The organism is Pseudomonas corni (assembly GCF_057128765.1).
On the sequence record NZ_JBSKHW010000003.1, the window covers coordinates 236,552 to 293,524 of the forward strand.

Below are 56,973 nucleotides of genomic sequence, written 5' to 3' on the forward strand. Positions count from 1 at the left end.
GTAGGAGCGAACTTGTTCGCGAGACGTTCGACCTGACACACCGCATCGGTCGCCTCGCCAACAAGTTGGCTCCTACATAATGCGGCGGTGCGTCGTCGAGTGAGTCTCTGTAGGAGCGAACTTGTTCGCGAGACGTTCGACCTGACACACCGCATCGGTCGCCTCGCCAACAAGTTGGCTCCTACAGAATCGCGCGGTGCGTCGTCGAGTGAGTCTCTGTAGGAGCGAACTTGTTCGCGAGGCGTTCTACCTGACACACCGCATCGGTCGCCTCGCCAACAAGTTGGCTCCTACACAATCGCGCGGTGCGTCGTCGAGTGAGTCTCTGTAGGAGCGAGCTTGTTCGCGAGGCGTTCTACCTGACACACCGCATCGGTCGCCTCGCCAACAAGTTGGCTCCTACAGAATCGCGCGGTGCGTCATCGAGTGAGTCTCTGTAGGAGCGAACTTGTTCGCGAGGCGTTCTACCTGACACGACGCATAATCCGCCTCGCCAACAAGTAGCCTCCTACAGAATCCACCGGCTCAAGCGTGTTGCACGCCTGCGCGTTTGAGCAGTTGCTTGCAGCGCTCGGACAGGTGAATCACCCGCAGGTGTTTGCCGGCTTTTTCGTAGCGCTCACGCAGGGTTTTCAGCGCGGCGATGGCGGAGTAATCGACGAAGCTCAGGTGACGGCAGTCGAGGGTAACGACAGCGGGGTCCTCGGCGGTGGTGAACTGGTTGAGGAACTGCGTAACGGATGCAAAAAACAACGTGCCATGCAGGCTATAGACCTTGCTGCTATCCGCCTCAACGTGGGTGTCGGCATACAGCTCCCGAGCCTGCTGCCAGGCGAAGTTGATCGCCGCAATCAAAATGCCAAACAGCACCGCGGTCGCCAGATCTGTCAGCACGGTGACGATGGTCACGGCGATGATCGCCAGCATGTCGTTCAGCGGCACTTTATGCAGCACCCGCAACGAGGCCCAGGCGAACGTCTGCTGAGCGACCACGAACATCACCCCCACCAGCGCCGCCAGCGGAATGCGTTCGATCAGCGGCGATAGAAACAGCACGAACATCAAGATCATCACCCCGGCCACCACACCCGACAGCCGTCCGCGACCGCCGGAGCTGAGGTTGATCACGGTCTGGCCGATCATCGCGCAACCACCCATCCCGCCGCAGACACCCGATGCCATGTTGGCAAAGCCCAGAGCCACGCATTCGCGGTCCGGGTAGCCGCGGGTTTCAGTGATCTCGTCGGTAAGGTTCAGGGTCAGCAGGGTTTCCAGCAAACCGACCAGCGCCATCAGGATGGCGTAAGGCGCGATGATGCGCAGGGTTTGCAGATCCCACGGCACGTCCGGCAGGGCCAGCGATGGCAGACCGCCCGCAATGTGCGCCATGTCCCCCAAGGTGCGAGTGGGAAGATCAAGAAAGTAGACCAGCAGCCCGATGCCGAGAATCGCAATCAGCGCAGGCGGGATGGCGCGGGTCAGGCGCGGCAGCACGTAAACGATGGCCATGGTCAGCGCCACCAGCCCGACCATCAGGTACAGCGGCGTGCCGGTCAGCCAGGATTCGCCCACTTTGAAATGCTCAAGCTGCGCCATGGCAATCACGATGGCCAAACCGTTGACGAAACCGAGCATCACCGGATACGGCACCATCCGCACCAGTTTGCCCAGCCGTAGCACGCCGAAGACCACCATCAGCAGACCTCCCAGCAACACCGTCGCCAGCAAATACTGCACACCTTGTTGCACCACCAGCGCGACGATCACCACCGCCATCGACCCGGCCGCCCCGGAAACCATCCCGGGCCGACCGCCGAACAACGCGGTCAGTGTGCAAATAATGAAAGCGCCGTACAGGCCCATCAAAGGGTTCAGGTGTGCTACCAGCGCAAAAGCGATGCACTCCGGGACCAAGGCGAAGGACGTGGTCAATCCGGCCAGAACATCGGCGCGTATACGGGCTGGTTTCATGATTTACCTGACATGCGCGACGGGCTGAGCGTCGCAAAAAAGGGAGGATGGTACGCAATCCCGGTATTGCTCGCCAGTCAGCAAATCCCACTGTCAGGTCAATCGGGTATGTGTAACCATATATGGCTACGCCCTGATGCCGCCCCTATAAAGGATAAGAACACGGATGCTTGCCGCCTTCAGACATTACCCGTTCTCAGTCAATCTGCTGCTGTCATCGTCGCTATTTCTGACGCTGGGTCGGGCGATTACCCTGCCGTATCTGGTGATTTACCTGTCCTCCAATTTTGCCCTGGGCATCAGCGAAATCGGTCTGGTGGTGGGCAGTGCATTGTTCGTCGGTTCGCTGCTCAGCCTGTATGGCGGCTATCTCACCGACAAACTCTCAAGCTACCGGTTGATCCTGAGTTTCACCGGGTTCTTCACGGTCGGGTTCATCGGCATGTGCATCACCCGGCACCTGTGGCTGTTTTTCGTGTTTCTGGTGTCGTTCAATTTCGCCTATTCGGTCATCGATATCGTGGTCAAGGCCGCCTTCGGCAAACTGCTGCCGGAAGCCGAACGCGGCAAGGTATTTTCGGTGCGCTACACGCTGATCAACATCGGTTATGCAGTAGGCCCGTTCATTGGCGCGGGGCTTGCGCACATGGACATGAAGCTGCCGTTCCTGATGTCGGCGATCCTGGGCCTGGGTTATTTCCTGACCTATATGGTCTGGGGCGACAAGACCCTGAGTTCCGCCGATCCGGCCAATGCGCCGGTGTCATTCATCGCGGTAGGGCGGATTCTGCTCAAGGATTACCGGCTGGTCTGCTTCACCGTCGGCGGTGCGTTGAGCGCAGTGGTGTTCGGCCAGTTCACGGCCTACATCTCGCAATACCTGGTGACAACCAGCACTCCGGAATTCACTTATCAGGTCATCAGCTCGGTAGTGGCGGTGAATGCGGCGGTGGTGATCTGTCTGCAGTACATGGTCGGCAAACGCATTACCAATGAGCACTTGAATCAATGGCTGACGGCAGGTTTCAGTCTGTTCCTGCTGGGGGTGGTCGGTTTCGCGCTCTCCACCAGCGTGCTGCATTGGGCGTTGGCCGTGGCGATCTTCACCCTCGGCGAGATCATCGTGTTCCCGGCCGAATACATGTTCATCGACCGCATCGCGCCGGATCATTTGCGCGGCATGTACTACGGCGCGCAGAACCTGTCCAACCTCGGCGGCGCGCTGGGTCCGATCCTGTGTGGTTTTGCGCTGGCCTCGCAGCCTGCGCATTTCATGTTCTACATGCTGGCGGCGTTTATCGTGGCTGGCGGATGCTTTTATCTGATGGGAGCGTCCTATTCCAAGCGCCACGACGCGGGCCGCGGTGATCGTCTCCCATGAGTGCTTTGCCTCCTCTCGATGCCTGGCAGCAAGCGGTCGACAACCTGGGTTTTCAACCGGATGAAGCCCAGCGTCACGCCGCCGAAAAACTGCAGGCGTGCTATCTGGCGCTGCACGCTGCGAAAGGATCCTCACCCGCAAAAGGCGTTTACCTGTGGGGCCCTGTGGGGCGCGGCAAGACCTGGCTGATGGACCGTTTTTTCGAGAGCCTGGACATCCCGGCACGACGTCAGCATTTCCACCACTTCATGCGCTGGGTGCATCAGCGACTGTTTCAATTGACCGGCACTGCTCATCCGTTGCAAACGCTGGCGCGCGAACTGGCGCGAGACGTTCGGGTGCTGTGCTTCGACGAGCTGTTCGTCAATGACATCGGCGACGCAGTGATCCTCGGTGGATTGTTGCGTGCGATGTTCGAAGAAGGCGTTGTGCTGGTCTGCACCTCCAACCAACTGCCGGAGCAGCTGTACGCCACTGGCCACAATCGCGAGCGCTTCGTGCCAGCCATTACTGCGATCAGCCACTTCATGGACGTGGTGTCGGTGGACGGCGGCGAAGACCATCGGCTGCATCCGGGGCAAGCGCATCAGCGTTATTGGGTCACACCGAAGCAGGGCGCCAGCGCACTGGTGGCGGTGTTCGAGCGCTTGAGCGGCGGGCTGTCGGTGTCGACGCAGCCGGTGCCATTGGGGCGTCGGCATCTGGCGGTGGTGCGTAGCAGCAAGACGGTGGTCTGGTGTCGTTACGCCGACCTGTGCGAACAACCGCTGGCGGCGATGGATTTCATCGAACTGTGTGATCGCTACGAGGCCGTGTTGCTCAGTGAAGTGCCGGCGTTGAGTGCGCCCCAGCGTGAAGGGCGGATTGCGCGCGGCACCGAAGACGGCGTCGAACAAGTGGTGGCGGGTGATCGTGAATTGCCGCAGTTGTCGCCTTATGACGATGGCGTGCGTCGTTTCATCGCCCTGGTGGACGAATGCTACGACCGCAAAGTGCCGCTGTATGTCGAGGCCGCGCTGCCGATGCCCGAGCTGTACACCGAGGGCTATCTGGCGTTTGCTTTTCGCCGCACGCTGAGCCGGCTGCAGGAAATGCAGTTGGAGCGGTTTGGCTGACATTCAATCTGATCTGTAGGAGCCAACTTGTTGCGAGATGGTTTTGCTGACACTCCGGCGTCAAACCTCGCCAACAAGTTGGCTCCTACAGGTCTCGCGTTTCAAATGCTGTTACGCCGCCGCTGCGCCAGCACATGCTTGGCGCCTTCAAACATCAGCACCATCACTGCTGTCCAGATCGGCAGGTAGGTCATCCATTCATCACGCTGGATCGATTCGCCCAGCATTAGGGCGACGCCCACCAGCAGCACCGGCTCGACGTAACTGAGCAGTCCGAACACGCTGAACGCCAGCAGGCGACTGGCGAGGATGTAGCTGACCAGCGCCGACGCGCTGATTGCGCCGAGGATCGGAATCAGCGCATACAGCCGTGGCGATTGTTCCAGCGCCGTGGGGTTGCCGTTCCAGACAATCAGCAACGCCACCGGCCATACCAACAGCATGTCCCACCACAGCCCGCCGAGGTTGTCGGTCTTGAGCTTGCGCCGCAGGACGAAATAAATCGGGTAACCCAGCGCCACCACCAGCGTCTCCCACGAGAAACTGCCCAGCCGCAGCAACTCGTTGCCTACGCCGATCAGTGCGCAACAGGCGGCAATCTTCTGCAGGTGCGACAGGTGCTCACCGAAGACCACGCGTCCGGTCAGGATCATCGTCAGCGGCAGCAGGAAATAGCCCAGCGACACCTCAAGACTGCGTCCATGCAGCGGCGCCCACATGAACAGCCACAACTGCGCGCTCATCAGCGCCGCCGAGATCACCATCGCCCCGAGCATGGCCGGTTTTTGTCGCACCCGTGCGGTGAGGGCGCGGACCAGTTTCCAGTCACCGCTGTACAGCAGGAACAAGGTGGCGCAGGGCAGGGTGAGCAGCATGCGCCAGCCGAAGATTTCTTCGCCGGTCAGAGGTTTGAGCAGAGAGGTAAAGTAATACATGACCGCGAACAGGCAGGAGGCCATGACCGACAACGTAACGCCTTTGTGCACAGATGCCTCTTTATGCTTGTTGTTTTGGGTGTTTCAGTCGTCAGACTCTGGCGGTTTGAGCGTCGGAAACGGCGCACAGTCTATCTGAACCCGCCGTTTTTCGCGGCGCGGTTGTGGTCGCCAATAAGCGGTGTTTGGCGCAAATGCGTGTTTGGCAGGAAACAACGCACGTTTGGCAGAGATCGAGACAGCCTGCCGATTGAGGGGCGTGCCGCTGCGGTAGAGACTTGTCCTCAACGCGCCAGACGGTGCGATTTATCCTGAGGACTATCGCCATGACTCAATCCATCGCTGGCATCAACATCCCCGACAGCGCCTTGGCCCGTGCCACTACCGAATACATTCGCGAGCAGCAGGATGATCTGTTGTTCAACCATTCCCGCCGGGTGTTTTTGTGGGGCGCATTGACCGGCGAGCGCAAGGGGTTGAAGTACGACGCCGAGCAGCTTTATGTCGGCGCGATGTTCCATGACCTGGGACTGGTTGAAGGGCATCGCAGCAAGACTGACCGTTTCGAGGTCGACAGCGCCAACGCCGCCCGCGCATTCATGCAGCCTTTTGGTTTGTCCGAAGGCGATATCGAGCAGGTGTGGTTGTCCATTGCCCTGCACACCACGCCGGGAGTGCCGGAGCATCTACGTCCCAACGTCGCGCTGGTGACGGCGGGTGTTGAGATGGACGTGCTCGGGATTCAGTACGACAAGTTTTCCGATGAGCAGCGCGAGGTGGTGACCCATGCCCATCCCCGTGGCGAGGCATTCAAGGAATGCATCCTCTGCGCCTTCGCCAATGGTTTCCGTGACAAGCCCGATACCACGTTTGGCACCGTTAACGCGGACGTGCTGGTGGATGAAGATCCAAAGTTCAAGCCGCTGAATTTCGTCGACATCATTCGCAATTCGCCGTGGAAGGCGTGATCGACTCATCCAGCAACGCGGTCCCCTACAGGATCGCAACAACCGATATATAGCGTCACGGGCTCTGAGGTGTTCCTGAAGCGCCTCAATCCGACACGAAACATTTGGATAAACCGCGACCTTTGTTAGGCTCCCTGTTTTGTCAGCATTTTTGGCTGACCTCTTGCCAGGGAGCTTCAATGACCTCCATCAGCACTGCGCCGCCGCTCACTCCTGGGCGGCTGGAACAGTTTTCCACCCGAATCGCTTTCTTCATCGCAGGTTTCAGCATCGCGGCCTGGGCGCCGCTGGTGCCGTACGCCAAGGCGCGCATCGGCCTGGATGAGGGCACGCTTGGCCTGTTGCTGTTGTGTTTGGGCGTCGGCTCAATCATCGCCATGCCATTGGCAGGGGCGCTGGCTGCGCGATTCGGTTGTCGGCGTGTGTTAATGGCCTCAACGGTGCTGGTCTGCCTGTGTCTGCCACTGTTGGCGACGGTGTCCAGTTTGCCGTTGATGGTCGCGACGTTGTTCGTCTTCGGCGCGAGCATGGGGGCGCTGGATTGCACGGTGAATATTCAGGCGATCATCGTCGAGCGGGCCAGCGGCAAAACCATGATGTCCGGATTTCACGGCTTGTTCAGCGTTGGTGGTTTTGTGGGGGCGGCTAGCGTCGCGGGCATGCTTAGTGTGGGCGCATCACCGCTGATCGCGATGCTTGTGGTCGCGGTGTTCTGCTTTATTGCGCTGCTCAAGGCTGCACCGCATCTGCTCACTTACGGCAGCGCGACCCGTGGTCCCGCCTTCGCCGTTCCTCGGGGGATCGTGCTTTTTATCGGGTTACTGTGCTTTACGGTGTTCTTGACTGAAGGCGCGATGCTGGACTGGAGCGCGGTGTTCCTGAGTGCTCAGCGCGGGGTTGAAACCTCGTACGCCGGACTCGGTTATGCCGTGTTTGCCACCACCATGACCATTGGCCGTCTGTTCGGCGACCCCATCGTGCGGCGTGTGGGCGGCTCGCGCATCATCCTGATTGGCGGTCTGTGCGCTTCGGCAGGTTTGGCCCTCGCCACGCTGGTGCCCACTTGGGAAGCGGCATTATTGGGTTATGCGCTGGTGGGGGCGGGCTGCTCGAATATTGTGCCGGTCTGCTACAGCGCGGTCGGGCGGCAGAAAACCATGCCGGAAAACGTCGCGGTTCCGGCGATCACCACATTGGGCTACGGCGGGATTCTGGTCGGGCCCGCGGGTATTGGTTTCGTTGCCCACGCCAGCAGCCTCGATCTGGCATTCATGATCATTGCCGTGATGCTGCTGGGCGTCGCCGTGAGTGGACGATTCCTCAAAGGCTGACCCTTTCTGTAGGAGCCAACTTGTTGGCGAGAGGATTGATGCGGTGTGTCAGGCACGTCGCCTCGCGAACAAGTTCGCTCCTACAGAGGGGCCTTGATCTATGAGCTGCCATTTCTGTAGGAGCCAACTTGTTGGCGAGAGGATTGATGCGGTGTGTCAGGCACGCCGCCTCGCGATCATGGGAAATGTGTGGGTGCAATGGCGCCGCACTCCTGCTTCTGCCCGGAGGGCGTAGGAGTCCGGCTTGCCGACGATGGGCCGCGCAGCGGCCCTAAAACCAGGCGCCCCGGGTTATCAGACATACCGAGTGCTCAGGGTTTACTGCCGCTGCGCGGCAGATCGTCGGCAAGCCAGACTCCTACGGCCTGCGGCCAGAATCAAAAGCCTCGCGAACAAGTTCGCTCCTACAGAGGGGCCTTGATCTATGAGCTGCCATTTCTGTAGGAGCCAACTTGTTGGCGAGAGGATTGATGCGGTGTGTCAGGCACGCCGCCTCGCGATCATGGGAAATGTGTGGGTGCAATGGCGCCGCACTCCTGCTTCTGCCCGGAGGGCGTAGGAGTCCGGCTTGCCGACGATGGGCCGCGCAGCGGCCCTAAAACCAGGCGCCCCGGGTTATCAGACATACCGAGTGCTCAGGGTTTACTGCCGCTGCGCGGCAGATCGTCGGCAAGCCAGACTCCTACGGCCTGCGGCCAGAATCAAAAGCCTCGCGAACAAGTTCGCTCCTACAGAGGGTATTGGATCGACGCGGTCGCCTCTGTAGGAGCCAACTTGTTGGCGAGGGGATTAATGCAGTGTGTCAGTCATCGTGGGAGGGAGCTTGCTCGCGATGCATGTGTTCAGAAGAGGATTCAGCGTCTGAAACACCGCTATCGCGAGCAAGCTCCCTCCCACCAGGTTCCATCCCAAATCCCGCGTTTGCCGGGTTGAGGGTTTACGCCGGTACCATTTCAAACCCGACGCCAAAACGGTTCCAGGCATTGATCGTGGCGATGGCCAGGGTCAGGTTGGCGACTTCGGCTTCGGAGAAGTGTTCGAGCAGTGTCTGGTATTGGTCCTGCGGCGCGTGGTGAATCGACAGCAGGGTCAGGCTCTCGACCCAGGCCAGCGCCGCTCTTTCACGCGGGGTGAACCAGTTGGTTTCGCGCCACACGGTCAAGGTCTGCAAACGTGCTTCGGTCTCGCCAGCCTTGCGGGCATCGTTGGCGTGCATGTTGACGCAGTAAGCGCAGCCGTTGATTTGCGATGCGCGCAGACGAACCAGCTCCAGCAGCGATGCTTCAAGACCGGATTTGCCCAGTGCCATTTCCAGGCCGACCATGGCTTTGTAGGCGTCTGGTGAGGCTTTGGCCCATTCGATGCGTTGGCTCATTTCAGTGCTCCGATGTAAATACGGTGGGTGTGGCATCAAGTTACCCCTGTCGCTGTCGATCTCTGATAGCCAATAACGGGGTATTCACGCAGACCAATTGAGCCATTCGAACGCGCCTTCCAAGACCAAAGCGGCCACACTTCATGAAGAGGCAGGCCACGCTTTGCGCCTTGTCCCCGGCGTTCAACGCTTTACCATGGGCCGAACAATCACAAGGAGGCACGTCATGTTCGCCGGATTTGAAAAAGCGCAGCGCACGGTCAATGGCGTCGACATCGCCTTTCGCATGGGTGGCTCGGGTCCGGGCCTGCTGTTGCTGCACGGTCACCCGCAAACCCACGTGATCTGGCACAAGGTCGCCGAAACCCTGGCGCAGCATTTCACCGTGGTCGCCGCTGACCTGCGCGGCTATGGAGACAGTTCAAAACCGCCAGCCACCGAAGATCACAGCAGTTACTCAAAACGCGAGATGGCTAGCGATAACGTCGAGCTGATGAACGAGTTGGGGTTTTCGACGTTTGCGGTGCTGGCCCACGACCGGGGCGCGCGAGTCGCCCACCGGCTTGCACTGGATCATCCGCAGGCTGTGACGCGCCTGGCGTTACTCGACATCGCACCGACGCTGGCGATGTACAGCCAGACTGACGAAGCCTTCGCCCGCGCGTATTGGCACTGGTTTTTTCTGATTCGCCCGGCGCCTTTGCCGGAGACGCTGCTGGAGGCCAATCCCGAACAATACCTGCGCAGCGTGATGGGCAGTCGCAGCGCCGGGCTGACCCCGTTCACCGACGAAGCGTTCGCCGAGTATGTTCGCTGCGCAAGCCTGCCCGGCGCGGCCCGTGGCGTGTGCGAGGACTATCGCGCCAGCGCCAGCATCGATCTGGAACACGACCGAGCTGACATCGCTGCGGGCAATAAATTGAACATGCCATTGATGGCGTTGTGGGGCGCCGAAGGCACCGTGGGCAAGTGCTTCGATCCGCTGAAAGAATGGAACGCCGTCGCCACCGATGTGCGCGGCGGAGCATTGCCAGGAGGGCATTATCTGGCCGAAGAGGTGCCGGAGGCGTTGCTGGAAGAAGTGTTACCGTTTTTTTTGTGATCAGGTTCTGGTGTCGACGCAATCCCTGTAGGAGCTGACGAGCACCGCGAGGCTGCGATCGCGGTGTGTCAGACACATTGCATCGCAGCCTCGCGGTGCTCGTCAGCTCCTACAAATAGCGTGAGCATGCCGGCTTTTAACAATGCGCGCGCGTACCTTGTCATACGCCAGGTTAAACACCATCGTGTACGGCAGGAACAACAGCAGCAACCCGATATCCAGCCAGAACGCTTCCAGCAGGCTGATCGACAGCCACCACGCCGCCAGTGGCACGACTGCGACGATCAAGCCGCTTTCAAACGAAAGCGCATGCAGCGCCCGCACTTTGAACGACATCGCAAAACCCAGACGCGCGCGAATGCGATCGAATCCTGCGTTGAACAACATATTCCAGAGCATGGCGACGGTGGAAATCATCACCGTCATCGCGCCCATTTTGCCCAGTGAATGACCCAGCAGCCAGGCGAGCGCGGGGGCGAACAGCATCACGCCGATCATTTCGAACAACAGCGCGTGCAGTGCGCGCTCTTTCAGGGTTTTAGCCGGCACTGCGGCCGTTTTGCTTGAAGTCATTTTCATCACACAGTCACTTTGTTACAGGGCAGGGGTGCATTGTCGGGGTGCGCTGGACTAAAGTGAAAATCGTATCCATCGGAAAAACCGATGGACTGACAGATCAGGCAGCCCATGAGTTATTCCCCCGAAGCCCTCGAAGCCTTTGCCCAAGTCGTCGCCCTGGGCTCTTTCAGCGCCGCTGCACGGCGTCTGGGCAAAAGCCAATCGACCATCAGCGAAGCCATTTCCCGTCTGGAAATTGATTTGGCCGTCGAGTTGTTTGATCGCTCTTCCAAACAGCCGACGCTCACCGAAGCCGGACGCGCGTTGCATGGGCGCATTGAGGATGTGCTCGCGGCATCAGATAAGTTGCGCCGCGCCGCAGGGCGTCTGGCCGAAGGCATGGAGCCGCGGCTGACGCTGGTGCTGTCCGACGCCAACCAGTTCGCCGAGTTCGAGGTGCGGATGGCTGAGCTGGATCAGCGCTTTCCTGAACTGGAGCTTGAGTGTGTCTTTGCCGAGCATGGGGATGCGATCAATCTGATCCAGTCCGGCAGAGCGTCGTTGGGGCTGCTCTCGGCCCAGGCCAGCTATCCGCCGGAAGTCGGTTACGCGACCATCGCCGAGCGCGCGGACTTCGGGCTGTTTGTTTCGCACAAGCATCCGCTGGCGGCAGAGACGTCAGTGGACTACCCCAAGCTTGCGCAGCACCGGGCGCTGCGGCTCAACACCATCGTCGACGAAAGCGTGCCGACCAGCGACCTGCCGGCAGGAGGGCTGCGCAGCTGGTCTGCGCCCAATTATCTGCTGCTGATGGACATGGCGGTGTTTGGTTTTGGCTGGTCGGCGTTGCCGCGCTGGCTGGTGTCGGGTTATGCCCAGGGGCGGCTCAAAGAACTGCAAGTCCCCGGCTGGCCACGCAGTTCGGCGGTGGATGTGATCTGGTCGCGGCAAAAAAGCCTGGGACCGGCGGGCGCCTGGTTGCTGGGGACGCTGTTGGAAGGGCGCGGGGATTATTGAGCTTCACGTCGCTCTGTAGGAGCCAACTTGTTGGCGAAGCGGTCTTTGGGCGTTGCAGGCAGAAAGCCTCGCGAACAGGTTCGCTCCTACAGGGTATCTCGGCGTCTGATCGGGACGACGCAATCGATTGCGACCACCGGTCATGGCTGAACCGGATGGGCGCGAAGGCCTCTAACGTGGGCCTTTGAGCGGGTCAGGCAGCGATGCCTGGCCCGTTTTGCTTTTGCCAGGCACAGCGCTTGTCAAAAAAGGGTTGAATAGTCACAACAAATGTTATTTAAATAACAAAAATAATAGCGTCATCGATCTGTGCATCGAGGCGTTCACAGGGTAAATCATCCATGAACAAGATCGCGGTCATCGGCAGCAATATGGTGGATTTGATCACCTACATCGACCGGATGCCTGAACAAGGCGAGACCCTCGAAGCCCCCAATTTCGCCATGGGCTGTGGCGGCAAGGGCGCCAATCAGGCGGTCGCCGCTGCCAAGCTCGGTGCCGACGTGTTGATGCTGAGCAAGGTCGGCGACGACATGTTTGCCGACAACACCCTCGCCAATTTCCAGCGGTTCGGCATCGACACCCAATTCGTTGCCCGCGTGCCGGGCGTCTCCAGCGGCGTCGCGCCGATCTTCGTGCAGAGCGATTCCCACAACAGCATCCTCATCGTCAAAGGCGCCAACGCGCACCTCAAACCGGCTGACATCGATGCCGCCCAAGGTGCATTGCGGGACTGCAAGCTCATCGTGTTGCAGCTGGAAATCGAACTGGAAACGGTTTACCACGCCATCGACTTCGCCAAGCGCAACGGCATTGCGGTGCTGCTCAATCCGGCGCCCGCCGTCGCGGGTCTAAACCGTGAGCACCTGTCGCAGCTGGACTTCTTCATCCCCAACGAAACCGAACTGGCGCTGATCACCGGCAAGCCAGTAGACGGCCCGGACACTGCATTGGTCGCTGCGCGCCAGTTGGTGGAAGAGGGCATTCGTCATGTCATCGTCACCCTGGGCGACAAGGGCGCGTTGTACGTGGGCGAAGAGGGCGAGTTTCGCGTCGAGGGCCATAAGGTCGCGGCGCGGGACACCACGGGCGCAGGTGATGCGTTCATCGGTTGCTTCGCCCATCACTGGAGCCAGGACGGCGACATGCGTAAGGCCATGACTCAAGCGGTTGCGTATTCCGCCTGCTCGGTCACGGGTTTGGGCACCCAAAGTTCATACCCGGACGCTGCCACGTTCGGGCAATTTCTCGGATCGCTGTAAACCGGCTTCGCGCCGGGCTGAACGTCGCTCATCCTGCATCCCACGGAGAACAATAATGACAACACCCGCGCTCCAACAAACCCCGGACGGTTTCTACCTCAACCGCACGCCGTGGTTCGCGTTCCTGCTGTTGTGCAGCATCTTTGCCCTGTGGGCAGCTGCGGCGAGCATGAACGACGTGCTGATCGCCCACTTCAAGAAGGCCTTTCTGCTCAGCGATTTCCAGACGGCATTCGTGCAATCGGCGTTCTACCTCGGCTACTTCTTCGTGGCGATTCCGGCTGCGATGGTGGTGCGACGTTTCAGCTACAAAACCACGATCCTGATCGGCCTGCTGCTGTACATGTTCGGCTGTCTGTTGTTCTTCCCGGCGGCCTCCACCGCCAAGTACGGCATGTTTCTTCTGGCACTGTTTGTGATTGCGGCCGGTCTGTCATTTCTGGAGACCGCGTGCAACACCTACTCGACGCTGATGGGTCCCCGTGAAACCGGCACCCGCCGTTTGAACATCTCCCAGACGTTCCACCCGTTCGGCGCCATGACCGGGGTTTACGTCGGCAGCTTCGTGATGTTCAAGGACACCGACGCGACCCGCGAGCAATTGACGCAGATGAGCGCTTCGGATGCCGCGATCCAGCAACTGCAAATGATCCAGTCCACGTTGTTGCCTTACAAATGGATGATCGCGGTGCTGATCCTGATGTTCATCCTGATCGCCATCACCAAATTCCCGGCGTGCAAGGGCAACGTCAAAGCCAACGTCAAGACCAGCAGCATCGGCCAGAGCCTGTCCCGCCTGTGGCGCAACCCGCGCTTCACCTTCGGCGTGCTGGCGCAGTTTCTGTACGTCGGCGCGCAAGTGGGCGTCTGGAGTTTCACCATTCGCCTGGCCATGCAAATGGGCGGCATGAACGAGCGCAGCGCTTCGTGGTTCCTGCTTACCACCTTCGCCGCGTACTTCGTCGGCAAGATGATCGCCAACCTGCTGATGCGCAAAATGCACCCGGCCAAAGTCCTCGCTATCTACGGCGTGCTAACCATTGTGCTGCTGGCCTACACGATTCTGGTGCCGAACATCAGCGCGGTATACGCGGCGGTGGGCGTGAGCATTTTCCTGGGGCCGTGCTGGCCGACCATTTACGGCCTGACCATCGACGGTTTGGGCGAAGACACCGGCGTGGGCGGTTCGCTGTTGGTGATGAGCATCGTCGGGGGCGGCGTGATCCCGATCTTCCAGGGCCTGCTGTCTGACGCCACCCATGGCAACATGCAGCTGGCGTACACCGTGCCGTTGCTGTGCTTTGTGGTGATCGTGATTTACGCCGTCAAATGCATGCGTGACCCACGCAGTGAACATGCACCGGTGGGCGCGGTGACTGCCTCATGAATACGTTCAAGCTTGACCTGTACCCGGAGCAGTTCAGCGGCGCGGAGAAAACCCTGCTGGAGTCTTCTGATTTCCGCGTGCTGGCCTGGACTTATCCTACGGGCGTGAAGGCGCTGGCGTTGGAGAACAACCGCGGACGCGTAGTGGTACTGCCGTATCAGGGCCAGATGATCTGGTCGGCAGTGTTCGATGGTTGCGATTTGACCATGCGCAACATGTTCAGCCAGCCTCGCCCCAGCCCGACGGTGATCGGCACCTATGGCTGCTTCATGTTTCACAGCGGCCTCTTGCGCAACGGCTGTCCGACGCCTGAAGACGATCATCCGTTACACGGCGAAATGCCCTGCGCGCCTATGGACGCTGCGTGGCTGGAAGTGGGCGAGGACGCAGGCGGCGTGTTTCTGCGTCTGGGTGGGGAATACGAATACGTGCAGGGCTTTGGCGATCACTACCGCGCGCGGCCCAGTGTCACGCTGCGTGCAGGGGCAGCGCTGTTCGACATCGGCATGGCCGTGACCAATCTGGCGGGCAAGCCCATGGAGCTGATGTACATGGCGCACATGAACTATGCCTACGTTGCCGATGGCCGTTTCGTCGAGCCATTGGGCGTGGAACGTACGCGGGTGCGCAGCAGTGTCCCGGCCCACGTGAAGCCGACGCCTGCGTGGTCGGCTTACATGGCTGACTTGACCGAAGATCCGTCACGGCTGGCGACGTTGAACACGCCTGAGCTGTACGACCCGGAGATCGTGTGCTTCTTCGACGGCGCTTGCACGGATGCCAGTGGGGACGCGCATTTTCTGCTCAAGCACCCGGACGGCCCGGCGTTTTATACGCGGTACAAGCCCGAGCAGTTCGAACACGCGGCGCGCTGGATTTTGCACAACCCGGATCAACAGGTGGCAGCGTTTGTGCTGCCCGCGACCTGCGAGCCGGAAGGCTATTTAGCGGAAAAGGCCAAGGGCAATGTGCGGTTGTTGGCGGCGGGGGAGAGCGCTGAATTCAGCGTGACGACGGGATATCTGGCGGCTGGGGAAGTGCGGCAGTTGGAGAGTGATTTGAAACGTTGAGGATTCATCCCTGTAGGAGCGCGCTTGCCCGCGAAAGCAATCTGCCTGCCAACGTTTCCGGCACCGATAACACCGCAATCGCGGGCAAGCGCGCTCCTACAAGGGGTGTGGTATTTGGGCGAAATCAAATCACCACCTGCGCCCCGCTTCCTTGAATCAGGTCGCGATACGGTTTAGGCAGTTTCTTGTCGGACACCACCACATGAAACTGCTCCAGCGTGGCGAAGTGCGCAGTTTTAACGGCGTCGAACTTGGTGTGATCGGCCAGCAGCATGCAATGCCTGGCCTGGCGCAGGACCTTCTGCTTGACCTCCACTTCGTTGAAATTGAAGCAGGTCACGCCGAAGGCTTCACTCACGCCTGCCGCTGAAACGAAGGCCCAGGTCAGGCGTACGCTGTCCAGGATGCTGCTCTCGTCACGGTGCTCGAACACCTGATTCTTGCGATGAAAGGTGCCGCCGCACAGCACGATGCTGCAGTTGGGTTTCTGCTGAAGCTTGAGCAGTACGTTGAGCGAGTTGCAAACGGCTGTGAACTCAAGCTCATCGGGAATGAAATCCACCACGAAGGGAATGGTAGTGCCGCAATCGAAGAACACCGTGTCACCTGGCTTGATGAACGCTGCGGCGAGTTTACCGATACGGCGCTTTTCCTCGACGTGGCGGGTGCCTTGTTCTGTGACTTTGTAATCGGCGGCTTCCGTAGGATCGAATGCCAGCGTGATATGCCCGCCCAGCAGATGAAAGCGGTCCGGATAATGGCCCAGATCACGCCGAAGGGTCATTTCGGAGACGTCCAGCAGGGCGGCCATTTCGCGCAAGTGAATGGCCTTCTGGTCCTGCAAAGCCTGCTGGATCACTTTGATGCGGTCTGATTTTTTACTGTCCACAGGCGTTCCGGCTGTCGATTAGTTATGGTAAAAAAGTAACACAAATTGTTAGTATCGAAACATATTGATCATGCTTGCGGCCTGAATCATACCGCTGGCAACCGCTTCTCATAAGGACTCGACTCAATGCCCCAGCTCGAACCCGCAGCACTCGCCCAATTTATCGACCACACCTTACTGGCCGCCGATGCTTCTCGCGAGCAGATCGCCGCATTGTGCCGTGAAGCGCAGGAGCATGGGTTTTATTCGGTGTGCGTCAATTCTGGCCAAGTCCCTTACGCTGCGCAATTGCTCGCTGGCGCGCAGGTCAAGGTCTGCGCAGTGGTGGGATTTCCGCTCGGCGCCGGTTTGAGCGATACCAAGGCGTTTGAAGCAAAACAGGCGGTGGCCGCTGGCGCGGGCGAGATCGACATGGTGCTCAACATCGGCGCTCTGAAAGACGGCCTGCTGGATCAGGTGCGCGACGACATCGCTGCGGTCAAACAGGCCTGCGGCGCGGTGCCGCTGAAAGTGATCCTGGAAACCTGCCTGCTGGACGACGCGCAAAAAACCAGCGCCTGCGAAATCTGCCGTGAGCTCAACGTGGCGTTCGTCAAAACTTCCACCGGATTCAGCCGCAGCGGCGCGACCCTTGAAGACGTTGCGTTGATGCGCAAAGTGGTCGGCGCCGACATCGGTGTCAAAGCTTCGGGCGGCGTTCGCGACTACGACACCGCCGTAGCCATGATCGAAGCGGGCGCCACGCGTCTGGGCACCAGCTCCGGGATCGCGATTGTCAGCGGAGCGACGGCGTCAGGCTCGGGTTACTGAGTTACCTCACACGCGCGGCTTTTGTAGGAGCGCGCTTGCCCGCGATTGCGTCCGATCAATGAAGTTGCTGAACCTGACACAACGCCATCGCGGGCAAGCGCGCTCCTACAGGTCCTGCGGCGTTTGGTTTCCATTCGGCAGACGGCCATGACGGGTGCCGGTCGTAGATGGCAAGATGCCCACGCATCCCGCTCTACTTTGCTTACCGGACGTCATCCATGCTCAAACCCTCCCTCGCGCATTTCAGGGCACGTTGGCTGCTCTATGCCTGCATGATCGCTGTCGTTATCGGTCTGCCAGTGGGTTGTTCGGTGCTGCAGCACAAAGAGCGCGAACTGGTATTTCGCATCGAACCGGGCACTGCCAGTTGGTATCACGGCCTGCCTGCCGAGGTGCAGGAGTTCGAACTCAAGGCGCCGTCATTTGGGGTCGCCCAGAACATCCACTCCTGGTGGTGGCCTGCCGAAAAGCGCGATGCGCCAGCGTTACTGTATCTGCACGGCTCACGCTGGAACCTCACCGGGCAGTTCTTCCGCATAGAGCAATTGCATGCTTTGGGCTTTTCGGTGCTGGCCATCGATTATCGTGGTTTCGGTCAGAGCAAAGGGCAGTTGCCGTCGGAAGCTTCCGTGTATGAAGACGCACGCATCGCCTGGGAGCGCCTGAAAGTGCTGCAACCGGATGCGCAGAAACGCCTGATTTACGGTCATTCCCTTGGCGGCGCTGTGGCGGTGGACCTTGCCGCAGAGCTGGGACAGGACGCTGAAAAGGGCGAGCCGATTCAGGCGCGGGGTTTGATCATCGAATCGACGTTCACCAATCTGGGTGATGTCGCCGCAGCGCTGGCTACGACTTACACCTCGCTGCCGGTGCGCTGGCTGGTGTCACAGAAATTCGATTCCATCGACAAGATCGCTGAAGTGAACATGCCGGTGCTGATCGTTCATGGCACGGCGGATCAGTTCGTCGCGCCACGCTTCAGCCAGGCGTTGTTCGATGCCGCCCGTGAGCCGAAAAACTTGCTGATGGTGCCCGGCGGCAATCACAACAACAGCATGAATCTGGGACGTCAGGCCTATGCTCAGGCGATTCAGGCGTTGCTTAATGCCGATGCCCCGAAAGTCCACGCGGCCAGTAACGATACGGCGGACCTGAATCCGGCGGGTTGAGCCGGATTACTGGGCCGAGTGTTGCTCGACGCTGAACGGTCGGTTGCGCACCACCACTTTGCCGGGGTGACTGTCGGGCACGACAAAACCCTTGAGCGTTTCGATCAGTGCAGCGGGGTCTTCGATGGGCAGGTCGGCGAGCTGATGGGCCGTCAGGTTCCACCATTGACTGGCAAGGAGGCTGTCGATGGTCGGCTGATCGAAGCGATAGCGCTTCACCTCGGCAGGCGAGCCCATGACGATGGCGTAGGGCGGCACGTCCTTGGTGATCAGCGATTGCGCGCCGATGACCGCGCCGGTGCCAATGGTCACGCCCTCCAGAATCAACACATCCATGCCGATCCACACGTCGTGGCCGATGACGGTCTGCTTCACGCCGTCGTGGTGTGGCGCCGCGCCGCTCAGTTGCTGACGCAGCCCGACAAGGCCGCTGTGGGAGGTCAACCAGCTCAATGGATGGGATTTGCGGTCCTGGCCGATGGTGACGTTTTTGGCTATGGAGCAATAACGCCCGATGCTCGACACGTCGTGCAGTTCGGAGCCGCTGACGATGTCGGTGTAGGCGCCGATGCTCAGGTTTTTGGAGTGGATTTTGATCTGGTGCAGCTTGACGCCATGTTCGAGGGTCAGCTGGACGTCCTTGCGCAGCCCCCGGATGCCACTGTCCAGACGGCAGTTGTGCTGCAACAGCGCATGCTTGAGCCTGCGGTCCAGCAATAGGCGCTTGAAAAAGTTCATGGTCGGCAATCCGCAGCAGAATGAGGACAAAACAAAAAGATGATCACGGCAGCACTTTGCCTGCGTGACTGATGTCACGTCTTTCACAAAGCGGGCGAATCATCGCACGGGGGATTGGTGTGCCGAAAGGGTAAAACCGGTGGAGGGGGAGAACGTTACACACGGCTCTTGATACGCCGGCCAGTTGTAGGAGCGCGCTTGCCCGCGATTACGGTATGTCTGGCAGTGCCGCGGCGGCCGGTCAAACCATTCGCGGGCAAGCGCGCTCCTACAGTGGCTGGCGTCCAGTTCACCCCCGGAAATGATCACACACCAATTGCGCCATCACCTCGCACGCCGCGCTGGTGTCGCCGGGGGCCAGCACCAGTTTCATTTCGTGCATCGGCAGGACCGGAAAGCCTTGGGCTTTTTCAAGTACGCGCATGGTCGGGCGGACGAGGCCACGGTCGACGATGCCCACCGCTAGACCTGCGCTGATCGCTGCGTCCAGCGCAGACACCCCGGCGCTGCTGATCACCGCGCGCCAACGCTGGCCTTGTTTGGTCAGGGCATCTACCGCCGCGATGCGGTACGGGCAGCCCCGGCCGTGCAACGCCAGTGGCAGCGGTTTGTCCGGGTCCATGCGGTAATCATGGCTGGCGACCCACACCGGTTCTGTGGTGCCGACCTTTCTCACCAGCCGGTCTCCCGGCGTGTCGACCCCCACGGGTTCCACGATCAGCGCCAGATCCAGCTGACCCCGTGCAAGCTTGCGATTCAAACGCCCGCTGGCTCCGGTCTCCACCTCAAGCTCTATGTGCGGGTGCAGCGCCGAAAGAGTGGAGAGCGTGCATTGCAGCAATGCCCCGGCGTATTCCTCAGAGATCCCCAATCTCACCCGACCGCTTGCCAAAGGCCGACTGAAACTGGCCAACATACGATCGTGCACCTGCAGCAGCTCCGAGCTTTGCAGGGCGAATCGACGACCCAGGGGGGTCAGGCTGACTGTCTGATTATCGCGCTCGAACAGCCGTCCGCCGGCGACTTCCTCTAGCCGCCGGACATGCAGACTGACCGCCGAAGGACTGCGGTTGAGCCAGGTCGAGGCCGCCAGAAACTGGCTGAACCTGACGATGGCCTGGAAGGTGCGTAACAGTTCGATATCGAGCGCTTCAGCCATGATTCAATAATCCTGCATCAGTGGTGCTGATCATTTCGTTTGATTGCATCAGTCATCCCTTCTTACCATCTCGGACCGTCAACCGAGAAGGGCGAAGTGATGACAATCCGACAAGCGCACGACTTCACCGCCGAAGAAGCGTCGATGCGCAGCATGAGCACGCGAGTGATCGGACTGCTGCTGTTGCTGGCGATGGTCGTCAGTTGGAGTTCCGGGTTCATCGGCTATCGGTATGCGGCGGAGCAGGGCGGCGTGTTCCTGGCGACGTTCTGGCGTTTCGTGCTGGCGGCGCTGGTGCTGTTGCCGTTTGCGTTCAAGCAACTGCGCCAATTGCAATGGGGTGATGTGCTGCGCCAAAGTCTGATGGGCATTTTCGCAATTGCTGGCTACATTGCGCCGATCGCTCGCTCCATTGAACTGGGCGTATCGCCGGGCACGTCGTCGGTGCTTGCCAATCTGTTGCCGGTCTCGATCGTGCTGCTGGCCGGTTTCGTGCCGGGGCAACGCACCCGCGGCTGGCAATGGCTGGGGCTGGTTCTTTGTGTGGTGGGGATGCTGGTTGCCAGCGCATCGAGCATCGAGCCGGGCACGGCATCGGCGTGGGCCTTTGCGTTGCCGTTGCTGGCAGTGTTGTCGCTGGCCTGCGCAACGCTGTATCAGAAGCGCGCTCCGGTGGCGCGTATGTCAGGGCTGACCGCGTTGTTCATTCAGGTCTGCGCGACGATTCCGATCTTCGCCGTGCTGGCGTTTTACGAAGGCGGTCTGCAACCGGTTGCCGCAAAGGGGTTCGCCTTCGGCGTGGTCTGGCTGACGATCTTTGGGACTATGGGCGGATACGGTTTTTACTGGCTGTGTTTGCAGCGGTTCAGCATGCAGCACATCAGCGGCGCGCTGTTCCTGACCCCGCCGGTGACGATGTTCTGGGCCTGGTTGCAGTTCGGCGACCCCTTGCCTGGCGTCGCGCTGATCGGCGTGTTGCTGACGCTGATCGGGTTGCCGTTGCTGAGTCGAAAAACGCCACCGTCCCTGTAGGAGCTGCCGAAGGCTGCGATTGCGGTGTGTCAGACGAATTGCATCGCAGCCTTCGGCGGCTCGGCAGCTCCTACAGGGTTCGGTGTTGGCGATCAGCGCGCGAACGGTGCCGGGCAGCGCTGCGCCGCTGGACAGAAGCTGATCCCGAAAGCGCCAAAAACTCTGTAGGAGCGAACTTGTTCGCGAGATGTTCTGCCTGACACACCGCGTTGTCGGGCTCGCCAACAAGTTGGCTCCTACAGGGGCTTGGTGGCGTCCGGGCGGGCTGGCATCAACGTGGCGATCAATGCGCGAACGGTGCCAGGCAGCGCGTCGAGTTCTCGAACCAGAATGCTGCGCTCGCGGATCGCCCACGGCTCGTCCAGTTCGATGGTCACCAGCTTCATTGTCCGACTGTGCCGCACGGCGGCGGATTCGGGGATGATTCCGATCCCGACGCCTGCCTCCACCATCCGGCAGATCGCCTCAAAGCTCGATACCTGAATCCTCAGCGACAGGCTCTGGCCGATGCGCTCGACGTGATCGCGCAAAAAACTCAACAAGGTGCTGCCTTCGTGCAGGCCGATGTGTTGAAACGCGAGAGTCTGCTTGAGGGTGACCTTTTTGTGGTTGGCCAGCTCGTGGCCCACCGGCACTGTCAGCACCAGGCGGTCGGTGCTGAAGTGGATGACCTGCAAGCCCGCCGCTTCAACTGGCCCGGCAATAATCCCCATGTCGGTGCTCCCATCGAGCACACCGCGCACGATGTCTCGGGACAGCCGCTCCTGCAAATCCACTGTCACCCCAGGGCGTTTCGCCAGAAACCCCGCCAGCACTTCGGGCAAGAATTCCGTCACCGCCGTGGTGTTGGCGAAGATGCGGATGTGCCCGGCCGAATCGGTGCCGAAGTGGGTGAATTCCGCTTTCAGGTAATCCACCTGGCTCATGATCAAGCGCGCGTGCTTGAGCAGCTTCTGCCCGGCGGGCGTCAGCTCCACGCCACGGCTGTCGCGGTACAGCAGCCGAGTGTCGAGCTGACCTTCCAGCGCCTTGATCCGCGCACTCGCCGCAGCCGGGGAGAGAAACGCCCGCCGAGCGCCTTGGGTCAGGCTTGGTGATTCGCCGATATGAATGAAGAGGCGCAAGTCAGCCAGGTCGAAGTGCATGGTTGTGTCCGGACATTACAGGGGCGTTCAGCATACATGAACGCCGGGTTACGCAAATGCAAATTCACAGAATGCCGAGCGGCTCGCATGATCTGGCGATAACAACAAATGCAGAGGCTGCCTGGCTATGAGTGCTTCAGATTTGCCGACGGATTTCAGTGCCTGGATCGGCCGTACCGAAGAGGCGACCGACCACCTGAGCCGTAACCTGATCAAACGCATCGCCGCGACCTTCGGCGAGCCGCTCCCTGCCGATGGTGATGCCCTGCCGCCGCTCTGGCAGTGGTGTTTTTTTCAGGAACCGGTGTTCGAGTCGCAACTGGGCGCTGACGGCCATCCTGCCCGCGGCGGCTTCTTGCCCCCTGCTGACAATCGCAATCGCATGTGGGCCGGTGGCCGTGTCGAGTTCATCGCGCCGTTGAAGGTTGGCGCCGAGGCCCACCGCCTGTCGACCATCCTGCACATCGAAGAGAAGCACGGCCGCACCGGTTCGCTGCTGTTCGTCACCGTGCAGCACGACTACTCGCAAAATGGCGAACTGTGCGTGCGCGAAGAGCAGGACATCGTCTACCGCGAGCCCAATGCGCCGAAACTCAACAGCGGCGACGCGCCGGAGCAGGGCGACTGGAGCGAGACCATTTCGCCGACCCCGACCTTGTTGTTCCGCTACTCCGCCGTGACTTTCAACGGCCATCGCATTCATTACGACTACCCCTACGTCACTGACACCGAAGGCTACCCGGGCCTGGTGGTCCACGGTCCGATGATCGCCACCTTCAACCTGCGTGCGTTCATTCGTGCCAACCCCGACAAGCGCGTGCGCCATTTCGCCTATCGCGGGGTGCGACCGTTGAAGGTGCCGACGCCGTTTCGTGTCGGTGGCCAGATTATCGAGCCAGGCAAGGCGCAGTTGTGGGCAGGCAATGAGGCCGGTGTGGCGCAGAGCGCTGAAGTGCAGTTCGACTGATTTCTCCATGAATTGATCTCTCCATGAAATGAAGCATGCGCTTTCTGTAGGAGCCAACTCGTTGGCGAGAAGCCTGGCGCGGTGCATCAGGTAAACGCCTCGCGAAAAAGTTCGTTCCTACAGAGGCCAAGGTATATCCGAGGACATAACAAGATGAATCCGTACGACGATGAAGACCTCAATGCCATCCGCGAAGGCGTGCGCGCTTTGTGCGCCGATTTCGACGCTGCGTACTGGCGCAAGATCGATGAAGAAAAGGGTTTCCCGGAAACCTTCGTCAAGGCGCTGACCGACGCCGGCTGGCTGTCGGCGATGATCCCCACCGAATACGGCGGCTCGGGGCTGGGCCTGGCCGAAGCCTCGGTCATCCTTGAAGAAGTGAACGCCTGTGGCGGCAACTCCGGCACCGTTCACGGCCAGATGTACAACATGTTCACAATGCTGCGCCACGGCAGCGAGGCGCAAAAAAGTTATTACCTGCCCAAGCTCGCCAGCGGCGAGTTGCGCCTGCAATCGATGGCCGTGACCGAGCCCACCACCGGCACCGACACCACCAAAATCAAGACCACTGCCGTGAAGCAGGGAGACAAGTACGTCATCAACGGCCAGAAGGTCTGGATCTCTCGTGTTCAACATTCGGACCTGATGATCCTGCTGGCGCGCACCACTCCACTGGCCGAGGTAAAGAAGAAGTCCGAAGGCATGTCGATTTTCATCGTTGACCTGCGCGAGGCCATCGGCAAGGGCCTGACGGTTCAGCCGATTGCCAACATGGTCAACCATGAAACCAACGAGCTGTTTTTCGACAACCTCGAACTGCCGCTGGACAGCCTGATTGGCGAAGAGGGCAAGGGCTTCAAATACATCCTCGACGGTCTCAATGCCGAGCGCACGCTGATTGCCGCCGAGTGCATTGGCGACGGTCGCTGGTTCATCGAAAAGGCCAGCGCCTACGCCCGTGATCGGGTGGTGTTCGGTCGCCCCATCGGCCAGAACCAGGGCGTGCAGTTCCCGATTGCCGAAGCGCACATCGAGGTGGAAGCCGCTGACCTGATGCGCTGGCGCGCCTGCGAGGAGTACGACAGCGGCAAAAACGCCGGGGCCAGCGCCAACATGGCCAAATACCTGGCGGCTAAGGCGTCTTGGGAAGCGGCCAACGCGTGCCTGCAAACCCACGGTGGCTTCGGCTTCGCCTGCGAGTATGACGTGGAGCGCAAATTCCGCGAGACCCGTCTGTACCAGGTGGCGCCGATCTCAACCAACCTGATTCTTTCCTACGTCGCCGAGCACCTGCTCGAACTGCCACGCAGTTTCTGAGGACCCGCACATGAGCCACACCCAAGCCTTGGCGGCGTTCCTCGCCGACCTGAAATACGAGGACATTCCCGGCCCCGTGTTGGACCGCACCGAAGACCTGTTTCTGGACTGGATCGGCTCGGCGCTGGCCAGCCAGAACGCACGGCCCATTCCATTGTTCGAGCGCTATGCCCAGCGTATGGGGCCAGCTGACGGCGCGTCGAAAATTCTGGTCAGCGGGCGCGGCACGTCGGCGTACTTCGCGGCCTTGGTCAACGGCGCTTCTTCGCACCTGGTTGAGCAGGACGACTTGCACAACAGCTCCGTGCTGCATCCGGCCACAGTGGTGTTTTCAGCCGTTCTGGCTGCTGCTCAGGACCTGAACAAGTCCGGTAAAGACTTGCTGCTGGCGTCGGTGGCCGGGTATGAAGCCGGGATTCGCATCGGCGAGTTCATGGGGCGCTCGCACTACCGCATCTTCCACACCACGGCCACGGTCGGGACGCTGGCGGCGGCGGTTGCGGTGGGCAAGCTGCTGGATTTCGATAAAGAGCAGTTCATCAACGTGCTGGGTACAGCGGGCACACAGGCTTCTGGTTTGTGGGAGTTCTTGCGCGATGCTGCTGACTCCAAACAGCTGCACACAGCCAAAGCCGCTGCCGATGGTTTGCTCGCGGCCTACCTGACCGAAGACGGCCTGACTGGCGCGCGCAATATTCTGGAGGGCGACCAAGGGATGGCGGCGGGAATGTCCTCCGATGCCGATCCAAGCAAATTGTCTGACCGCCTCGGCACGCGATGGGCGCTGGTGGAGACCTCGTTCAAGTATCACGCCTCGTGTCGTCACACTCATCCTGCGGCCGATGCGTTGCTGCATTTGATGCAGCATGAAGGTCTGCGTCATGACCAGATTGCCAAGGTCGTCACGAGGGTGCATCAGGGCGCCATCGATGTGCTGGGCCGCGTTGTTGTGCCGACGACGGTGCATCAGGCGAAGTTTTCCATGGGCGCGGTGCTGGGTCTTATTGCCGTGCATGGCAGCGCGCAGTTGATCGAGTTTCGCGATCTGGCGCTGACCGATGCCGATGTCGATGCCTTCCGCGAAAAAGTCACCATGGAGCTGGACCCTGAAGTCGATGCTGCCTATCCAGCGCGTTGGTTGGGCCGGGTGATCGTTACTACCACCGACGGCCGCACGCTGACCGCCGCCATCGACGACCCCAAAGGCGATCCGGGCAATACCCTGTCGCGGCCTGAACTGGAAAGCAAATTCCAGCGGCTGCTGGCGTTCTCCGGCGCGCGGACGGTGGAGCAGGGCGCGGCGCTGATCCAGAAAGTGTGGCAGCTGCGGGATGCGCAGTATCTGACCGATTTGATCTAACAGGTGATGGACCGTTGTAGGAGCGCGCTTGCCCGCGATTGCGGTGTGTCAGGTTCATCTATGTAAACGGATGGATCGAAATCGCGGGCAAGCGCGCTCCTACAATTGCGAGCCACGAGGTAAATGAACATGACCCAAACAAACCTCCGTCCCTTGGACGGCATCACTGTCATCAGCCTGGAACACGCCATCGCCGCGCCGTTCTGCACGCGGCAACTGGCCGATCTTGGCGCGCGGGTGGTGAAGGTCGAGCGCCCGGGCAGCGGCGATTTTGCCCGTGGCTACGATCAACGCGTCGACGGCCTGGCCTCGCACTTCGTCTGGACCAACCGCTCGAAGGAAAGCCTGACCCTTGACCTCAAGCAGGACGAAGCAGGCGATATCCTCGAATCGCTGCTGGGCAAGGCCGACGTGCTGGTACAAAACCTCGCGCCGGGCGCTGCGTCGCGCATGGGCTTGTCGTTCGAGGCACTGAAAGAGCGCTTTCCACGGCTGATCGTCTGTGACATCTCCGGCTACGGCGAGGGCGGTCCCTATGAAAAGAAGAAAGCCTACGACCTGCTGATTCAGAGCGAAGGCGGCTTTCTCTCTGTGACGGGTGGTCCCGGTGAAGAGCAGATGGCCAAGGCCGGTTGTTCGATTGCTGATATCGCGGCGGGCATGTACGCCTACACCGGCATCCTCTCGGCGCTGATGCTGCGCGACAAAACCGGCGTTGGCAGCCGCATCGATGTGTCGATGCTCGAAAGCCTGGTCGAGTGGATGGGCTACCCGATGTATTACGCCTACAACGGCGCGCCGCCGCCTCCCCGCGCCGGGGCTTCGCATTCGACGATTTACCCCTATGGACCGTTTCCCACCGGCGGTGGCGGGACCATCATGTTGGGCCTGCAAAACGAGCGAGAGTGGGCGCTGTTCTGCGAGAAGGTCTTGCTGGACAAGGCGCTGGCGACTGACGAGCGTTTTTCGGCGAACTTCAAACGTTCGGAAAACAGAGACGTGCTGCGGCAAATTATCGTCGACGGCTTTGCGACGTTGAGCGTGGACGAGGTCGTGGCACGTCTTGAAGACGCGCAGATCGCCAACGCGCGGGTCAACGATATGCAGGGCGTGTGGGATCACCCGCAGCTCAAGGCCCGGGACAGTTGGCGCGAGGTGGACAGTCCGTCAGGCCCGTTGCCGTCGTTGCTGCCGCCGGGCCGGAATGCCGCCTTCACTCCGCGCATGGATGGCGTGCCGGGGTTGGGGCAGCACACTGGCAGCATTCTTGGGGAGCTGGGGTTTTCGGCTGAAGAGCAGGCGCGGTTGTTGGCGGCTGGAGTGGTTTGAGTTTTTGCCATCGCAAAACCCGTGGGAGCGGACCTGTCCGCGATTGCAATCGATCAGGCGCCGAAGAGGTGTCGACCGAGCCTATGTCTTCGCGGACAGGTCCAATCCCACGGGGTTGAACGTTCGCCGATCATCGGCAGCTCCTACAAAGAGCGCGGCGAATGCCGAACCTGTGGGAGGGAGCTTGCTCGCGAAGAATTTTGTCCAGCGCCGCTGTACTTCCAGGTCCATGAAAGAGGAACACACCATGCCCCAACCCATCGTCCGCTCTGCACTGTTTGTGCCCGGCAGCCGACCCGAGCGTTTTGCCAAGGCGTTGGCTGCGGGCGCGGATGCGGTGATCGTCGATTTTGAAGACGCCGTTGAAGAACCTCTCAAGCGCCAGGCCCGAGAAAACCTTGCGGCCTTCTTGCAAGGCAATCCGCAGGTATCAGTCTGGGTGCGGGTTAATTCGCCCGATCACGCCGAACATGCCGCTGACCTGGCGTTCTGCAAACAGCACGCAGGCGTTGCCGGGATTTTGCTGCCCAAAGTCGAAAGCGCAGCTCACGTTGCGGCGGTCTGGAAAACCGGCAAACCGATCTGGCCCATCATCGAAAGCGCCAAGGGTTTGCTTGCGCTTGAACAGATCGCTCATGCAGAGGGCGTCGAGCGGTTGTCGTTCGGCGGCCTGGATCTGGCGCTGGATCTGAACCTGAACACCGGCACTGTGGCGGCGCAGTTGTTCCTGGATCAGGCGCGTATGTCCGTTCAGTTGCATTCTCGCGGCGCCGATCTGCTGCCGCCGCTGGATGGCGTATTTCCGTCCATTGGCGACCCCGACGGATTGCAGCGCGCCACCCGCCACGCCTACGACATGGGTTACGGCGGCGCGCTGTGCATTCATCCCAAGCAGGTGGCCGTGATCCATGCAGCCCTTGCGCCTAGTGACGACGACTTGAGCTGGGCGAAGAAGGTGGTCGAGGCCAGTGCTGCCGCAAAGGGCGCCGGGGCCTTTCAACTGGATGGCCAGATGGTCGACGCCCCGGTGTTGCTCCGCGCCCAGCGTCTGTTGGCGTTGGCAGTTGGATAACCCCTCTAGGAGCGAACTTGTTCGGGAGGCTTTGTGCCTGACACACCGCGCTGTCTGGCTCGCCAACAAGTTGGCTCCTACAGCTAATGCGCCCGGATGATCGACACGCAACTCTGTAGGAGCGAACTTGTTCGCGAGGCGTTTGGCCTGACACACCGCGCTGTCTGGCTCGCCAACAAGTTGGCTCCTACAGGTAATGCGCCCGGATGATCGACGCGCAACTCTGTAGGAGCGAACTTGTTCGCGAGGCTTTGTGCCTGACACACCGCGCTGTCTGGCTCGCCAACAAGTTGGCTCCTACAGAGGAAAGTCGAGGCTACTGGCTGGCGTTCAGCCGTACCGAACGCTGGCTTATTTAAAAGCTAATTCTCTAAACGCCTGGTAATGGGCCATCTTTGGGCCACACTCGCTGTGCGACATTGCTTCGAACCAGCAGCCCTCAGAGGCTGACTTCTCCTACAACAATAAAAAGGTGATATCGATGTTGAAGCTGACCAAGGTGCTTTTCTGCGCCGCCGCAGTCTCTATGGCCAGCCTGGCGCAGGCAGCCGACCCCATAGTTATCAAGTTCGCTCACGTGGTGGCTGAAAACACGCCCAAGGGGCAGGGCGCCTTGATGTTTCAGAAGATGGTCGCCGCCGACCCTCAGCTCAAAGACAAAGTGAAAGTCGAGGTCTATCCCAACTCTTCGCTGTTCGGCGATGGCAAGGAGATGGAAGCGCTGCTGCTGGGGGACGTGCAAATGCTGGCGCCGTCGCTGGCAAAGTTTGAGCAGTACACCAAGAAGGTGCAAATTTTCGACCTGCCATTCCTGTTCAATGACCTGGCTGCCGTAGATCGGTTTCAACAGGGGCCGCAGGGTAAAGCCCTGCTGACCTCCATGGACGACAAAGGTATTCACGGCCTGGCTTACTGGCACAACGGCCTCAAGCAATTGTCGGCCAACAAAAAGATGATCGAGCCCAAGGATGCCCGCGGCCTGAAATTCCGCGTGCAGGCCTCCAGCGTACTGGAAGCCCAGTTCGTCGCGCTGCGCGCCAATCCGCGCAAGATGAGCTTCGCCGAGGTCTATCAAGGGTTGCAGACCGGTACGGTCAACGGCACTGAAAACACCTGGTCGAACTACGAAAGCCAGAAGGTCAACGAAGTCCAGCCGTTCTTCACCGAGACCAACCATGGTCTGATCGACTACATGGTCATCACCAACTCCAAATTCTGGAACGGTCTGCCGGAAGACGTTCGCGCCGAGCTGCAGAAGATCCTTGATCAGGTGACGGTGGAAGTGAACAAACAGGCCGAGGCGCTGAACCAGACCGCCAAGCAGAAGATTGTCGACGCCAAGACCAGCGAGATCGATGCATTGACCCCGGAGCAACGGGCCAAATGGCGTGAAGTGATGAAGCCGGTCTGGGACAAATTCTCCGATGAAATCGGCGCGGACATGATCAAGGCCGCCGACGACTCCAACAAGGCACCTTGAACCCGGTTTTACCGATGCTTTAAGCCGTGATCTGAGCAGGCTTTGATGCCTGCGCGGCCACCCGGTCCAGGGTGGCTGCTCTCTCGACGTTCGGAGAATTCTTATGCAATCGCTGAGGCGAGTCTGGGAGCACTTTGAGGAAGGCATGATTGCCTTTCTGCTGGCTGCCATGACGTTGGTGACATTCGTTTACGTGGCGCTGAACAACATCTACACGCTGTTCTACAGCCTGAGCGATCAGTGGGCGGTCAGTAGCGATTTCTTCGCAGGCATTGGCGATCACCTGATGGGGTACGCCCAGGAGATGACCTGGAGCGTGGCGCTGACCAAGGCCCTGTTCGGCTGGCTGATTTTCTTTGGCATCGCCTACGGTGTACGCACTGCCGGTCACCTGGGCGTGGACGCGTTGGTCAAGCTGACCAGCAAACCCGTGCAGCGCTGGCTGGCCATGCTGGCGTGTGCTTGCTGTATGGCCTACGCCGGGCTGTTTCTGATGGCGAGCTACAAATGGGTATCGGCGTTGTTCGTCGCCGGTATTGGTGCCGAAGACCTTGATCGCTACGGGATCAAGGTGGCCTACATCACGGTCATCGTGCCCATCGGCTTTCTCATGGTGATCGCCCGTTATCTGGAAATCATGTACCGCATCTACACCTATCGGCAGGTCGGCCTCGGCCTGGCTGACGAAGCGGCGGAAGCCACCAAGCTGGCAAGTCCTGCCGAGGAGCAACACTGATGACGGTCATCTGTCTGTTCCTGCTGCTGTTCGTTTTCATGTTTCTGGGCGTGCCGATTGCGATCTCGCTCGGGTTGTCCGGCGCGGTGTCGATATTGATGTTCAGTCAGGACTCGTTGAGTTCACTGGCAATCAAGCTGTTTGAAACGTCCGACAGCTATACCTTTCTGGCGATTCCGTTCTTCCTTTTATCCGGGGCCTTCATGACCACCGGCGGGGTGGCGCAGCGGCTTATCGATTTTGCTAATGCCTGCGTTGGTCACATTCGCGGCGGCCTGGCGATTGCAGCGGTATTGGCCTGTATGTTGTTTGCGGCGTTGTCGGGTTCCTCGCCCGCGACGGTTGCTGCCGTGGGTTCAATTGCCGTGGCGGGGATGGTGCGTTCTGGTTACCCGAAGGCTTTCGGTGCCGGGATTATCTGTAACGCCGGGACCTTGGGTATTTTGATTCCGCCATCAATCGTGATGGTGGTTTACGCCGCTGCCACAGAAACGTCGGTGGGCAAGCTGTTCATCGCAGGCGTCGTGCCGGGCATCTTGCTGGGCGTGATTCTGATGGTGGTGATCTACATCGTCGCCAGGGTCAAGAAACTACCTGCGCAACCGCGCGTCACGTTCCGCCAGTGGCTGCACACGGCGCAACGGGCGTTCTGGGGTTTGCTACTGCTGGTGATCATTCTTGGCGGGATCTACAGCGGCATGTTCACGCCCACGGAAGCGGCGGCGGTGGCAGCGGTGTACTCCGCATTCATTGCGCTGTTTGTTTACAAGGACATGAGTTTCAAGGACTGTCCGAAGGTGTTGATCGAGTCGGGTCGGCTGTCGATCATGCTGATGTTCATCATCGCCAATGCCATGTTGTTTGCCCACGTACTCACCACTGAACAGATCCCGCAACAGATCACCACTTGGGTGTTGTCCGAAGGGCTGACGCCAATCGGCTTCCTGATCATGGTCAACATTGTGCTGCTGATCGCGGGCAGCTTCATGGAGCCATCGGCGATCATTCTGATTTTGGCGCCGATCTTCTTTCCGATCGCCATGAAGCTGGGGATCGACCCGATTCACCTGGGGATCGTGATGGTGGTCAACATGGAAATTGGTTTGGTGCATCCGCCGGTGGGATTGAACCTGTTCGTGACTTCGGCGGTGACCGGGTTGACGCTTGGCGAAACCATCAAAGCAGCGCTGCCGTGGCTGGGCATCCTGCTGGCGTTCCTGATCCTGGTGACGTACGTGCCGTTCATATCCCTGGCGTTGCCGACCTGGCTCGGGATGCCCTAGGCGGTGCAAACCCTGTAGGAGCGAACTTGTTCGCGAGGTGTTGTACCTGACACACCGCGTTGCCGGTCTCGCCAGCCAGTTGGCTCGTACAGAGGATGCACCCATCGAACCGCGTGAAAACCCTTTAGGAGCGAACGTGTTCGCGAGGCGTTTTGCCTGAGACACCGCGTTGCCGGTCTCGCCAACAAGTTGGCTCCTACAGAAGACGCATCCGGCGAACCGCGTCCACCCTGTAGGAGCGAACTTGTTCGCGAGGCGTTTTGCCTGAGACACCGCGTTGTCTGTCTCGCCAACAAGTTGGCTCCTACAGAAGACGCATCCGGCGAACCGCGTACACCCTGTAGGAGCGAACTTGTTCGCCAGGCGTTTTGCCTAAGACACCGCGTAAAGCGGCTCGCCAACAAGGCTCCTACAGGACGAGACAACGGCAACAAAAAAGGGGGAGCAGATATCTGCTCCCCCTTTTTGTCTATCGCCTGATCAGTGCATGAACAGCGCAATCAGGATGATGATCGGGATTGGAACGCCGAGGAACAGCAGCAGTAGTGAGCGCATGGTTAATCTCCTTATTAGCGGATAGGTGCAGTGGTGGCATATGGACGGGTTTCCAGGTAGGTCACGGCGTCACGACGACGACCACCCCAGATAGCGGCGAGACTGGCAATGAAGGCACCGATCAGCAGCGCGACGAAGGTCCACAGAGCGGCCATGGCGGCAACTTTGGCAGCCGTGTCGGCAGCCTGTTTGGCTTTCAGCTTGGCGTCTTCAACCGCTTGACGAGCCTGGCCATAAACCTGATCTACACGAGCCTGAGCTTCGGCCTGAGACAGGTTGGTGCGTTGTGCAACCAACTGAGCCAGGTAGTTACGATCTTCTGCCGCCAGCTGACCATCGTTGGCCAGGGTTTTGGTGAAGATGCGCACAACCACACCGCGTGCAGCATCATCGGTCACAGCCACTGGACGGTTGTCGCGAAAAAGACTGTCTACGAAGTAGCCATATTGGTCGCTGCTGGTGTTGCTGGCAGCAGTGCCCGCCGCTTGCGTTGCAGCACTCGCTGCGCCAGACACCATGCTCGCGCCAGCTTTAACGCCGCCGCCAACGATGTTGCCCACTGATCCTACGATTAATACCGCTGCGACCAGCGTTGCGACTGCCCAGGACAGGAAGCCGTGTGCGGTGTCGCGGAAGTAGACTTCGTCACCGTGCATATTTGCCCACTTCACGCGAAGTCGGCCAGCCAGGTAACCACCCATGCCGGAAGCAAGAATCTGAGTCACTGCCAACCAGATAACGGTTGAAATACCCAGCCCTTTGGCGCTAGCACCTTCATTGGCCCAAGGCGACATCGCCGAGAAGCCAAGCCCTGTGCCCAGCAATATAAGGATGAGGGAGAGCGCCGCAGCACCTGCGGCCCCCGCGAAAATGGCACCCCAGGAAACTCCTGAGATGTTGGTGTGTGCCTCTGCTGCGGCAGGATAGGTATCAGGGGATGGATTCATTGTTATGTTGCTCCGTGCGAATAATATTGTTACATCTTTTCCACCTTCACTTTTGCAGAGGTTGTGCCATTCAGTGGATTGCGTAAATAGTCTTGTATATCAATGGGATATAAAGTTTACCCGGCGGCGCTATCATGCAATTTGCATGAGCGGGCTAGTTTTGACAGGCGTTATGCCCGGTTGGTAAATATCAGGCCCATCAACGAGTTAATGGCTAAACCTGCGTCAGAACCTAAAGCTCAGACGAAGCCTTAATACCGCCGCTGAGTCTGTGGTAGTTGCCGATACACCGATTGCCACATTGCCATGAAACGAAAGTGCCAAATCGGCGCTCTAACGCCGCGTTTGGCCTATAGTTTTCTTTTTAGAACCCGTTTCTTCGAGAGGATAACCGCCCATGTTTCTGCATCGCCCCCTGGAAGAAAAAGACGTTCCGATCATTTGCGAGATGCCCCAATCCGTCGATGAGCTGTTTTATATGTTCCCCAAAGCGGTATTTCCGTTGACGCCCGCTCAGCTCACCGACTCTATCGAACAGCGCTCTGACAACACGGTGATCGAGCTCAACGGTGAAGTCGTGGGTTTCGCCAACTTTTCGCGCTACGACTTTCGGGGGAGGTGCTCGATGGGTAATGTCATCATTGCGCCCCATGCCCGTTCCAAGGGTGTCGGCCGCTATATGATCGGGTGCATGATGGAACTGGCATTTGGCAAACATGAAGCCAGCGAGCTGACGGCGTCCTGTTTCAATCACAACGTCCCAGGCTTGCTGTTCTACCCGAAACTGGGCTTCAAACCATTCTCGATCGAAGAGCGGCTGGACAAGAAGGGCGCTCGCGTCGCCCTTATCCATTTGCGCTTACTGAAGGGCTGAAACAGCGATCGCGCCGTCGGCAGGAATGCTTGCCGACGAGTGGCTCAGCTATATAATTCCTTTTCTAACAATTTGTTTCTGGCGGCCACACTCAAATAGACAATGAATGCCATTTTTCTCATTCAAATACGTTTAGTGAATCGTTTCTTCTTTTAATACGCCGGGATCACTCCCCCTTTCGCAACGTCCTTCCCGAAAGTTGCTTCAAGATGGAGCGCGGCGTATAACTTGACGTATATCTCGTCGTGCGGAATTTATAGTGCAGCGGGTAATGAAATACTCAGTAACGCCATTATAAGAACTCAGTGGCACCTCCTGTCCGGCGTTTGGCAGCGTGCCTGGAGGACGATCCAATGATTGCTTGCAGGCTTTCCGATTTGGAGTTACGCAGCATAATTGAAAGTGCTTTTCTGCCTTTACGTTGTAACTGTACGGTCTCGGCACTGAAAACGATGACGGTAGAAGTCATTGATCCCGCTACCGAGCATGTCGAGCTGTTCGTAACGGGCATCGCTTTGGATCGACTGGACACCAGTCGTGCTATCTGCGATCTGATCACACACCTGCGGTCCGAACTGAACAGTCAGGCCCATCATCACGCACTGGCCAGTTAACCAGGGGTTGTGCGTTATAACTCCTTTCCATAAGCTCATCGCCCGTTAATCAATTAGATTGACGGGCTTTTTTATATCTTTATTAGTGCGATGAGTGGCGGTTAATTAGACTGAACTAACTCATGTGGGCGCTGTTGCGGCGCTGCCGTTTAGATCTAGCCTACGATTAAATGGGGGTACGGTTATTCGCGTCTTGCGGGTTTGACATTGCATGGGCAATGCTGCCGGAATGTTTTGCGGGGCAGGTATTGACCCTGTGACAAGGATCGCGCAATGTTCGTCGTCCCAGGACCTGTACGTCTGGACACAAAAAAGAGGGCAGTATGGCTGAAGATCAGCGACCGGTTCTGCAACCAACCTTTGATTATGTACGCACCCGTCTCAATCGCCGAAAAGTGCTTGCGATGCTAGGGGTATTGATACTGGTAATCGTCGGATGCGTTGCAGCTATCGACCTGATGCTAGACGGGCTTGAGGCGAGAAACGCCAGCTTTCACCCGCCCATGACGCCATCCGAGCGAGAGTCATTGATGCCGACCGAGCCCAGGCTCGATGTGGCGCCAAGCGTCGACGGTCTTCGCTACGGAAGCGCGACTACCGGCGCAGGCGGAACTAATGCCAGCCGCGCTCAGGAGCTGAGTCACGCCCACTGAGTACCCGATTCAATGAAACGAGCGCGGGTATTCATTTTCAAACAGCAGCTTGAACGCTGCCTCCTGTCCATTATGCGCCGCGTAATGATCCACGATGGGCCCAGCTTCGATACGGCCTTCCAGTGCCACGCGAATGATCGACGACTTTGCCAGGTAGTCCGGCACTTCACCGATGATTGTCAACTCGCGCAGGCAATGCCCCTCCTGCTCGACAGTTTCCAGACGTACGCGACAGGTGGCCTGCATCGGAATAGGTCCGAATAGGGTATCCCTGGAATAATCGATTTCCGCAATGCTGGACCCCAACATCTTCAGCGTATTCATAACCGTCGCCTCCATAGCCATTAAAAAGTAAGCATCCACTTCATAATGGATACGCATGCGATTGAGATAGTTCGCCTTTTTTCTCTCGAAGGATCAGCCACTCATCGAAAGAAGCGAGCATCCGCTGCATCTCGCCCCATGGGCGCTTGTCGGTGTAGAGGTCGATTATGATTTTATAAATGTATGGGTGATCCATAGAACAGCTGATTTACGGCGCCAATAAAAAATTATTGTTTATATTCAATATCTTGTATTGGCTAATGTGGATTTATGTGTGTTTATCAGAAAATTGACACTTACCTCCTTTTTTGAAACTATCTGCTCAGTTTCCGCGTTGTAAGAAATACGAGACGCGTGAAGCATTTCTCACCTGAAACGGTTGATCCAGAGGCGCTCGGCGAAGTGGCGGTAGCATCTTCTGATTGCTGACACGTCACATCGTTGCCAGGTAGCACCGGCGGCGTTGCCCTCCCTCCATCTTCCCGACATTCGAATTCATCGGCTGCTTGCGCCCGGTATCAACGGGGTGCCGGGCGGGCGGATGAGCACGAATATTACTGCTTAGACGTTCGCCAAATTCATACATCGGTTTTTGGTTACGGTAGTTATGCCTGAACTTTGCCGATCCTCCTGTCGTTCGTGATAAAGCCGTCGTTTGTGAGTAATTTCCTTTGTATATCAAGGCCGCCTCAAGAGTGGCTGTGTATCTGCCTTCCTCATCGCCCCGCAGTACCGAAGAAACGCTCGGGCAGCGCTAACGCATCGATAAGTTTGGAGTAAGTGATTATGTACGGAGATAATCTGGAAACCGTGTGCGGTTGTGTCGTCGCAGGCGCAGGGCCTGCGGGAATGGGCATGCTCTTCAACGCGTTGAAGAGCGGTGTAATGCCGGAATTGGCCAAGGATGGCCTGATCATTGTCGATGCAAGCGCTAATCCCGGGACTGGGCGTCTTGGGGAATATCGCATCACTGCCAACTCGGTGGGAGATGTGTTCCTGGACTGCCTGCGCGACCCCGCATTGCGTGATGTCTTTGAGCCGCTGGAACATTCCCCTGCCTATTGGCGCATCCGGCGGCAAGCGCAGAGCGCACCACAGTTGTCAGACGTCAGCGAGTTGCTTGCGGAGGCGTCGAAGCTGGTGCTGGACTTTATCGTCGATCATTACGGCGTCAAGCTGTGGCGTAGCACGACCATCACTGAAGTCGTCAGTGATGGCGACGAGTATCAGGTGTGGGTGGAGTCGGAAGGGCGCAGTCGCAGAATCCGTTGCCGCTCTGTGATCCTCAATCTGGGAGGCCGCCAGGACCCTCAGCATTTGCTCAACAGTCTGGCTGATCAAGGACTGGCGGTTTCGCCCTCGGCTCAGGTTCAAAGTGCTGACGCATTGCTGCGCATGAACGCCGTGCAACTGCGTGACTACTTCGCGCCAACTCTTGCTCGCAATGGCCGAATCATCGTGGTCGGCGGCTCGCACAGCGCTTTTTCGGTGCTAGAAAACCTGGCAGACGCCCTGGAGTTTGCAGGGCTCAAAGAGGTCACGCTGATCCACCGTTCGCCGATCCGGCTGTTCTACGAGAGCGCGGCGGCAGCGGCGACGGCCGGCTATGCATTCGATGAGCAGCAGGATGTATGTCCGATCTCGGGGCGGGTCAACCGCTCCGGTGGTTTGCGATATCGCGCGCTGGATGTAGGGCGAGAAGCGCTCGCCTGCGGACGGATCGGAAAAACCGGCGTGCGGGTGCAGCTGTTCCAGACCGAAAAAGGGCCGCAAGGTCAGTATGAAAGTGCCCGCCAAGCGCTGGCTGAATCGGACGTAGTGGTGCAATGCACGGGCTATCAGCCGCGCTTGCCAGCGCTCAATTACGCCAGCGGTGGTGCCATCGGATTGCTTGAAGTCAAAGGCGGGCTGGACTCGGATCCTTCGGGGTGCCCGCTCGACAGCACCGGTCAGCGTCTGTACGGGCTGCACCTGTTCGGGCTCGGGGCAGGTCTTGGCGTTGATCCGCGTCTGGGCAGTGAGGCGTCTTTCGACGGCCGCATCTACGGCGTCTGGCAATTTCACCATGACGCCAGTAGCACGGTCATTGACGCGGTGCTGGCGCGCTTGCAGGAATCGGTGCTGGAACCGGTCAGCCTCAGCCGCAAGCTGATGCCCAATCGCGAGGTGCCGCGCATGCCGTTCCTGTGGCCGACCCTGGTCAATGCGCATTCCTGATCCACTGTCTGCATGAACGATCCCGAACACTTTTTTACCGTGTTCGGGATTTTTTTTGCCTTGAACGATGGCGACCGACCCTTTGCACAAGTAGGCCTGACATTAGGGCTGGGATTAACATGTTGGCCATCATCTTGCTTTTGGTTAGAGTGCCGGGCTTCATCTATTCTTGTTGCGTTGGCAGCACCTCGATTCACTCGAAAGGGATCACAGCACATGCGCATATTGATCGTGGGAGCAGGAGCGATTGGGGGGTATTTTGGCGGACGCCTACTGGAGTCAGGTCGTGATGTCACGTTTCTGGTCAGAACCGGCCGGGCCGAGGAACTGGATCGGGACGGTCTGGTGGTGCGCAGCCCCTTGGGCAACATTGAATACCCGTCGCCGCCTTATTTACTGAGCACCCAGCTGGGCCAGGCTTACGACCTGATCCTGCTCAGCTGCAAAGCCTACGATCTGGACGCTGCGATGGACGCGTTCGCCGCTGCGGTAGGGCCAGACACTTTGATCCTGCCTCTGCTCAACGGTATGGGACACCTGGACCGCCTCAAGGAGCGCTTCGATGCTGCCAACGTGCTGGGCGGGCAGTGTCTGATCTCGCTGGATCGTGACGCGTCGGGCGCCATCCTGCATTTGAATGACACTAATCAACTTTCCTTTGGCGAGCTCAGTGGCGCCTTGACGCCGCGAATCCTGCGGGTTGCCGAAGCACTCGCCGATGCAGGATTCGCCGCCAACCTGAGTCAGCAAATTGTTCAGGAGATGTGGGAAAAGTGGTGTTTCATTGCCACCGCCGCGGGTGTCACCGGTTCAATGCGCGCCAGTATCGGCGACGTGTTGGCGGCTGGCGGTGAGCCGTTGGTACTTAAACTTCTGGCTGAATGCGCCAGCATTGCCGAACACGCGGGTTACCCGTTACGCAGCGATGTCCGAATGCGGTTTCAGAAGATGCTGACGACAACCGGTTCGAAGATGACGGCATCCATGCTGCGCGACATCGAGCGAGGCGCCGCCATAGAGGTCGAGCACGTAATCGGCGATATGGTGGCCCGGCGCTCAGCCAGCGGCCAGGAAAAGCCGCTGCTGTCCGCCCTGGATTTCGTTTACCTGCACCTGAAATCCTACGAAGCGCGCCGATTGCGTGAGGGATAGATCCGACCCTCCGCGTTCGCCGGTTTTACCACCGGCGCCCGGCAAAGGTGATTATTTGGTGGCCGACAATTCCATGATCATCCGCGTCAGCAGGTAGATCCGTGGCGACACGCTTTCTACTTCGGCGTATTCCTCTGGCGTGTGGATGTTGCCGCCGACGATACCGAAGCCATCCAGCGTAGGCACACCTACCGCCGCAGCCAGGCTGGCGTCCGCCGCTCCGCCGCTGCCTTCAACGGTCAGCTTGCGCCCCAGTTCGCCGTAGATGCCTTGGGCCATGTTCATCAACCGGTCCGACTCAGCGGTCTGCGGCATTGGCGGCAGGCCGCGGATCAGTTGGGTGGTGACTTCGGTCTCAGGGATCAGCTTGTCAGCAGACACCCGCGTCAGGTCTTTTTCGATCCGGTCGAATTCCTCCGGCACGGCAACCCGCACGTCAGCCTTGGCCGTGGCCTGATCCGGGATCACATTGACCCGGTCGCCCGCGTTGAGCACGGTAAAGTTGATGGTGGTTTTCTTCTCGGCATCGCCCAGCTTGCCGAGTTGCAGGATCTGATGCGCGGCTTCCATGGCGGCATTGCGGCCCAGTTCCGGGGCGACGCCTGCGTGGGAGGCCTTGCCCTTGACGTTGACCACGGCGGTGCCACTGCCTTTGCGCCACACCACCAAACCGTCGGCGGGGCGGCCCGGTTCCAGGTTCAGGGTGACGTCATGCTCTTTCGCGACTTTCTGGATCAGCGCGGTGGCGGCGTCCGAGCCGGTTTCTTCACTGGCGTCGAGCAGGAAAGTGATCTGGGCGTAGTCTTTGAAATTCAGGTTCTTGAGAATCTTCAGCGCATAAATGCCTGCAACAATCCCGCCCTTGTCATCCATCACCCCAGGCCCATAGGCGCGGCCGTCCTTGATCGTAAAAGGGCGAGCGGCGGCCGAACCCTCTTTAAACACGGTGTCCATGTGCGCCATCAGCAGGATTTTTGCCTTGCCGGTGCCCTTGAGGGTGGCGACCACGTGGCTACTTTTATCCGGGGCGGTATTGGGGAAGGTTTCGATGGTCGCGCCAAGCTTTTTTAACTCATCGACAGTGATGTCGCGCACCTGGGTCAGGCCAGGCTCGTAACCGGAGCCCGAGTCAATATTCACCAGGCGCTCCAGCAGTTTCAGAGCTTCAGCCTTGTAGTTTTCGGCATCGGCCTGCACCTGTGGATTGGGCGCCGCAAACGCCGGGGCAGCCATGCCAAATGCCAGGCTCAAAGCGAACGCGGTGGTAAGGGCTGAACGGGAGAAAGGCAGGTTCATACGTCGTTCCCTGATGTTGTTTTGAGAAATTGAGGCCATACCCTAGCGGCTCCGGGAAAAATTCGCACGCCTGAAAAGCCATGTTGTAGGCTTTCACTCGTTTGTGCACAGAGCCAAAAACACCGAACCTTCTCGGTGAGCTACCCTCATACCTTAACGTTCAGTCGCTGTAAGAAGAGAGGTGCCTCATGCCAGTCAAGCACGATCTATACGCGGATTTGAGTATCAGCAAAGAAGAACTTGCCAAGCGTCGCGGCAGCAACCCGAAGTTGAACCAGCTGGTGACTCATTACGATGAAATCGATGCCGACGTGGTGAAGGCTGAATCCGGAGCGTCAGGAGACATTTCTGATGATCAGCTGAAAAAGCTCAAGGAAAAACGGCTGCAGGCCAAGGACAATATCGTGAAGCAGTTGACTGCCTCGGATTGATTCATTAACCGGTATTCATAACAAAGCGGCGGGTCATTGATCTGCCGTTTTTTTTCGCTTGAATCGCCGGTTTACGCCGCCTTTTTAGCAAAGCATGTCGGATGGCAGCGATCGGTCGGTGTCAGGGGGGGGCAGCGAGGGCTAAGTCCCTGGGTATGGGAGAGGGGAGTTGTGGAGGGTTGGATCCAACAATAGTCTGGCGCGACAGGCGTCTTGAATGGACGGTGTATCGCAGTCTGCCTGCGGGTGAAGCAGACTGCGTATCACAGACCGTCAGCCGAGCTTATTGAGGCTCTTGATTCGGCGCAATTTCGGCCTGAATACGTTTGTAGATCTCTTCGCGGTGAACCGAAACGTTTTTCGGTGCATTGATACCAAGCCTTACTTGCAGGCCTTGTACGCCCAGAATGGTCACGGTGATCTCGTCACCGATGTTTATGCTTTCGCCGACTTTGCGGGTGAGTATCAACATAATCTTTTCCTTGATGGCCTTATGAAGCGCCTCTACCAAGAGGCTGGGTGAGCCTTTGGGTGGTGGTTATTACCGAATGCATCCAAATGCGTTCATCAGTATGACGTCATTGGTACGATTTTAATTCCCTTGGGACTTTTTCTTATTATGGGCATCGGTCCCGGGGGCTTAACGGCCTTCGAATTCTGCCCGATTCTGGCAGTTTCATTGCCATGTCTGCGGGTGCAAAACACGGTCGCCAAATTCGGGGCGGCGACTATTGCACACTCCTTTCGCATTTAATGCAAAGAACTCATGCCATGGGGTGAAGAATTTTTCATTCCTCGGCCTGTAAGCCATCTCTGAGTGCAGTGTAGGAGACTTCCCAAAAGCGTGAGGGCAAAATGGCACAACTTTGTTTTCGAATGTTTTCGCGGGCGTGCTGCGTGCTATCACGGCTTGGCGAGATGCACTGTCGCTGCGCAAAGGTGCGCAAGCCGCAGGGGGAAGGGTAGGGGCTTTGGCGGGGAAGTAAGCGATGGGTAAAAGCACTGCATGCCCACCGAACAAGCGGGCATGCAGCCTGAGCGGCGTTAAATCACACCACCATCGACAGCAGCATGATGAAGATGATGCCGACCACAGACAGGATGGTTTCCATCACGGTCCAGGTCTTCAGCGTTTCGGCTACGGTCATGTTGAAGTACTGCTTGACCAGCCAGAACCCGGCGTCGTTGACGTGGGACAGGATCAGCGAACCTGCACCGGTAGCCAGTACCAGCAACTCACGGTTGACGCCCGGCACCATACCAACCACCGGTGCGACGATACCGGCGCCAGTAATAGTTGCCACGGTCGCAGAACCGGTGGCGACGCGAATCACCGCAGCCACCAGCCACGCCAGCAGGATCGGCGAAATCTGCGCCTGCACGGCCATGTGGCCGATCAGGTTGCCGACACCGCTATCTACCAGCATCTGCTTGAAACCACCGCCAGCGCCGACGATCAGCACGATGGCCGCGACCGGAGCCAGGCTTTGATCCAGCAGCTTGATGATGTGCTCGCGGCTGAAGCCACGTGCCGAACCGAAGGTGTAAAACGCTAGCAACAGTGCGAACAGCAGTGCTGCAATGGGGTGACCGATGAAGTCCATCCAGACGCGGAAAACGTGGCCTGTTGGCAGCGCGACGTCAGCGAAGGTTTTGAGCAGCATCAGGAACACCGGCAGCAGAATCGTGATCAGAGTGATCGCGAAGCTCGGCAGGTTTTCGTTGGTGGATTCCTTGGCAATCTGATCCATCAGTTCTTTGGACGGATTGCCGGGAATGTACTTGGAGATCCATTTGCCGTAGATGGGACCGGCGATGATCGCGGTCGGGAGCGCAACGATCAGACCGTAGAAAATCGTCTTGCCAATGTCAGCATTGAAAATCCCGATCGCCAGCAGCGGGCCCGGGTGCGGAGGCACCAGACCGTGAACGGCGGACAGACCTGCCAGCAGCGGGATACCGATTTTGACGATGGATACGCCGCTGCGCCGGGCAACGATGAACACCAGCGGGATCAACAGCACGAAGCCGATTTCGAAGAACAGCGGAATGCCGACCAGGAATGCCGAAAACATCATCGCCCAGTGCACACGCTCCTTGCCGAAGCGACGGATCAGGGTTTGTGCGATCTGATCGGCACCGCCCGAATCGGCCATCAGCTTGCCGAGCATGGTGCCCAGGCCAAGGATGATGCCGACAAAACCCAGCACGCCGCCGAAACCGTCCTGGAACGACTTCATGACTTTGTCCACCGGCATGCCGGAGGTCAGGCCAAGGAAGCCCGCAGCGATGGTCAGCGCTACGAAGGGGTGAACTTTGAATTTGGTGATCAACAGCACGAGGCCGATGATGGTCACCACCGCATCCACAAGTAGATACGTCTCTTGGGTCATACCAAACATGGGGGTGTCTCTCCGTTGTATTTTGTTTTATTGGAGCCAGTATCAGGCGCTGTCTGTCATCTTCGTGTGTGCGAGTCTGATTAAAAGACAGCGCTGTCTTTGCCGCTCACGCCTGATCAGCGATCAGGAGCCGGTGAGAGCACCTTGTGAGGATTGGGTTTTCGAGGCTTTCCACCAATCGGCAGCCTGCTCGCCGATTGCTTTGATCGACTGCGTGGCATCAACCACTAGCGTGCGGTCTTCGCCATTAGGCGGCTCAAGGGTAGCGAATTGACTGTCTACCAGGCTTGCTGGCATGAAATGCCCGGGGCGATTGGCGCAGCGTTCGGTGGCTTCTTCTTTGCTCAGCTCAAGAAATACGAAACCCAGGTTTGGCACGGCCGCGCGCAAGGTTTCGCGGTAGCGAAGCTTGAGCGAGGAGCAGGTCAGGATAGGGTGTTCGCCGTTGCGCAAGGCGGTGGCAAGTTCTTCACCCAAACGGGTCAGCCAGCCGGCGCGGTCTTCGTCATTGAGGGGATGGCCGGCACTCATCTTGTCGATGTTGGCCTGAGGGTGGAAAGCGTCGCCTTCGATCAGACGACCTCCGCTGTTTTTGGCAATTTCAGCGCCAACGACGCTTTTGCCGCAGCCGGAAACACCCATTACCACGAGGGCAGAGATTGCAGTTGGAACAGTAGTCATAAAAACCTCGTCCCGAGGACAGCGCTGTCTTGCACGTTTAGCATGCAAGTTCCGGCAAGCTGCGTCCGGGTGTAGTCATTGTTATGGGTATCTCTGTGGCTCATCAGTTGCATCGATCCTGGCGCGTTGCGTAACAGACGCGTGCGAAGAAAGCGTTGCGGGACTCCCGGAGATAGCGCTACCTTAGAGCCCATTAGACACAATTTGCAACCCCCTCAGCTTTCGTCCTATCAGTTGGCAACGCATGACACGCAATGGTTCCCGATCTACCGGTCGTCCTACGCTTAACGAGGTCGCGCAGCTGGCGGCCGTCTCACCTATCACTGCTTCGAGAGCGCTACGTGGCATTGCCACAGTAGCGCCGGAACTCGTCGAAAAAGTCCGCGCCGCCGCCCTGAGTCTAGGCTATGTCGCCAATCCTGCCGCTCGCGCACTGGCGTCGTCCCACAGCCAGACCGTGGTGGTGCTGGTGCCGTCGCTCTCCAACCAATTATTCATTGAAACGCTGGAAGCCATTCAGGCAGTCCTGCGCCCGCGCGGCCTGGAAGTGGTGATCGGTAACTATCACTACTCGCCGCAGGAAGAAGAAAATCTGTTGCGCAGCCACCTTGCCAACCGCCCCCGTGGACTACTGCTGACCGGTTTTGACCGCAGTCAGGCGGCGCAGCAGTTATTGGCCGCAAGCGGAGTACCTCGGGTACACATGATGGAGCTTGATTGCGAACGCGCAGAATCGTGCGTCGGGTTTTCCCAGCAACAGGCGGGTGCCGAAGCCGCCAGGCATCTGTTGAGCCGAGGCCGTCGGCGCCTGGCTTACATTGCGGCGCAACTCGACCCACGGGTTTTGCAGCGGGGAACCGGGTTTCGTGGAGCACTTGAAGCGGCAGGGGTTTACGACGCTGCGCTTCAGGTCTCGACGCCGCAGCCGTCCTCCATAGGATTGGGAGGGGAGTTGTTTGCGCAGTTGCTGGAGCAGCACCCAGATGTGGATGGGATGTTTTTTTGCAACGACGACCTGGCGCAGGGCGCAGCGCTGGAGGCATTGCGTCGCGGGATCAAGATTCCCGAGCGGGTGTCGCTGATCGGTTTCAACGACCTGCCGGGTTCGGCGCACATGGTGCCGCGACTGACCTCTATTCGTACTCCCCGCGAGGAAGTCGGCCAGCGCGCTGCGCAATTGCTGTTGGGGTTGCTGGACGGAACCGTGCAGCCGACCCAGGTGGATCTGGGGTTTGAGTTGGTGGTGCGCGAAAGTACGTGAAGTCACCACAAAAACTGTGGGAGCGGACCTGTCCGCGAAGACGTCATTACAACCGCTACATCTTCATCGGTCGACACATCGCATTCGCGGACAGGTCCGCTCCCACAGGAATACCGGGGACTGTAGGAGCCAACTCGTTGGCAAGGGATTTAAGGGGTGTACCCCAAATCGCCTCGCGAACACGTTCGCTCCTACAGATCAGTCGCTTCTCATGCCTCTTCCTTGAACGCCAGGCGGAACTTGTGCAACAGCGGCTCGGTGTACCCGCTTGGCTGTTCGCGTCCTTTGAACACCAGATCCTTCGCCGCCTGGAACGCTACTGACGTTTCGAAGTTCGCGGCCATGGGTTTGTATGCCAAATCCCCCGCGTTTTGGGCGTCCACGACCTTGGCCATGCGCTTCAATGTGTCCAGCACGTGATGCTCGTCGATCACCTTGTGATACATCCAGTTGGCAATGTGCTGGCTGGAAATACGCAGCGTCGCGCGGTCTTCCATCAGGCCAACGTCGTGGATGTCCGGCACTTTCGAACAGCCGACACCTTGCTCGACCCAGCGCACGACGTATCCCAGCAGGCCCTGAGCGTTATTGTCGACCTCTTGGCGAATTTCTTCGGTCGTCCACTTGGCTTCGGCCACTACCGGAACCGTCAACAAGTCGAGCAGGATCTGCTCGCTGGCACTGTCCAGATCCACTTGCTCCAGCTCGTGCTGAATCGCCTTCACATCGACTTTGTGATAGTGCAGCGCGTGCAAAGTGGCTGCAGTCGGGGAGGGTACCCATGCGGTGGTGGCCCCCGAATTAGGGTGCGCGATTTTCTGCTCCAGCATGTCAGCCATCAAGTCCGGCATGGCCCACATGCCTTTGCCGATCTGTGCCCGACCGCGCAAGCCGCACGCCAGGCCGACCAGCACGTTGCTGCGTTCATACGCTTTGATCCACGGCGTAGCTTTCATGTCGCCTTTGCGCAGCATCGGTCCGGCTTCCATGGCGGTGTGAATCTCATCGCCAGTGCGGTCCAGAAAACCGGTGTTGATGAATGCCACCCGCGCTGACGCGGCCGCGATGCAGGCCTTGAGATTGACGCTGGTGCGCCGCTCTTCGTCCATGATCCCCATTTTCAGCGTGTTGCGCGGCACCTTCAGCACATCCTCGATGCGGGCGAACAAAGTGTCAGCGAAAGCCACTTCCTCCGGGCCGTGCATTTTCGGTTTGACGATATAGACGCTGCCCGCTCGGGAGTTGCCGCGATTGTGCAGGTCGTGCAGGGCAATCAGGCTGGTGATCACGCCGTCGAGAATGCCTTCGGGAATTTGCTTGTCGCCGTCGTATAGCACGGCCGGGTTGGTCATCAAGTGACCGACGTTCCGGATGAACAACAACGAGCGCCCGTGCAGCTTCAGCGCGTTGCCGTCAGCGGTGGTGTATTCGCGGTCGGCATTCAGGCGACGGGTGATGGTCTTGCCGCCCTTGACCAGTTCTTCGGTCAGGTCGCCCTTCATCAGCCCAAGCCAATTGCGGTAGATGACGATCTTGTCTTCTGCATCTACGGCGGCGACCGAGTCTTCGCAGTCGATGATGGTCGACAACGCAGCTTCCAGCACCAGGTCCTTGATACCGGCAGGGTCGGTGCTGCCGATGGGGCTTGCGGCATCGATCTGGATTTCGATGTGCAGGTCGTGGTTTTTCACCAGGATCGCGGTGGGGTTTTTCGGGTCACCCTGATAGCCGATGTATTTTTCAGGTTGCGCCAATTCGGTCTGAGTGCCATTGGCCAGGGTGATCAGCAGCTTGCCGCTTTCGATAGCGTACGCGGTGGCATCGACGTGGGAGCCGTTGGTAAGGGGTACCGCCTGATCCAGCAGGGCCCGGGCGAACGCAATGACTTTGGCGCCGCGCAATGGGTTGTAACCGGCTTTGATTTCCGCGCCGTTGCTGCTTGAGATCGCATCGGTACCGTACAGCGCGTCATACAGCGAGCCCCAGCGAGCATTGGCCGCATTGAGTGCGTAGCGGGCGTTGGCTGCGGGAACCACCAATTGAGGTCCGGCCTGTTGACTGACTTCGATGTCGACCTTGTTGGTGGTCGCCTGAACGGTACCGGGCACCGGCTGCAGGTAACCGATAGAGTCCAGATAGGCGATGTACGCTGGCATATCGGTGACGGGGCCGGGATTGGATTTATGCCACTTGTCCAGTTGCACCTGCAGACGGTCGCGCTCTGCCAGCAGCTCGCGGTTGACCGGCGCGAGGTCATGGACCAGCGAGTCGAAGTCCGCCCAAAAGATATCGGGATTCAGCCCGGTCCCGGGAAGCACGTCCTCGTCGACAAAACGTTGCAGACTGGCCGCGACCTTCAGGCCCTGGCGGTTGACGAATTCGGTCATCTCGGGTTCTCCGTTAGATAGTTCATACGACATTCATTTTGTAGGAGCGCGCTTGCCCGCGATGGCGGTGTGTCTGACAACACAGGCATCTCAGGGATATTGCAATCGCGGGCAAGCGCGCACCTACAAACTCATCCAGATTCAGGCTTAACCCGCATTCACCGCAGCCACACCGGCCTTGGCAATCTGTGCATCCTGATCGGCCTTGACGCCGGACACTCCCACGGCGCCAATCACTTCGCCGTCGATGATCACCGGCACGCCGCCTTCAAGCGAAGTCAGCAGCGGGGCGGTGGCAAACGCCGTGCGGCCATTATTGATCATCTCTTCGTAGCCCTTGGATTCACGGCGGCCCAACGCCGAGGTGCGCGCCTTTTCGACGGCGATGTAGCCGCCAATTGGTGCACAACCGTCCAGGCGTTCGAAACCCAGCAAGTGCCCCCCGTCATCGACTACGGCAATAGACACCACCCAACTGTTGCTCTGCGCTTCGGCGCGTGCGGCAGCGATGATCTGGGTTACTTCGGTCTGCGTCAGTACGGACTTGGTTTTCATGCAGTTCTCCTGAGGGGAAGTTGTTGTAGGTATTGAGCACGTCTGCGTTAGTGCAGAGCGTCTTCGATGAGTTCGATCCAATGTTTGACCGGGGTGCGGCCAGCGCCTGCCAGATGCGTCTGACAGCCAATGTTTGCGGTGGCGATGACCTCCGGTTTGCCGCTTTCGAGGGCATTCATCTTGTTGTCGCGCAGTTGTTTCGAAAGCACCGGCTGCGTAATCGAATACGTTCCGGCCGACCCGCAGCATAGATGACTGTCGGGAACGGCGGTCAAGTTGAAGCCTAGCCGCGTCAACACCGCCTCCACTGCGCCACCTAGTTTTTGCGCGTGTTGCAGCGTGCATGGGCAATGAAATGCCAGCTTCTGGCTGGTGCAACTACCGAGTTTTTCCAAGGGTTCGGCGCGCAGAATTTCCACAAGGTCGCGGGTCAGTTCACTCACCTTCGCCGCCTTGCTCGCGTACGCCGGGTCATCGCGCAACAGATGCCCGTACTCCTTCACGAACGCGCCGCAGCCGCTGGCGGTTTGGACGATGGCTTCGGCGCCGGATTCAATGGCGGGCCACCAGGCGTCGATGTTGCGTCGGGCGCGATCGAGTCCCGCATCCTGTGCGTTCAGGTGGTAATCCACTGCGCCGCAGCAGCCAGCCTGGGCGATGGGTTTGACGCTGATCCCCAATCGGTCCAATACGCGTGCAGCTGCGCCATTAGTATTGGGTGACAGCGCGGGCAACACGCAGCCTTCGAGCATCAACACCTGACGCGCGTGTTGCAGAGCAGGGCGCGCCGTGGCGGGACGGATCTCGCCAGGAAGTTTGGTTTTCAACGTGCCCGGTAACAGGGGGCGAAAGGCACTGCCCATCTGCGTCAAGGATTTGAACAAACCGGCATTCGGCACCACCGCACGCAGACCTTCGCGCACCAGGCGCTGGCCCAAGGGACGCGGCACAGCGGCGTCCACCACGGCGCGGCCAATGTCCAGCAGGTTGTGGTATTTCACCCCCGACGGGCAGGTGGTTTCGCAGTTGCGGCAGGACAGGCAGCGATCCAGATGCAGCTGGGTTTTCTCGGTGACTTCGTTGCCTTCCAGCACCTGCTTGATCAGATAAATCCGACCCCGAGGGCCGTCGAGTTCGTCGCCCAACAGCTGATAGGTCGGACAGGTCGCGTTGCAAAAGCCGCAATGCACGCAACTGCGCAGGATGCTCTCGGCTTCTTCGGCGCGAGGCAGGGTTTTGGCGTGTTCGCTCAAGGTGGTCTGCATGGTCAGATCTCTGCGTACATTCGGCCCGGATTGAAAATTCCGTGCGGATCGAGTTGCGCCTTGAGCTGGCGGTGATAACGCAGCAACGGGCTTGGCAATGGCTGAAACGGACTGTCGTCCAGGCCGTGGCTGTAGCAGATGGCATGGCCGCCAACTTCGCTGACGATGGCGCGGATTTCAGCGCCGCTGGCGTCGGATTTCAGCCAGCGTTGCGCGCCGCCCCAGTCGATCAACTGCTCCCCCGGCAAGTTCAGAGTGCTGGTGTTGTTGGGGACCGAGAGTCGCCACAACGGGCGGCCATCAGTGAAAAACTCAAGCCGGTGCGCGTTCAGTTCACCCCAGTAAGCCGGGTCGATGGCTTCACCGCCGAGTCGATCATGGGCGGCGGCCACCGAACCTTCGCCACCTTCAAGGCGCAGGCGCAGCACGCGACCGTCATGGCTGGCGGCGCTGATGGGTAGTGGTTGCTGGCCCCATTCAGCCAGGCGGGCGAGGGCGTGAGCCGCATCCATCTCCAGCGCAACGCTGGTACACAAACGCGGCTTTGGCAGTACTTTCAACGACACTTCGGTGATCACGCCCAGGCAACCGAAGCTGCCAGCCAGCAGGCGCGACAAGTCATAACCGGCGACGTTTTTCATCACTTCGCCGCCGAAACGCAAGTGCTTGCCGTGGCCGGTGATGACCCGCGTGCCCAGAACAAAATCGCGGACCGAGCCGGACCACGGGCGGCGCGGCCCGGACAAGCCAGCGGCAATCATCCCGCCCACTGTGGCATCGCTGACGCCGCTATCGCTAAAGCTCGGTGGCTCGCACGGCAGCATTTGCCCGGCGGCGTCCAACGCTGCGGACAATTCACTGAGCGGCGTTCCGGCACGGGCGGTGATCACCAGCTCGGTAGGGTCATAGGTGACGATGCCGCGATGCTGGCGGGTGTCGAGCACTTCGCCAGCGACCTCCCGTCCGAGAAACGCTTTACTGTTCGCGCCCTGAATGCGCAGTGGCGTGCCGACCTGAATCGCCCGATTGACCTGCGCCAGCAAGGTCTCGCTGGCGTCGCGATCCTGCGAGGTGGATTGATCGTGTGGCTGACGTTCGGCGCTCATCAGAAACGCTCCAGTTCTGGGAAGGGCAGCTTGCCCATGTGTACGTGCATGGCACCGAATTCGGCGCAGCGGTGCAGCGTCGGAATGTTCTTGCCGGGGTTGAGCATGCCGCTGGGGTCGAATGCCGCCTTGATCGAATGGAACAAGGTGAGCTCGTCACTGTTGAATTGCGCGCACATCTGATTGATCTTCTCGCGCCCCACGCCATGTTCGCCGGTGATGCTGCCGCCTACCTTCACGCACAGTTCGAGAATCTTGCCGCCCAGCGCTTCAGCGCGGTCCAGCTCGCCCGGCTGGTTGGCATCGAACAGAATCAGCGGGTGCATGTTGCCGTCGCCCGCGTGGAACACGTTGGCGACGCGCAAGCCGTATTCTTCGGACAACGCAGAAATGCCCTTCAGCACGCCCGGCAATTCCCTACGCGGGATTGTGCCGTCCATGCAGTAGTAATCCGGCGACAGCCGACCGACTGCCGGGAAAGCATTCTTGCGTCCGGCCCAGAAACGTACGCGTTCGGCTTCGTCTCTGGCCTGGCGCACTTCGGTGGCACCGGCCTTTTCCAGTACTGCGCGCACGCGGTCACAATCGTCGTGGACATCGGCTTCGACGCCATCGAGTTCGCACAACAAAATGGCTTCAGCGTCCACCGGATAACCGGCGTGGATGAAATCTTCGGCGGCGCGAATCGCCAGGTTATCCATCATCTCCAGACCGCCCGGAATGATGCCTTCGGCAATGATGTCGCCCACCGCGCGCCCGGCTTTTTCCACCGAATCGAACGCCGCCAGCAACACCCGCGCGACTTGCGGCTTGGGCAACAGTTTGACGGTGACTTCGGTGATGATGCCGAGCATGCCTTCGGAGCCGGTAAACAGTGCGAGCAAGTCGAAGCCGGGAGAATCCAGCGCCTCGGAACCCAGCACCATGCGCTCACCTTCGACGGTGAGAATGTCGACTTTCAGCAGGTTATGGACGGTCAGGCCGTATTTCAGGCAATGCACGCCGCCTGCGTTTTCGGCCACGTTGCCGCCGATCGAACAGGCGATTTGCGAAGAGGGGTCAGGGGCGTAGTAGAGGTCATATGGCGCAGCGGCCTGGGAAATAGCCAGATTGCGCACGCCGGGTTGAACGCGGGCAAAGCGTCCGGCGGGGTCGATGTGCAGGATCTTGTTGAACCGCGCCATGACCAGCAACACGCCTTTCTCCAGCGGCAATGCGCCGCCGGAGAGGCCTGTGCCCGCACCACGGGCGACCACTGGTACATTGCGCTCGTGGCAGAGTTTGAGCAGGGTTTGCACTTGCTCAAGGCGTTCGGGCAGGACCACTAGCATGGGCTTGGTGCGATACGCCGACAAACCGTCGCACTCGTACGGGCGCAGTTCTTCGTCGCGATGGAGGATGTCCAGGTCAGGCAGTCTGGCTTGCAAGGCCTGCAACAGCTGGGCCTTGTCAGTATCGGGCAACGCGCCGTCGACGCGTTCGTCGTACAGAATATTCATGATGGGTTCGCAACCCTGTTTTGTTTTTATTGGCGCCCGTTCAGTAGCTGAACGTTCTATAGGCTTGCTTGCATCATTGGCCGTGGCGGCATTACTGTCCATGGATGAAAGCACTGGTCGAACCAGTTTGTTTTCCAGATGTAGACGTTATTGACGATTAACGTCATGAATAACAATAGCTTGGTAGCGACAAGTCGATTGATTGTTTTGCAGTTGGCTAGTGGTCATACCAGTAGGGGTGATGATGCAGAACCCAGGAACCAGCCGGGCGCCTCAGGTTGCCGACGTGGTCAGTGAGCGAATCGAGCGGCTGATCGTCGACGGCGTATTAAAAGTGGGCCAGTTGCTGCCCTCGGAACGGCGACTGACGGAAAAGCTCGGCGTGTCCCGCACCGCCCTTCGTGAAGGGCTCAAACTGCTGCGGGCCCGGGGGATCATCGACACCCATCAGGGCAAGGGCTCATTTGTCGCGCGCATGGACGGCCTGACCGCTACCTCGCCGTTGCTGCATCTGTTCGGTTCGCAGCCGCGCACGCTGTTCGACCTGTTTGAGGTGCGCAGCCTGCTTGAGGGGGAATCGGCCCGGCTGGCGGCGTTGCGCGGCACCGACGCCGATTTTGTGCTGATCACCCGAAGCTATGACGCGCTGGTGGCGGCCCATGATCGGGAGCTGGATGCGTCGAGCCATGCGCGTCTGGACCATGCCTTTCACTTGGCCATCTGTGAGGCCTCGCACAACCCGGTACTGGTTCAAACCCTGCGTTCACTGACCGACTTGCTGCTCAGCACGGTGTTTGCGTCGGTCAACAACCTCTATCACCGCGAGGCGCAGAAAAAGCAGATCGATCGTCATCATGCGCGGCTATACAACGCTGTGACCGGGCGGCTTCCAGAGCAGGCGCGCAAGGCCGCCATCGCACACATCCAGAGCATCTGCGAGAACCTGCGGGAAATCGAGAATGAAGAACAGCGATTGGTGCGGGCGACGCTGCGGTTGGAGGGGTGGACGTGAGTCTGAGCACGCGTCCGTTGTAGGAGCGCGCTCGCCCGCGAAAGCATTCTGTCAGTCAACAGCTATTGCTCTGACCCACTCCAATCGCGGGCAAGCGCGCTCCTACAGGTTTGATGCTTACCTTGACAGTCGCTTCTCAAACCCGCAATTTACGCACTGCGTAATCTAATTCTGAAATATCCCGAATAATAAAAATCAGCGGCAGGCAATCACTGTGGACCTCTTCACTTATTACCGCTCGACTTCCAGCTACCGTGTGCGCATCGCGCTGGCGCTCAAGGGTCAGAACGTCAATGCCATCCCGGTGAACCTCATCCGCGACGGCGGTGAGCACCTTAAGCCTGACTATCTTGTGATCAATCCCCAAGGCCGTGTCCCCGCACTGCGTCTGGACTCAGGCAACGTCATCATCCAGTCCAACGCCATCATCGAATACCTCGAAGAACGCTTTCCTCAGCCTGCGCTGCTCCCCACCGACCTGATTGCCCGCGCCCGACATCGGCAAGTGGCGGCGCTGATCGGCTGCGACATTCACCCGCTGCACAACGTTGCAGTGCTCAATCGACTGCGCGGTCTGGGCCACGATGAAGGCGATGTGGTCGCCTGGATCGGTCACTGGATCAGCGAAGGCCTGACTGCGGTCCAGGCGCTGATCGGCGATGAGGGCTTCTGTTTCGGCCCGGTGGGGTTGGCTGATATCTACTTGCTGCCACAGGTGTACGCAGCGCGCCGCTTCAATGTCGATCTCGACGCTTTCACGCGCATCCGTCGCGTTGAGGAATTGGCGCTTGAGCATCCTGCTTTCCAGCACGCGCATCCGGATGCGCAATCCGATAAGCCGGAGTAACCTTTCCTACATGAAAAGTTTTGGTCTGCAACTCATCTTCGGCGATTTTCTCGCTCGCAGCGTACGGGGCATTCCCTGCGCGCCACCCTCTGGACAGTGATATCGGCATCCGCGCTATTCACTTTCCAGGAGCAAGACCATGACTGACCTTTATGAAAACCCGATGGGCCTGATGGGCTTTGAGTTCATCGAATTCGCTTCGCCGGTCCCCGGTGCCCTTGAACCGGTGTTCCAGATGATGGGCTTTACCAAAGTCGCCAATCACCGTTCCAAACAGGTGTCGCTGTACCGCCAGGGCGCGATCAATATCATCCTCAACAACGAACCTCACAGCGAAGCGTCCTACTTCGCGGCAGAGCACGGCCCTTCAGTGTGCGGCATGGCATTCCGGGTCAAGGACTCGCAAAAGGCCTACAACCGCGCGCTGGAGTTGGGTGCTCAACCCATCGAAATCGCCACCGGCCCGATGGAACTGCGACTGCCCGCCATCAAAGGCATCGGTGGTGCGCCGTTGTACCTGATTGATCGATTCGGCGAAGGCACTTCGATCTACGACATCGACTTTGTGTTCATCGAAGGCGTGGATCGCCACCCTGAAGGCGCAGGCCTGAAGTTTATCGATCACCTGACGCACAACGTCTATCGCGGGCGCATGGCTTATTGGGCGAACTTCTACGAGAAGCTGTTTAACTTCCGCGAACTGCGCTACTTCGACATCAAGGGCGAATACACCGGCCTGACCTCAAAAGCCATGACCGCGCCGGACGGCATGATCCGCATCCCGCTCAACGAGGAGTCGTCCAAGGGCGCAGGGCAGATCGAAGAGTTCCTGATGCAGTTCAACGGGGAGGGCATTCAGCACGTGGCGTTCTTCACCGAAGACCTGATCAAGACCTGGGACGCATTGAAAGCTATCGGCATGCGGTTCATGACTGCGCCGCCGGAGACTTATTACGAGATGCTCGAAGGGCGCCTGCCCAATCATGGCGAGCCCGAAGATGAGCTCAAAACCCGTGGGATTTTGCTCGATGGCACGTCGGAAGGTGGCACCCAGCGGCTGTTGCTGCAGATATTCTCGGAAACCCTGATGGGCCCGGTGTTTTTCGAGTTCATCCAGCGCAAGGGCGATGACGGCTTTGGTGAAGGCAACTTCAAGGCGCTGTTTGAATCGATCGAGCGCGATCAGGTGCGGCGCGGAGTCCTGACCGTAGATTGAAGCGCGATAGAGTGCTGTAGGAGCGCGCTTGCCCGCGAAAGCATTCCGTCAGCCAGCAAATATTGGCCTGACACACCGCAATCGCGGGCAAGCGCGCTCCTACAGGGATCAAATACGGTCAACTGGCTGGCATTTCCCCGCCCATGCGTTCACTGATGCCTTGGGCCGTTTCCAATAATCGCCGGGCCGCCAGCACTTGCTTTTCCCCGGTCAACACCGACGCCGATCCCACCACCGTCACCACCCCCGCCAGCGTGTTGCCCAGGGTAAATACCGGCGCCGACACCGCGTTGACCCCGGTCATCAACATGCCCTGAATCTGATGCACCCCGGTGCTGCGGATTTCCTTGGTGTGCGTGTCCGCTTCTTTCAATTGGGATGGGTTGAGTGACGATGATTCCGCTCTGCGCAGAACAGCTGTTTCGGTGGCCGACAGAAAGCTTTCGAACACCAGTCCGGTGGACGAACTGAGCAACGGGAGCACCGAACCGATCTGCGTCACCAGCGTCACCGCGCCCAGGGATTTCTCGACGTAAACCACGGTCGGGCCCCTGTTGCCCCACACCGCGAGAAAGCAGGTTTCGTTGAGTTCATCGCGCAAGTTTGCCAGCTGCGGTGCGGCGACCTTCAACACGTCCAGCTGACTCAAGGCCGCCAGCCCGACCTGCAATGCCGAGCGTCCCAGCGCGTAATGGTTGTTTAGCGGGTTCTGTTCAGCGAAACCGCTGTCCACCAGTGCCTGCAGGTAGCGGTGAACCTTGCTGGCCGGCATACCGACGTACTCGGCCAGTCTGGACAGCGAGGTGGCGGGCGCAAGCTCCGCCAACGCTTTGAGAATGCCCACGCCAACTTCAGCGGACTGCACTTTTTGCGGGCGTGCGCCTACAGGGCTCTGGGAATCATCGGTCATGGAAGGGGCGCCGGTCTGAGAAGGCTGCTTTATAGCTTGACCCTCTCGCAAACTCAAATTACGTTATGCGTAATCGGTTTACGATATCTCTACGTGCACCTGTAGGAGCGAACTTGTTCGCGAGGCAATGTCCCTGGCAACAAAGATTAAACAACGGCAATGGCCCCTCGCGAATAAATTCGCTCCTACAGGGGCGGCGCTGAATCCATAAGAACAAGAGGTCAAGATGTCCATAGCACATGCGCCCGACGCCCTGACGTACCAGAGCGGCTTCGGCAATCAGTTCAGCAGCGAAGCCATTCCCGGAGCGTTGCCGGTGGGGCAGAACTCCCCGCAACGCCATCCTCTGGGGCTGTACGCCGAGCAATTCTCGGGCACTGCGTTCACCGTCCCCCGCAGCGAAGCCCGCCGCACCTGGCTATACCGCATTCAGCCGTCCGCCAGTCACTCCCGATACCAGCGCATCGAAACCCAGATCCGCGGCCAGCATCAGGGGCCGATCACCCCCAACCGTTTGCGCTGGAACGCCTTCGATATCCCTACGGAGCCCACTGACTTCATCGACGGTTTGATTGCGCTGGCCAGCACCTCGGCCGCCGATCAGGCCGAAGGCGTCAGCGTGTATGTGTATGCCGCCAACAGCTCGATGCAACGGGCGTTTTTCAATGCCGACGGCGAATGGCTGATCGTGCCGCAGCAGGGTCGGTTGCGTATCGTCACTGAACTGGGGGTGCTGGACATCGAGCCGCAAGAGATTGCCGTGCTACCCCGTGGCCTCAAATTCAGCGTTCAGCTCAAGGACGGCAGTGCG

51 protein-coding genes (1 of these 51 running past the window's edge) are annotated in these 56,973 nt (G+C 59.2%); 31 read left to right on the forward strand and 20 right to left on the reverse strand.

Going from position 1 to position 56,973, the window contains the following annotated elements:
• Nucleotides 1-525: 525 nt before the first annotated feature.
• Nucleotides 526-1,971, reverse strand: coding sequence for a SulP family inorganic anion transporter (locus ACWKV9_RS08170; protein ID WP_483835582.1), 1,446 nt, complete (start codon nt 1,969-1,971; stop codon nt 526-528).
• 166 nt (nt 1,972-2,137) lie between these two features.
• Here ACWKV9_RS08170 and ACWKV9_RS08175 point away from each other — a divergent pair, with 166 nt between their 5' ends.
• Entirely contained in the window at nt 2,138-3,352 is a 1,215-nt protein-coding gene (locus ACWKV9_RS08175; RefSeq protein ID WP_483835583.1) for an MFS transporter, read from the forward strand.
• Nucleotides 3,349-4,467, forward strand: coding sequence for a cell division protein ZapE (zapE, locus tag ACWKV9_RS08180; protein WP_483835584.1), 1,119 nt, complete (start codon nt 3,349-3,351; stop codon nt 4,465-4,467). Before ACWKV9_RS08175 ends, zapE begins: the two co-directional genes overlap by 4 nt.
• Nucleotides 4,468-4,568: 101 nt before the next feature.
• On the opposite strand, the gene rarD is transcribed toward zapE, so the two are convergent.
• Nucleotides 4,569-5,453: an EamA family transporter RarD gene (gene rarD / locus ACWKV9_RS08185; RefSeq protein WP_483835585.1), complete on the reverse strand. Its 885-nt coding sequence runs from the start codon at nt 5,451-5,453 to the stop codon at nt 4,569-4,571.
• A gap of 275 nt (nt 5,454-5,728) precedes the next feature.
• Between rarD and ACWKV9_RS08190 the strand changes: the two genes are divergently transcribed.
• On the forward strand, nt 5,729-6,370 hold the full coding sequence (locus ACWKV9_RS08190; RefSeq protein ID WP_483835586.1) for an HD domain-containing protein: 642 nt from the start codon (nt 5,729-5,731) through the stop codon (nt 6,368-6,370).
• A gap of 179 nt (nt 6,371-6,549) precedes the next feature.
• Nucleotides 6,550-7,701, forward strand: coding sequence for an MFS transporter (locus tag ACWKV9_RS08195; RefSeq protein WP_483835587.1), 1,152 nt, complete (start codon nt 6,550-6,552; stop codon nt 7,699-7,701).
• 937 nt (nt 7,702-8,638) lie between these two features.
• Here ACWKV9_RS08195 and ACWKV9_RS08200 read toward each other — a convergent pair.
• Nucleotides 8,639-9,076 carry a carboxymuconolactone decarboxylase family protein gene (locus ACWKV9_RS08200; protein WP_483835588.1) on the reverse strand — a complete coding sequence of 146 codons (438 nt, stop codon included), beginning with the start codon at nt 9,074-9,076 and terminating at the stop codon, nt 8,639-8,641.
• A 226-nt stretch (nt 9,077-9,302) separates the two neighbouring features.
• On the opposite strand from ACWKV9_RS08200, the gene ACWKV9_RS08205 reads away from it, so the two are divergent.
• Nucleotides 9,303-10,178 (forward strand): alpha/beta fold hydrolase, encoded by an 876-nt coding sequence (locus ACWKV9_RS08205; RefSeq protein ID WP_483835589.1) that lies wholly within the window; start codon nt 9,303-9,305, stop codon nt 10,176-10,178.
• Nucleotides 10,179-10,280: 102 nt separating this feature from the next.
• Here ACWKV9_RS08205 and ACWKV9_RS08210 read toward each other — a convergent pair whose 3' ends face one another.
• Nucleotides 10,281-10,751: a multidrug/biocide efflux PACE transporter gene (locus ACWKV9_RS08210; protein ID WP_483835712.1), complete on the reverse strand. Its 471-nt coding sequence runs from the start codon at nt 10,749-10,751 to the stop codon at nt 10,281-10,283.
• A gap of 114 nt (nt 10,752-10,865) precedes the next feature.
• On the opposite strand from ACWKV9_RS08210, the gene ACWKV9_RS08215 reads away from it, so the two are divergent.
• The 4 genes from ACWKV9_RS08215 (at nt 10,866) to ACWKV9_RS08230 (ending at nt 15,472) form a co-directional block, all read left to right on the forward strand.
• Entirely contained in the window at nt 10,866-11,753 is an 888-nt protein-coding gene (locus ACWKV9_RS08215) for a LysR family transcriptional regulator (RefSeq protein ID WP_483835590.1), read from the forward strand.
• A gap of 341 nt (nt 11,754-12,094) precedes the next feature.
• The gene (rbsK, locus tag ACWKV9_RS08220; protein WP_483835591.1) at nt 12,095-13,015 is read left to right on the forward strand and encodes a ribokinase; all 921 of its coding nucleotides are present in this window, start codon (nt 12,095-12,097) and stop codon (nt 13,013-13,015) included.
• A 55-nt stretch (nt 13,016-13,070) separates the two neighbouring features.
• Nucleotides 13,071-14,402, forward strand: a complete 1,332-nt coding sequence (fucP, locus tag ACWKV9_RS08225; RefSeq protein ID WP_483835592.1) for an L-fucose:H+ symporter permease — start codon at nt 13,071-13,073, stop codon at nt 14,400-14,402.
• A complete protein-coding gene (locus tag ACWKV9_RS08230) occupies nt 14,399-15,472 on the forward strand; it encodes an aldose 1-epimerase family protein (protein ID WP_483835593.1) in 1,074 nt (357 codons plus the stop codon). Before fucP ends, ACWKV9_RS08230 begins: the two co-directional genes overlap by 4 nt.
• 124 nt (nt 15,473-15,596) lie before the next feature.
• Here the strand turns inward: ACWKV9_RS08230 and deoR are convergent, their stop codons facing one another.
• Complete coding sequence (deoR, locus tag ACWKV9_RS08235) at nt 15,597-16,361, reverse strand: DNA-binding transcriptional repressor DeoR (RefSeq protein WP_483835594.1); 765 nt, start codon at nt 16,359-16,361, stop codon at nt 15,597-15,599.
• A 126-nt stretch (nt 16,362-16,487) separates the two neighbouring features.
• On the opposite strand from deoR, the gene deoC reads away from it, so the two are divergent.
• Nucleotides 16,488-17,171, forward strand: a complete 684-nt coding sequence (deoC, locus tag ACWKV9_RS08240; protein ID WP_483835595.1) for a deoxyribose-phosphate aldolase — start codon at nt 16,488-16,490, stop codon at nt 17,169-17,171.
• 272 nt (nt 17,172-17,443) lie between these two features.
• Complete coding sequence (locus tag ACWKV9_RS08245) at nt 17,444-18,340, forward strand: alpha/beta hydrolase (protein WP_483835713.1); 897 nt, start codon at nt 17,444-17,446, stop codon at nt 18,338-18,340.
• Between the two features lie 6 nt (nt 18,341-18,346).
• Here ACWKV9_RS08245 and ACWKV9_RS08250 read toward each other — a convergent pair whose 3' ends face one another.
• Nucleotides 18,347-19,078 carry a CatB-related O-acetyltransferase gene (locus ACWKV9_RS08250; protein WP_483835596.1) on the reverse strand — a complete coding sequence of 244 codons (732 nt, stop codon included), beginning with the start codon at nt 19,076-19,078 and terminating at the stop codon, nt 18,347-18,349.
• 289 nt (nt 19,079-19,367) lie between these two features.
• Entirely contained in the window at nt 19,368-20,237 is an 870-nt protein-coding gene (locus ACWKV9_RS08255) for a LysR substrate-binding domain-containing protein (RefSeq protein WP_483835597.1), read from the reverse strand.
• 99 nt (nt 20,238-20,336) lie between these two features.
• Between ACWKV9_RS08255 and ACWKV9_RS08260 the strand changes: the two genes are divergently transcribed.
• On the forward strand, nt 20,337-21,269 hold the full coding sequence (locus tag ACWKV9_RS08260; protein ID WP_483835598.1) for a DMT family transporter: 933 nt from the start codon (nt 20,337-20,339) through the stop codon (nt 21,267-21,269).
• Nucleotides 21,270-21,505: 236 nt separating this feature from the next.
• Here ACWKV9_RS08260 and ACWKV9_RS08265 read toward each other — a convergent pair whose 3' ends face one another.
• Nucleotides 21,506-22,414 carry a LysR family transcriptional regulator gene (locus ACWKV9_RS08265; protein ID WP_483835599.1) on the reverse strand — a complete coding sequence of 303 codons (909 nt, stop codon included), beginning with the start codon at nt 22,412-22,414 and terminating at the stop codon, nt 21,506-21,508.
• Nucleotides 22,415-22,541: 127 nt separating this feature from the next.
• On the opposite strand from ACWKV9_RS08265, the gene ACWKV9_RS08270 reads away from it, so the two are divergent.
• From ACWKV9_RS08270 to dctM, 8 genes are all read left to right on the forward strand, one after another.
• Nucleotides 22,542-23,381 (forward strand): HTD2 family dehydratase, encoded by an 840-nt coding sequence (locus ACWKV9_RS08270; RefSeq protein ID WP_483835600.1) that lies wholly within the window; start codon nt 22,542-22,544, stop codon nt 23,379-23,381.
• Nucleotides 23,382-23,534: 153 nt separating this feature from the next.
• Complete coding sequence (locus tag ACWKV9_RS08275; RefSeq protein WP_483835601.1) at nt 23,535-24,698, forward strand: acyl-CoA dehydrogenase family protein; 1,164 nt, start codon at nt 23,535-23,537, stop codon at nt 24,696-24,698.
• A 10-nt stretch (nt 24,699-24,708) separates the two neighbouring features.
• Complete coding sequence (locus ACWKV9_RS08280) at nt 24,709-26,058, forward strand: MmgE/PrpD family protein (RefSeq protein ID WP_483835602.1); 1,350 nt, start codon at nt 24,709-24,711, stop codon at nt 26,056-26,058.
• 129 nt (nt 26,059-26,187) lie between these two features.
• A complete protein-coding gene (locus tag ACWKV9_RS08285) occupies nt 26,188-27,387 on the forward strand; it encodes a CaiB/BaiF CoA transferase family protein (protein ID WP_483835603.1) in 1,200 nt (399 codons plus the stop codon).
• Between the two features lie 247 nt (nt 27,388-27,634).
• Nucleotides 27,635-28,459 (forward strand): HpcH/HpaI aldolase/citrate lyase family protein, encoded by an 825-nt coding sequence (locus tag ACWKV9_RS08290; RefSeq protein WP_483835604.1) that lies wholly within the window; start codon nt 27,635-27,637, stop codon nt 28,457-28,459.
• A gap of 481 nt (nt 28,460-28,940) precedes the next feature.
• Nucleotides 28,941-29,939 carry a TRAP transporter substrate-binding protein gene (locus ACWKV9_RS08295; protein WP_483835605.1) on the forward strand — a complete coding sequence of 333 codons (999 nt, stop codon included), beginning with the start codon at nt 28,941-28,943 and terminating at the stop codon, nt 29,937-29,939.
• A 103-nt stretch (nt 29,940-30,042) separates the two neighbouring features.
• Nucleotides 30,043-30,675, forward strand: coding sequence for a TRAP transporter small permease (locus tag ACWKV9_RS08300; protein ID WP_483835606.1), 633 nt, complete (start codon nt 30,043-30,045; stop codon nt 30,673-30,675).
• On the forward strand, nt 30,675-31,958 hold the full coding sequence (dctM, locus tag ACWKV9_RS08305) for a C4-dicarboxylate TRAP transporter large permease protein DctM (RefSeq protein WP_483835607.1): 1,284 nt from the start codon (nt 30,675-30,677) through the stop codon (nt 31,956-31,958). Before ACWKV9_RS08300 ends, dctM begins: the two co-directional genes overlap by 1 nt.
• 569 nt (nt 31,959-32,527) lie before the next feature.
• Here the strand turns inward: dctM and ACWKV9_RS08310 are convergent.
• On the reverse strand, nt 32,528-33,460 hold the full coding sequence (locus ACWKV9_RS08310; RefSeq protein WP_483835608.1) for a hypothetical protein: 933 nt from the start codon (nt 33,458-33,460) through the stop codon (nt 32,528-32,530).
• Nucleotides 33,461-33,857: 397 nt separating this feature from the next.
• On the opposite strand from ACWKV9_RS08310, the gene ACWKV9_RS08315 reads away from it, so the two are divergent.
• The 3 genes from ACWKV9_RS08315 (at nt 33,858) to ACWKV9_RS08325 (ending at nt 35,601) form a co-directional block, all read left to right on the forward strand.
• Entirely contained in the window at nt 33,858-34,334 is a 477-nt protein-coding gene (locus ACWKV9_RS08315; RefSeq protein WP_483835609.1) for a GNAT family N-acetyltransferase, read from the forward strand.
• Between the two features lie 353 nt (nt 34,335-34,687).
• Nucleotides 34,688-34,948 (forward strand): DUF1652 domain-containing protein, encoded by a 261-nt coding sequence (locus tag ACWKV9_RS08320; protein WP_483835610.1) that lies wholly within the window; start codon nt 34,688-34,690, stop codon nt 34,946-34,948.
• A gap of 323 nt (nt 34,949-35,271) precedes the next feature.
• Nucleotides 35,272-35,601, forward strand: coding sequence for a hypothetical protein (locus tag ACWKV9_RS08325; protein WP_483835611.1), 330 nt, complete (start codon nt 35,272-35,274; stop codon nt 35,599-35,601).
• Between the two features lie 9 nt (nt 35,602-35,610).
• Here the strand turns inward: ACWKV9_RS08325 and ACWKV9_RS08330 are convergent, their stop codons facing one another.
• Entirely contained in the window at nt 35,611-35,925 is a 315-nt protein-coding gene (locus ACWKV9_RS08330) for a hypothetical protein (protein ID WP_483835612.1), read from the reverse strand.
• A gap of 786 nt (nt 35,926-36,711) precedes the next feature.
• Between ACWKV9_RS08330 and ACWKV9_RS08335 the strand changes: the two genes are divergently transcribed.
• On the forward strand, nt 36,712-38,142 hold the full coding sequence (locus ACWKV9_RS08335; protein ID WP_483835613.1) for a pyridine nucleotide-disulfide oxidoreductase: 1,431 nt from the start codon (nt 36,712-36,714) through the stop codon (nt 38,140-38,142).
• 216 nt (nt 38,143-38,358) lie between these two features.
• Nucleotides 38,359-39,294, forward strand: a complete 936-nt coding sequence (locus tag ACWKV9_RS08340; protein ID WP_483835614.1) for a ketopantoate reductase family protein — start codon at nt 38,359-38,361, stop codon at nt 39,292-39,294.
• Between the two features lie 51 nt (nt 39,295-39,345).
• On the opposite strand, the gene ACWKV9_RS08345 is transcribed toward ACWKV9_RS08340, so the two are convergent.
• Nucleotides 39,346-40,590 carry a M20/M25/M40 family metallo-hydrolase gene (locus ACWKV9_RS08345; RefSeq protein ID WP_483835615.1) on the reverse strand — a complete coding sequence of 415 codons (1,245 nt, stop codon included), beginning with the start codon at nt 40,588-40,590 and terminating at the stop codon, nt 39,346-39,348.
• Nucleotides 40,591-40,778: 188 nt separating this feature from the next.
• Here ACWKV9_RS08345 and ACWKV9_RS08350 point away from each other — a divergent pair, with 188 nt between their 5' ends.
• Nucleotides 40,779-41,021, forward strand: coding sequence for a DUF465 domain-containing protein (locus tag ACWKV9_RS08350; RefSeq protein WP_483835616.1), 243 nt, complete (start codon nt 40,779-40,781; stop codon nt 41,019-41,021).
• Between the two features lie 283 nt (nt 41,022-41,304).
• On the opposite strand, the gene csrA is transcribed toward ACWKV9_RS08350, so the two are convergent.
• From csrA to ACWKV9_RS08365, 3 genes are all read right to left on the reverse strand, one after another.
• Nucleotides 41,305-41,493, reverse strand: coding sequence for a carbon storage regulator CsrA (csrA, locus tag ACWKV9_RS08355; RefSeq protein WP_062380972.1), 189 nt, complete (start codon nt 41,491-41,493; stop codon nt 41,305-41,307).
• Between the two features lie 577 nt (nt 41,494-42,070).
• Entirely contained in the window at nt 42,071-43,423 is a 1,353-nt protein-coding gene (locus ACWKV9_RS08360; protein WP_483835617.1) for a GntP family permease, read from the reverse strand.
• A gap of 123 nt (nt 43,424-43,546) precedes the next feature.
• Entirely contained in the window at nt 43,547-44,065 is a 519-nt protein-coding gene (locus ACWKV9_RS08365) for a gluconokinase (protein ID WP_483835714.1), read from the reverse strand.
• A gap of 283 nt (nt 44,066-44,348) precedes the next feature.
• Here ACWKV9_RS08365 and gntR point away from each other — a divergent pair, with 283 nt between their 5' ends.
• Nucleotides 44,349-45,365 (forward strand): HTH-type transcriptional regulator GntR, encoded by a 1,017-nt coding sequence (gene gntR / locus ACWKV9_RS08370; protein WP_483835618.1) that lies wholly within the window; start codon nt 44,349-44,351, stop codon nt 45,363-45,365.
• 209 nt (nt 45,366-45,574) lie between these two features.
• Here the strand turns inward: gntR and ACWKV9_RS08375 are convergent, their stop codons facing one another.
• The 5 genes from ACWKV9_RS08375 to glcD form a co-directional block, all read right to left on the reverse strand.
• Nucleotides 45,575-47,752: a malate synthase G gene (locus tag ACWKV9_RS08375; protein WP_483835619.1), complete on the reverse strand. Its 2,178-nt coding sequence runs from the start codon at nt 47,750-47,752 to the stop codon at nt 45,575-45,577.
• Between the two features lie 147 nt (nt 47,753-47,899).
• Complete coding sequence (locus ACWKV9_RS08380) at nt 47,900-48,307, reverse strand: heme-binding protein (protein ID WP_483835620.1); 408 nt, start codon at nt 48,305-48,307, stop codon at nt 47,900-47,902.
• Between the two features lie 47 nt (nt 48,308-48,354).
• Nucleotides 48,355-49,572 carry a glycolate oxidase subunit GlcF gene (gene glcF / locus ACWKV9_RS08385; protein WP_483835621.1) on the reverse strand — a complete coding sequence of 406 codons (1,218 nt, stop codon included), beginning with the start codon at nt 49,570-49,572 and terminating at the stop codon, nt 48,355-48,357.
• A gap of 2 nt (nt 49,573-49,574) precedes the next feature.
• Entirely contained in the window at nt 49,575-50,678 is a 1,104-nt protein-coding gene (glcE, locus tag ACWKV9_RS08390) for a glycolate oxidase subunit GlcE (protein ID WP_483835622.1), read from the reverse strand.
• Nucleotides 50,678-52,177 carry a glycolate oxidase subunit GlcD gene (gene glcD / locus ACWKV9_RS08395; RefSeq protein ID WP_483835623.1) on the reverse strand — a complete coding sequence of 500 codons (1,500 nt, stop codon included), beginning with the start codon at nt 52,175-52,177 and terminating at the stop codon, nt 50,678-50,680. Before glcD ends, glcE begins: the two co-directional genes overlap by 1 nt.
• A gap of 244 nt (nt 52,178-52,421) precedes the next feature.
• Between glcD and glcC the strand changes: the two genes are divergently transcribed.
• From glcC to hppD, 3 genes are all read left to right on the forward strand, one after another.
• On the forward strand, nt 52,422-53,189 hold the full coding sequence (gene glcC, locus ACWKV9_RS08400) for a transcriptional regulator GlcC (protein ID WP_483835624.1): 768 nt from the start codon (nt 52,422-52,424) through the stop codon (nt 53,187-53,189).
• Nucleotides 53,190-53,403: 214 nt separating this feature from the next.
• A complete protein-coding gene (maiA, locus tag ACWKV9_RS08405; protein WP_483835625.1) occupies nt 53,404-54,036 on the forward strand; it encodes a maleylacetoacetate isomerase in 633 nt (210 codons plus the stop codon).
• Between the two features lie 139 nt (nt 54,037-54,175).
• Nucleotides 54,176-55,252 carry a 4-hydroxyphenylpyruvate dioxygenase gene (gene hppD / locus ACWKV9_RS08410; RefSeq protein WP_483835626.1) on the forward strand — a complete coding sequence of 359 codons (1,077 nt, stop codon included), beginning with the start codon at nt 54,176-54,178 and terminating at the stop codon, nt 55,250-55,252.
• A 118-nt stretch (nt 55,253-55,370) separates the two neighbouring features.
• On the opposite strand, the gene ACWKV9_RS08415 is transcribed toward hppD, so the two are convergent.
• A complete protein-coding gene (locus ACWKV9_RS08415; protein WP_483835627.1) occupies nt 55,371-56,162 on the reverse strand; it encodes an IclR family transcriptional regulator in 792 nt (263 codons plus the stop codon).
• Between the two features lie 226 nt (nt 56,163-56,388).
• Between ACWKV9_RS08415 and hmgA the strand changes: the two genes are divergently transcribed.
• Nucleotides 56,389-56,973, forward strand: partial view of a homogentisate 1,2-dioxygenase gene (hmgA, locus tag ACWKV9_RS08420; protein WP_483835628.1) — the 5' end (the start) only. Its footprint extends 732 nt past the window's final position; the window shows 585 of its 1,317 coding nt (coding positions 1-585); its start codon is at nt 56,389-56,391; its stop codon lies off the right edge, out of view.

Excerpts from the sequence above, each read along its gene's own strand:
- ACWKV9_RS08170 (WP_483835582.1), bottom strand. The coding sequence starts at position 1,971 with ATGAAACCAGCCCGTATACGCGCCGATGTTCTGGCCGGATTGACCACG.
- ACWKV9_RS08175 (WP_483835583.1), top strand. The coding sequence starts at position 2,138 with ATGCTTGCCGCCTTCAGACATTACCCGTTCTCAGTCAATCTGCTGCTG.
- zapE (WP_483835584.1), top strand. The coding sequence starts at position 3,349 with ATGAGTGCTTTGCCTCCTCTCGATGCCTGGCAGCAAGCGGTCGACAAC.
- ACWKV9_RS08190 (WP_483835586.1), top strand. The coding sequence starts at position 5,729 with ATGACTCAATCCATCGCTGGCATCAACATCCCCGACAGCGCCTTGGCC.
- ACWKV9_RS08195 (WP_483835587.1), top strand. The coding sequence starts at position 6,550 with ATGACCTCCATCAGCACTGCGCCGCCGCTCACTCCTGGGCGGCTGGAA.
- ACWKV9_RS08200 (WP_483835588.1), bottom strand. The coding sequence starts at position 9,076 with ATGAGCCAACGCATCGAATGGGCCAAAGCCTCACCAGACGCCTACAAA.
- ACWKV9_RS08205 (WP_483835589.1), top strand. The coding sequence starts at position 9,303 with ATGTTCGCCGGATTTGAAAAAGCGCAGCGCACGGTCAATGGCGTCGAC.
- ACWKV9_RS08210 (WP_483835712.1), bottom strand. The coding sequence starts at position 10,751 with ATGACTTCAAGCAAAACGGCCGCAGTGCCGGCTAAAACCCTGAAAGAG.
- ACWKV9_RS08215 (WP_483835590.1), top strand. The coding sequence starts at position 10,866 with ATGAGTTATTCCCCCGAAGCCCTCGAAGCCTTTGCCCAAGTCGTCGCC.
- rbsK (WP_483835591.1), top strand. The coding sequence starts at position 12,095 with ATGAACAAGATCGCGGTCATCGGCAGCAATATGGTGGATTTGATCACC.
- fucP (WP_483835592.1), top strand. The coding sequence starts at position 13,071 with ATGACAACACCCGCGCTCCAACAAACCCCGGACGGTTTCTACCTCAAC.
- ACWKV9_RS08230 (WP_483835593.1), top strand. The coding sequence starts at position 14,399 with ATGAATACGTTCAAGCTTGACCTGTACCCGGAGCAGTTCAGCGGCGCG.
- deoC (WP_483835595.1), top strand. The coding sequence starts at position 16,488 with ATGCCCCAGCTCGAACCCGCAGCACTCGCCCAATTTATCGACCACACC.
- ACWKV9_RS08245 (WP_483835713.1), top strand. The coding sequence starts at position 17,444 with ATGATCGCTGTCGTTATCGGTCTGCCAGTGGGTTGTTCGGTGCTGCAG.
- ACWKV9_RS08250 (WP_483835596.1), bottom strand. The coding sequence starts at position 19,078 with ATGAACTTTTTCAAGCGCCTATTGCTGGACCGCAGGCTCAAGCATGCG.
- ACWKV9_RS08255 (WP_483835597.1), bottom strand. The coding sequence starts at position 20,237 with ATGGCTGAAGCGCTCGATATCGAACTGTTACGCACCTTCCAGGCCATC.
- ACWKV9_RS08260 (WP_483835598.1), top strand. The coding sequence starts at position 20,337 with ATGACAATCCGACAAGCGCACGACTTCACCGCCGAAGAAGCGTCGATG.
- ACWKV9_RS08265 (WP_483835599.1), bottom strand. The coding sequence starts at position 22,414 with ATGCACTTCGACCTGGCTGACTTGCGCCTCTTCATTCATATCGGCGAA.
- ACWKV9_RS08270 (WP_483835600.1), top strand. The coding sequence starts at position 22,542 with ATGAGTGCTTCAGATTTGCCGACGGATTTCAGTGCCTGGATCGGCCGT.
- ACWKV9_RS08275 (WP_483835601.1), top strand. The coding sequence starts at position 23,535 with ATGAATCCGTACGACGATGAAGACCTCAATGCCATCCGCGAAGGCGTG.
- ACWKV9_RS08280 (WP_483835602.1), top strand. The coding sequence starts at position 24,709 with ATGAGCCACACCCAAGCCTTGGCGGCGTTCCTCGCCGACCTGAAATAC.
- ACWKV9_RS08285 (WP_483835603.1), top strand. The coding sequence starts at position 26,188 with ATGACCCAAACAAACCTCCGTCCCTTGGACGGCATCACTGTCATCAGC.
- ACWKV9_RS08290 (WP_483835604.1), top strand. The coding sequence starts at position 27,635 with ATGCCCCAACCCATCGTCCGCTCTGCACTGTTTGTGCCCGGCAGCCGA.
- ACWKV9_RS08295 (WP_483835605.1), top strand. The coding sequence starts at position 28,941 with ATGTTGAAGCTGACCAAGGTGCTTTTCTGCGCCGCCGCAGTCTCTATG.
- ACWKV9_RS08300 (WP_483835606.1), top strand. The coding sequence starts at position 30,043 with ATGCAATCGCTGAGGCGAGTCTGGGAGCACTTTGAGGAAGGCATGATT.
- dctM (WP_483835607.1), top strand. The coding sequence starts at position 30,675 with ATGACGGTCATCTGTCTGTTCCTGCTGCTGTTCGTTTTCATGTTTCTG.
- ACWKV9_RS08310 (WP_483835608.1), bottom strand. The coding sequence starts at position 33,460 with ATGAATCCATCCCCTGATACCTATCCTGCCGCAGCAGAGGCACACACC.
- ACWKV9_RS08315 (WP_483835609.1), top strand. The coding sequence starts at position 33,858 with ATGTTTCTGCATCGCCCCCTGGAAGAAAAAGACGTTCCGATCATTTGC.
- ACWKV9_RS08320 (WP_483835610.1), top strand. The coding sequence starts at position 34,688 with ATGATTGCTTGCAGGCTTTCCGATTTGGAGTTACGCAGCATAATTGAA.
- ACWKV9_RS08325 (WP_483835611.1), top strand. The coding sequence starts at position 35,272 with ATGGCTGAAGATCAGCGACCGGTTCTGCAACCAACCTTTGATTATGTA.
- ACWKV9_RS08330 (WP_483835612.1), bottom strand. The coding sequence starts at position 35,925 with ATGAATACGCTGAAGATGTTGGGGTCCAGCATTGCGGAAATCGATTAT.
- ACWKV9_RS08335 (WP_483835613.1), top strand. The coding sequence starts at position 36,712 with ATGTACGGAGATAATCTGGAAACCGTGTGCGGTTGTGTCGTCGCAGGC.
- ACWKV9_RS08340 (WP_483835614.1), top strand. The coding sequence starts at position 38,359 with ATGCGCATATTGATCGTGGGAGCAGGAGCGATTGGGGGGTATTTTGGC.
- ACWKV9_RS08345 (WP_483835615.1), bottom strand. The coding sequence starts at position 40,590 with ATGAACCTGCCTTTCTCCCGTTCAGCCCTTACCACCGCGTTCGCTTTG.
- ACWKV9_RS08350 (WP_483835616.1), top strand. The coding sequence starts at position 40,779 with ATGCCAGTCAAGCACGATCTATACGCGGATTTGAGTATCAGCAAAGAA.
- csrA (WP_062380972.1), bottom strand. The coding sequence starts at position 41,493 with ATGTTGATACTCACCCGCAAAGTCGGCGAAAGCATAAACATCGGTGAC.
- ACWKV9_RS08360 (WP_483835617.1), bottom strand. The coding sequence starts at position 43,423 with ATGTTTGGTATGACCCAAGAGACGTATCTACTTGTGGATGCGGTGGTG.
- ACWKV9_RS08365 (WP_483835714.1), bottom strand. The coding sequence starts at position 44,065 with ATGGGTGTTTCCGGCTGCGGCAAAAGCGTCGTTGGCGCTGAAATTGCC.
- gntR (WP_483835618.1), top strand. The coding sequence starts at position 44,349 with ATGACACGCAATGGTTCCCGATCTACCGGTCGTCCTACGCTTAACGAG.
- ACWKV9_RS08375 (WP_483835619.1), bottom strand. The coding sequence starts at position 47,752 with ATGACCGAATTCGTCAACCGCCAGGGCCTGAAGGTCGCGGCCAGTCTG.
- ACWKV9_RS08380 (WP_483835620.1), bottom strand. The coding sequence starts at position 48,307 with ATGAAAACCAAGTCCGTACTGACGCAGACCGAAGTAACCCAGATCATC.
- glcF (WP_483835621.1), bottom strand. The coding sequence starts at position 49,572 with ATGCAGACCACCTTGAGCGAACACGCCAAAACCCTGCCTCGCGCCGAA.
- glcE (WP_483835622.1), bottom strand. The coding sequence starts at position 50,678 with ATGAGCGCCGAACGTCAGCCACACGATCAATCCACCTCGCAGGATCGC.
- glcD (WP_483835623.1), bottom strand. The coding sequence starts at position 52,177 with ATGAATATTCTGTACGACGAACGCGTCGACGGCGCGTTGCCCGATACT.
- glcC (WP_483835624.1), top strand. The coding sequence starts at position 52,422 with ATGCAGAACCCAGGAACCAGCCGGGCGCCTCAGGTTGCCGACGTGGTC.
- hppD (WP_483835626.1), top strand. The coding sequence starts at position 54,176 with ATGACTGACCTTTATGAAAACCCGATGGGCCTGATGGGCTTTGAGTTC.
- ACWKV9_RS08415 (WP_483835627.1), bottom strand. The coding sequence starts at position 56,162 with ATGACCGATGATTCCCAGAGCCCTGTAGGCGCACGCCCGCAAAAAGTG.